The sequence below is a fragment of the Phyllobacterium pellucidum genome, from assembly GCF_013327855.1.
In the GTDB taxonomy this organism is placed as follows: Bacteria; Pseudomonadota; Alphaproteobacteria; order Rhizobiales; family Rhizobiaceae; genus Phyllobacterium; species Phyllobacterium pellucidum.
Genome location: NZ_JABUMX010000006.1, coordinates 1 through 57,671 on the forward strand (window position 1 = coordinate 1; position 57,671 = coordinate 57,671).

Below are 57,671 nucleotides of genomic sequence, written 5' to 3' on the forward strand. Positions count from 1 at the left end.
AACCTGAAGGTCACAGGTTCAAATCCTGTCCCCGCAACCAACATCACAACAAAACAACCCACACAAAAGCCCGGCATCCCCCGGGCTTGCGTGCGTTCAAGCGGCAAGTTCAATCGAAGCCAACAGCTGCCGTGTTGGAGCCACAAACGAGGACGGCTACGCGCTCAGCTTTTTGAGGGACATAGCGGCCCGAGAGCAGGGCGGCCATCGCCGCAGCCCCGCCGGGTTCGGCAACGATCCGGACAGTGTCCCACAGCGCCTGCTGCGCCTTGCGAATGTCGTCATCCGCTACCAGCACTGATGTGCCGACAAAGGCTTGCGCGATTGGAAACATGAGATTGCCGACGCGACGCGGCGCCAGCGAATCGGCGGCGATCCCGCCGGCGGGTGCATCGACGGGCTTACCGGCCGCGAGCGCATGATTGAGGGTTGGAGCGCTTTCAGGCTCGACCGCAACAATCTTGATGCGGCCGCGCAGCCATGAGGCGATACCGCCAATGAGACCACCGCCTCCGACTGCAACCAGCAGCGTGGTTGTTTCCGGGAGGTCCATTTCGATTTCACGCCCGAGCGTCGCCTGGCCGAGCAGCGTCTCGACCTGATCATAGGCGTGCACGGCCAGCGCGTCTGTCTCGGCAACGAATCGTTCGCTCGCCTCGAGGGCATTGGCGTAGCGCTCGCCGCCGATCACGAGCCTTGCACCATAGCTGCGAATCTTGTCGGCCTTCGCCGGCGAGGTGACGCTTGGCACGAAGATGGTGGCAGGCACGCCGAGCCGCATGGCGGCATAGGCGACCGCCGCGCCATGATTGCCGCCCGAGGCGGCAACGACACCGGCTGCGGGAACCGGCCGTGTCAAAAGATTGGTAAAGGCCCCGCGGGCTTTGAAGGACCCCGAGTGCTGCAAACATTCGAGTTTGAGCGCTATGGGGAGAGCGGCCATGCCGAAATCGTCAAGATCCACATGGAGCACGGGCGTGTGCCGGATATGCGGCCGGATGATTTCTTCGACAGCAGTGATACGTTCAGGCGTGATATCTATGGGCATGATCGCACCATATTTCGCGGCTAGGCACAAAAGCAAGATCGATCGAGCGACGACAACGGCCTATCGATGATGATCTTGGCCATGGAAAGAGCAATGAACAGAAATTCGATCGTTTTTTGGATCTTCAGTCTTCTGGCCGCAGCAGCCAGCGGCGTGTTCTACGGCTACTTCTACAACGGAAAAATATCGGCGATTGGCGCGATCTTCGCCCTGTTCCTTTGCATTCCGCCGCTGCTCTTCGAACGGGGAAACCTGTTCCCCCGACTTTTCGACCGGATAAACGCGCTGCCGACCCCGAGCTATATCTTTTGCTCGCTCCTTGCCAATTACCTGCTCATCGGTATGGGCTACTTCGTTTGCGGCACCCTGCTCTGGGCCCTCGGCTTTATACCCGGTGCCTGGTGGCAGGAGGCAATCCTGCCGACAAGCATATGGATCTACACGCTTGTCATTCTGGCGGTCCTGAGCTTTGTTTCGCGTGTACGCGAGCTTCTCGGGCGCGACATCTTTGCCAACCTCCTGATCGGGCGCTATCGCAAACCGATCGAGGAGGAGCGCATCTTTCTCTTCGTCGATCTGGTCGGTTCGACGACCTTTGCCGAAGAGTTCGGCGATCTGCGGGCGCAGCAGTTCCTCGGCGCGCTCTTTGCCGCGTTTGCCGGACCCGTCCGGCGGCACAACGGGACCATCGACGACTACGTCGGCGATGCTGCGATCATTACCTGGCCTATGCAGCGGGGCCTGCGCAATGCCGATTGCGTCGCATGTCTCTTCGACATCATCGATGTGATCGAGTCAAACTCGGAAAAGTGGCTGAGTGAATTCGGCCGCGTGCCGCGTCTGCGCGCCGCCTTGCATGGTGGGCCGGTGGTTACTGCCGAGATCGGGGTGGACCATCACAAGATCACCTATTTCGGCGATACGGTAAACACGACGGCACGGCTCGAACAGCTTTGCCGCAGTTTGAACACGCCGGTGCTGATCTCAAGCGATCTTGCCGCGCGGCTGACGCTGCCCGACGGTATTCGCAGCAACAATCTCGGTACTCATGCGGTTCGGGGAAAGGGCCAAAGCCTCGGCGTCATGGCCCTTGTGCGCCCGCGCGGTAAGCAGTCAGAACTCGTGGCGCAGCGAGCCTAGAACCTCGATATTTTCCGCACGGGCCGCAACTGCAAGGCGCCTACCCAGCGTTGCAAGGGCATGTTTTGATTGATCGCCAGTGCGCCCTCAGCTGGCGCAGCACTCTGTTGGCCTCGGCATTCTGCTCGTACGCTCGTACCCAGGAAGGGGCCACGTATGCATCGACAATCAAAGCCACTTTCAGCGGCAGCCTTCTTCGAATCCTGGCCTTTATTTCCTGAGCGGTAAAAAAGTCGGGGAGTCCAGCTTGGTCAAGCGGGGGCCAAGCTGAATGTTCTCATACAGACAAATTCTGTCCGTAAAGCGTCAAATCTGCTTTTAGGGCGATGACAGGCCATGTGCGGTGCGATATGTTCGGAACGTCGAGGGCCTTGTGATTTGCAAGAAGGCAAGGCCCTGTCAGCTTGCGGGAGAGTGGCCAGTGTGCGAGTGCGCCGGTCCACCGAAGGGGAAATCGCCCGAAATCTCTCAGGTACCAGGAACCGCAAGCCGATAAGGCAACTCTGGAAAGTCGGGGGAAACCCCGCGCCGAAGGTGTAAGTTCAGCCGGTGCCAAGGCGCCGCGAGCGAGTCTCTCAGGCTTCCGACAGAGGGGTAAAGCATCATTCCGTCGCTGTGGCGGAGGTCTTTGCATGTCTCTGGAGTAAAAATGGGCGCTGAAGTCAATCCTGAAACCGACGAACTGAAATCGCTGCCACTTGGCGACCTGCACGAAGCGGCAAATGCGCGCTTCGGCGGCTTTGCCGGCTGGTCGATGCCGATCACCTATCCGCTCGGCGTAATGAAGGAACATCTGCATACGCGCGAAAAGGCGGGCTTGTTCGATATCTCGCATATGCAGCTTTTCGAGATCGCCGGGAAGGGTGCCGCGGCGCTCCTGTCCCGTGCCTGTCCGCTCTACGCGGGCTCGCTCGCGACGGGCCAGTCAAAATATACGTTGTTTCTCAATGAACAGGCTGGGATCATCGACGACCTGATCGTCACGCGGCTCGGCGACGAACGCTTCATGGTTGTCGCCAATGCCGGCAATGCCGCGGTGGATGAGGCGCATCTGCGCGAACTCGGCAAGGATTTCAATGCCGGCATCGATGCCCTTGACCGCGTGTTTCTGGCAATCCAGGGCCCGCAAGCGGCAGATGTTTTGCAGACGGCAGGCATTGCTGGCACCGATCTTGAGTTCATGCACGGGTACGAGCCTCAGCCTGGCTGGTTCATGAGCCGCTCGGGTTATACGGGCGAGGATGGTTTTGAGATCGGCCTTCCGGAAGCGGACGCCCGCGCACTTGTCGCCAAGCTTCTCGCAGACGACCGCGTGACATGGATTGGGCTCGCCGCGCGCGACAGCCTGCGGCTCGAGGCCGGCCTTTGCCTGCATGGCCAGGACATTACGCCGGAAATCGATCCGGTCGATGCGGGGCTTACCTGGGCCATATCGAAGCAAGTCCGGGGTCAGGGCGGCTTTATCGGATCTGAAGCGCTACAGGCCAAGCTCGCCGCCGGGTCAGGGCGCAAGCGCGTCGGCCTGAAGCCCGAGGGGCGCCAACCTGTCAGATCCGGCGCGACGCTTGTCGATGCCGGCGGCAACCCTGTCGGCATCGTTACCTCGGGTGGATATGGTCCGTCGGCGGGCCACCCGGTTGCCATCGGCTATGTCGAGAAGGCACTCGCAACGACTGACTCACAGGTATTTGCCGAGATACGCGGCAGCCGCATCGCGCTGCATGTCCACCCGCTTCCCTTCGTTACCCATCGTTACCACAAAGGATAATTGAAATGGCTGTCACTTATTTCACTGAAGATCATGAATGGCTGCGCGTTGAAGACGGGATTGCGACAGTCGGCATTACCGACCATGCGCAGGACCAGTTGGGCGATCTCGTTTTCGTGCAATTGCCGGAAGTCGGGCAAACGCTTGCAAAGGGCGATGCTGCCGTCGTCGTCGAGTCGGTCAAGGCCGCTTCGGACGTCTACGCGCCGGTCGATGGCGAAGTGACAGAGGTCAATGAGGCGGCAGCCAGCGACCCAGCACTGGTCAATTCTTCGGCGGTTGCCGATGGCTGGCTGTGGAAAATGAAGCTTGCGGATACCAACCAATTGACCGGCCTTCTCGACGAAGCCGGCTACAAAGCAATTATCGGCTGATTATCATGCAGAACAAGGGCATCTTTCCGTTCACCGAGCGCCACATCGGGCCAAGCCTTCAGGGCTCGCGTGCCATGCTGGCGGCAGTTGGCATTCCCTCCCTCGAAACGCTCATCTCCCAGGCGGTACCGAAATCCATCCGGCTCGAGCGTCCCCTCGACATTCCCGAAGCAGTGAATGAGGCCGAAGCGCTCGCCGAACTCTCGGCAAAGATGGCGCAGAACAAGACCCACAAGAGCTTCATCGGGCAAGGCTATCACGGGACGCATGTGCCCGCCGTTATCCAGCGCAATCTTTTCGAGAATCCTGCCTGGTACACGGCCTATACGCCGTACCAATCAGAAATAAGTCAGGGCAGGCTGGAGCTTCTATTCCATTTCCAGACCCTCGTGACCGAATTGACCGGCTTGCCGGTCGCGTCGGCGTCCTTGCTTGACGAGGCGACGGCCGTGGCAGAGGCGGTCGGCATCGCCTACCGGCATCATCGTGAGAAGCGTACCCGCGTTGTTCTGGCCGGTGATGTGCATCCCCAGATTCTCGACGTGGTTCGCACCCGCGCCGAGCCACTCGGGATGAGCGTCAACGGCGGCGCGATCAACGCTGAAGTCGCAGCAATCATCGTTCCATGGCCGGATACATATGGCGTCTACAGGGATCATTCCACCGCCATTCAGGACGCAAAGGCATCCGGCGCTCTGGTGATAGCGGTCGCTGATCCTTTGGCGTTGACGATCACCGCCCCTCCGGCATCGCTCGGCGCCGATATTGCCGCGGGATCGATGCAACGCTTCGGCGTGCCCGTCGGTTATGGTGGTCCGCACGCCGCCTATCTCGCCGTAGCGGACGCACTTACGCGTCTTATTCCGGGCAGGCTGGTCGGCCAGTCCGTGGACAGCAAGGGCCGCCCTGGTTACCGGCTTGCCCTGCAAACCCGCGAACAGCACATCCGCCGCGACAAGGCGACTTCGAACATCTGCACGGCGCAGGCATTGCTGGCGAACATGGCAGTTTCCTTCGCCATCTGGCATGGACCACAGGGGCTGCAGGCGATTGCTTCGCGCGTACACAGCCAGGCGGTCCGCCTTGCCGCTGCTTTGGAGGCCGCAGGCATCGGGCTTGCCGGCAAGCGCTTCTTCGACACGCTTACCGTCGATGTGCCGGGCAGGGCGGGGGAGATTGCCGCCACTGCGGAAAAGGATGGACGCCTGCTTCGGATCATCGATGAAAATCGGCTTGGCCTCACGCTTGACGAAACCACGACCGAGGCGGATTTGCAGGCTCTCGCCGCCCTGTTCGGCGCGATCTTGCCTGATGATACGGACACACGCCTGCCGGGCGAACGCCGCGCAGACGGGTTCATGACCCAGGAGGTCTTCCATCAGCAGCGCTCCGAGACGGAGATGATGCGGTTCCTGCGTCGCCTCGCCGACAAGGATCTTGCGCTCGACCGGGCCATGATCCCGCTCGGCTCCTGCACGATGAAGCTGAATGCGGCGGCCGAGATGCTACCTGTGAGCTGGCAAAGCGTCGCCAATGTTCACCCGTTTGCCCCGGCCGATCACGCGCTCGGCTATAAGGCGCTCACGGCTGACCTCGAAACATGGCTCGCGGAAATCACGGGCTTCGATGCGGTGTCCCTGCAGCCGAATGCTGGCAGTCAGGGCGAATATGCCGGTCTCCTTGCCATTCGCCGTTATCATCTCGATCGTGGCGATGCGCATCGCGACATATGCCTCATTCCGGAATCGGCGCACGGCACCAATCCCGCCAGCGCCCATATGGCCGGAATGCGCGTCGTTGTCGTCGCCTGCGAGGAAGCGGGCGACATCGACCTCGACGACCTGAAGGCCAAGGCGGAACTGCATGGTGCCAATCTGGCGGCGCTGATGATCACCTATCCCTCGACGCATGGCGTCTTCGAGGAGGGTGTCAAGGATATCTGCGCCATCATTCATGCGCATGGCGGGCAGGTCTATTTCGACGGCGCCAATCTCAATGCCCTCGTCGGGCTGGCGCGTCCGGGTGATATCGGCGCGGACGTATGCCATATGAACCTGCACAAGACCTTCTGCATTCCCCATGGCGGCGGCGGACCGGGCGTTGGCCCGATCGGTGTCAAGAGCCACCTTGCTCCCTTCCTGCCGGGGCATGTCGAGCTCAATACAGGCCACGCTGTTTCAGCGGCCCCCTTCGGCAGCGCATCGATCTTGCCGATCACCTGGATGTACATCCGGATGATGGGCGCAAACGGGCTGAAGCGCGCGACGGAAATGGCAATCCTAAATGCCAACTATATTGCAGGCCGGCTCGAGAACCACTATCCGGTGCTGTTCAAGGGCCGCAATGGCCGCGTCGCGCATGAATGCATCCTTGATACAAGGGTGCTGAAGGAGAGCGCCGGGGTGACCGTCGAAGACATCGCAAAACGGCTTATCGACTACGGCTTCCATGCGCCGACCATGTCCTGGCCAATTCCGGGGACACTGATGGTTGAGCCGACGGAATCGGAATCGAAACGCGAGATCGACAGGTTCTGCGATGCCATGATCGCGATCGCCGGTGAAGCGGCAAAGGTTGCGAGCGGCGCTTGGCCGAAGGACGACAATCCACTGGTCAACGCACCGCATCCGGCAGACGATGTTCTGGCCGACGATTGGTCGTATCCCTATAGCCGGAGCGAGGCGAGCCTGCCGGCCGGACCGAGCGACGAGAACCCGAAATATTGGCCGCCGGTCTCGCGCATCGACAACGTGGCCGGAGATCGCAACCTCGTCTGCTCATGTCCGCCGATGCAGGCCTATAGCTAAGCCAAGCGCCTCCTTATCCTTGGGGAGGGGGCGCTTCGTGTTGCGCCGTTGCTCTTACCAATTGGGCGTGAGACGGCCTTCGTCGGCACTATCTGAAACGTTGAATTCTTCGGCAAGCCGGCGGAGCGCCGCCGGCATGGCCCGAAGGTCCTCGGAACCGAAATGAAGGTGTGGCAACCGCGTGCGGATGAGTTCGGCAACAACCCGGGCTTGCATGCCGTCACGCGAGCGTTTGGCAGCATCGCGGTCCGCACGACGCGACAGCCACAATTTATGAAGGGCGAAGGCCCGGGGATCCGGACAGGAAAAGTTGAGCGGATAGCCGCGTTGGTCGATCACGACGGCCGAAACCTTGGGACTGTTGACGAGCCAGGCAAGCCCTTCGATTTCAACGGCGCGCAGGTCTTCGTCGTCCGAGCTGAATCCTGACCTGCCGCCTCCCGACATGATGTTCTTCGGCGTCGGCTTGATCAGATCGACGAGAAAGCCGTCGCGGTTGGCTGCCCTGTAGCTGTTCTTCGCCAGTGGTGCGAAGGAATGGTCAACTTTTTGCAGGATTCCGATCAGGCCTTTCTGCGAAAAGGTCCTGCCGATCAAGCGCAGGCTGAATCTCGAGTCCATGAGGAGATCAACGTCTTGCGTCGAGAGAAGGCCGCTCGTGACATGTACCCCCGCAAGGCGCTCGTAGACGAAGAGGGCGTTGGTTCCGACGATGTCAATGGCGGTGCCGATCAGCCCGAGCTTGTCCAGTGCGCGGATGATGCGGGCCGTCAATTGCGGTACGCGTCCGAGCGACATGGCGCGGTTGACCGGAGCAAGTTCATCGAGACGCTGCGCGAGGCTGCCGACGCGCTCCTTCGAGTTCTCGCGCCCGGCGTGAAACTGGCCGAATGTTGTTTCGGTTTCCGTGGAACGCGGACCAAGTGATTTCCAGATGCCGCCGGATTTCTTGTAGAGGTATTCCTTGCCGTTTGTGCTCGTCTTCCACGACATGGAACCGGAAAAGCGCTGCTCGTATTCCTTCGAACTCGCCTTATAGGATTCATAAACCTGTTCGGTATTCACAAGTTGGCGAATCTGATCTGGCGATAATTCGTTGAAATTATTCATCTTATCCCATGAGAACGAGAAATGCGTCGTATTGGGGATAATATCGCGATTTGGCGATGTTATAAAGCGATATTAGATAGATTATCCCTTTGCCATATAAAATGCAGTTGAAAAGGGATAATCCAACGAAAACTGACTCGCAGGCCCCCCAACAGGCATTCCTTCGCGCAAAGTATAACTCCCAGCGGCGGTGAACGGAGACCGCCCCACAGCCACGACATTGAAGAGTTCGCCATCAACAGATATTCCGGTTTCCAAAACTTTGAAGTATCGATCTGGCGAACAATCGGAGTTCCATAAGATATCTTACGCCGCATTCTTGTGTAGTCGGGTGGGTTTAAGTTTGAAGTGCGACTTTGCACCAATTGTGCAATTCATCTGCATCCGCCCATTAGGAGCGATTCTCTGAGCTTATTCATAGTACTCAACGGAACAATCATAATTATCAATATCGACACTAACGCCGAATCTTTCATAAATTTTTTGATTTTGGTCTCTATTTGTCCTGTACACCATGTACAACATTGGATCATTTTCGGGATAATCAAAAATCATTTGGAAAACTCTAGGTCATCTCGCATGAATTCTATGCGATTAATGAGGGCTTCTCCTCCCTTTTCGAATAATGAAATCGCTCTTGGCATTATGTTCCTTGGAGATGGAGGCGCTGAGGCGCAGACTCAGCTTGTGCCGCCCAGACTGAGGGTCAGCTTGACCTCCGTGGCATCTCTGGCGACCCTCCGAAGCGCTTGGTACCAGGGAGAATCAGGGCCACCCAATTCATCGACGAATTGCTGCAGATTGATGAAATGAAGATGATCAAAATCCACCGGGCAGCCGGGGCCGCCGCCCTCGATCGCGTCCCATAAGGCATCAAGGTTGCGTCCGAAATTTGCCGGGAATCTGGGGTTTGTCGAATCAAGGTAACGTTGGAAGAATTCCTCAATCGTGTAAATTCCGGTGCAATCAATAAGGGCGGTACGTTGATAATCGTTCATGTCAAAATACTTTCCAACTGTCTAAATAAATGATGTTTAAAACTTACACCGACGCCATGGCCTTCTGGATGATCGCGGGGTCGATCGTGAAGAGTTCCTGGGCGCGCCCTACCCCGCGCAATGCGAAGCGGCCGACGCAGACCAGCTTCAAGCGGAATGCATCCGGGAGCGTCGCAGCATAGCGCTCCGAAATCAGGATCTCCTGGTCGACGGACCGGCACATAGAAGCGATACGGCTGACCTCGTTTACAGCGGGCCCGACCACCGTGAAGTCAAGTCGCGTGTCACTGCCGATATTGCCGAAGAACACTTCGCCAATATGCAGGCCGAGGTAGACATTGGTCGCGGGTTGTCCGGCTTCGACCCGTTGCCGGTTGAGAACGGTCAGTTTCTTGCGCAGGAGCGCCTGGGCCTTCAAGGCCGCTGTGGCTGCGTCGGCGGAATCGCCGTCGGTAAAGATCGCGAGCGTACCGTCACCGATCAGTTTCAGCACGTCGCCGCCCATCTCCTGGATCGACGATATTACGGCCTCTGCATAATCGTTGAGCATGGGAATGATGGCGTCGGGCGCGGCAGCGTCGGAAATGCGCGTGTAATCACGAAGATCCGAATACCAGAGCACGGCCTCGATTCGATCGGCGGCGCCACGATTGATGCGGCCGGCAAGCACCCGTTTGGCGGCGTCGTGGCCAAGGTAAACCTCTGCCAGCGTCCTGACGATTCGCGTCAGCGAAGCGCATTTCATCGCGAGTGCAAGACTGCTTACCAGCCTTCGCAGGGCGATGATGTCCGCATCGCTGAAACCCTCGGCGTGATCGGAGGCCCAGGACGAATAGAATCCATCCATTTCGCCGATGCTGCCCTGCTTCGAAAACGGCACGATCATTGCAAAATAGTCTGTGCAGCCCTCGTCTCGCATCGAGGCAAGTTGGCGAAACGATGGTGTTTCGTCGGCTGTCAGCCTGTGCCGCATTTCGACCTCGCCGATCTCCAGCAAATGATAGAAAGTCGATGCCTGCCAATTCTCGGCGCTCTCGCCGCTTTGCGACGAGCCATACTCGATGATGGTGCGCTCCAGTTCGCCCTCGCGCCGCCAGAGAAACACTCTCCCCTCATAGATCGGATGAAGCGTATCGACGAATGTATTGCCGCGTTCGAGCTTGATGCCCAATGCAACGCATCGATCGCAGAACCCGTTCATGAGATCGGTTTCGGTTGCACCGCAGATGCCTTGGGCATTGAGCCAGGTTTCGATTTCAACGATTTCGGCTTCGGTCACGGTTTCTTCACCCATGCTGCAACTGATAAAAGAGGTAGCACGACCTGCACATTTGACCAAGAATTCTCAGCGGCAAGTGCCCGTCGGCGCTTGGGATCGAGAAATCCACTGACTGTTGCGAAATGCTCCAAGTCATTCATAATACATGGAAAAAATCATTTATATCAGCATGTCATGGATGTGGAATAGTACTAAAGTCTCATTGACACAGGACCCGCAACTAAATACACGCATAACGTGGCATAATTTAGAGAATACAACGAATCCGAGTGTTGATAAATCTTGCTTGAATCAAAAAAGCAAGGCGATGGACGACTTTTGCTTTTCTTTTTAGCGAACCGAATTTACGGTTGGCAATATATTGCAATTTATTTCAGGCGGGTTGATTTTGAGTTCGGCATTTTCTCTTTGCGTTCATTCTTTCGCGTTGCTGTGTTCCAATGGTTGAGCGTGGCGGCGACACGGCGACCCTGACGCCGGACAAAGGTCTCGACTCACGTTATTTCAGCGAAGCGGTGCGCTGGGAAAACGACGTTGTTCGCACGGTTAAGCGGTCAAGGCGTGTTGCCTGGATCGTCGCTGGGTTCAGCGCCCTGCTCGCCGGCCTCGCTATGGCCTGCCTTGCCCTGCTCCTGCCGCTGAAAACCTTCGAGCCCTATGTTATCGAGGTCGACAAGACGACGGGCTTCATGGAGATCAAGCGGCCGCTCGCCGAGGGCGACCTGACGCAGTCGGAAGCAATCACCCGGATGAACGTGGTTCGCTACGTCAAGGCGCGCGAGACCTATGATCCTGCTTCCGTTCAGGACAATTTCGATCTGGCGCAACTCCTTTCGACCGGGGATGCGCAGCGGGATCTTCTCAACCTCTACGGCCCTTCCAGCCCAACCAACCCTGTCAATCGGTTTGGCCGCCAGACCCGTGTGCTTCCGACCATCAAGTCGATCCAGATACCCAACAACAAGACCGCCATCGTGCGTTTTTCCACCCAGCGCGTAGGTCAGGATACCGGGCCCGAAGAGCATTGGGTGGCGCTCATGCATTTCCGCTATTCGCGCGAACCGATGACCAATGAGTGGCGGTTCGACAATCCGCTCGGCTTTCAGATCCAGGACTACCGGCGCGATCAGGAAAGCGTGCCGGCATCGGAACAGGGGCATTGATCATGACGCTGTTTTCCGTTCGCCGATTGCAGTTGATTGCGCCGCTCGTTTGCGCCGGGGTTCTCGCCGCAAGCCCGGTCCTCGCCGAAATTGCGCCGAAGCGCGGTCAGGCCGATGCGCGCGTACGCACCGTCAACTACAATCCCGCCAATGTTGTCTCGGTCGACGCAACCCACGGCGTCTCGACGATGATCGTCCTCGGCGATACCGAGAAGATCGAAACTGTAGCGGTCGGTGACAGCCTGTCCTGGAAGATCGAGCCCAACAAGCGTGGCAACATCATCTTCCTGAAGCCGGTCGAGGCCAAGACGACGACGAACATGAACGTCGTCAGCGACAAGCATGTCTACACGTTCATCCTGCGGGCCCATGCTGAATCTGAAGGCGACCAGACATATCTGGTCAAGTTCCGCTATCCGGACGAGGAGGCGGATTCGCGACTGCTGGCGGAAGCGCAGCGCCTTGTCTCCGAACCCAACCGCGCCAATTTCCAGTTCGAGAATTCCAATACGAACTACCAGTTCCGCGGCGACGGCGAGTTGAAGCCGACCTACGCCTTCGACGATGGGGTGAAGACCTGGTTCAAGTTTGACGGCGACATTCCCTCGATCTTCATTGTCGAAGGCGGCAAACGGGAAATTTTGGCCAACTTCCGCCGCGAAGGCGAATATTTGGTCGTCGACAAGATCGCCAGGCAGTGGATGCTGCGGCGCGGCGATCTCGCGCTGTGCCTGTTCAACATGCAGAAGATCGGCGGCTCCGCCGTTGCGGCCAGGACCACCTCTTCCAATGAGCGGATGAGGTAGCGCCATGCCTGATCCCAATTATCATCAAAGCGTCGAACTAGAGGAAAGCGCGCAATCGCAACTGTCGGAGCCGAAGCGCGGCTTGAGCAAGGCTGCAATCGTCGTACTTTTTGGCATGGTTTCGATTCCCCTTCTGGCGATGCCCATCTGGTTGGCGCAGCCGAAGGCGCCGGACAATGTGGAATCGAATGAGAACGAGGAATTCCTGGCACCGCCAGCAAAAGTGCAGCTGAACGTGCCGCCGCCGGAGCCGGAAGCGCCGGCGGCAGCGCCGATACAGCCAACCGGAAACTCGGCGACGGACGCTGAACTCGAGCGGGCGAAGCAGGCCGCCGAGGAAGAGGCGCGCCGCCTCGCCGAAGAGCGCAAGGCACTCGAGGCCGAACGGCTGGCACGCGAATCCGAAAACGACCAGAAGAGATGGGAGCGCTACCGTTCGCCCATGGTGGTGACCGAGACCGGAGGCCAGGTCGACCCGCTGGCCCAGGCAGGCAAGACTCCGGAACAGGCGGAAAAGGAAAAGAGCGCCGCAACCTTCCAGGACGCCAACCCGAACAACCAGTTCCTCTCCGCCTTGGCCGCCAAGCCTGTGGAAGTCGCGACGGCTGAGCAGACCAAGCGCATCGACGCGCTGGTGCCGCAAGGCACGATGATCCGGGGTGTCCTCGAAACGGCGGTGCAGACCGACCTGCCCGGCATGGTGCGCGCAGTAACGACGGAGGACGTGTGGTCCTTCGATGGGCGCCGCGTGCTCATCCCCTCGGGTTCGCGCATGATCGGCGAATATAATGCGGGTGTTGCACAGGGCCAGACCCCGTGCCTTCATCGTATGGAACCGGTTGCTTCGTGCAGATGGCGTGTCACTCAATCTGGGCTCGATCGGGACCGACGAACTCGGCGTCTCGGGCTCGGCCGGTGCCGTTAACAACCATTATCTCAAACGCTTCGGCGCGGCGGGTGTGCTGAGTCTGATTAGCGCGGGTTCCCAAATTATGGCGGCAACCAGCATGCCGACTAACGATGTCGGATACACTATCAAATCGATCCCAGATCCGAGCGACCCGACTAAAAGTATTACGATACAAACGCCCACTACTAACAAGGTCGCGCTCAACGATATGGCCATGCAGGGCGCGGCGCTTGCGGTGCAGAATTTTACTCAACTGGCTCAGGAGGCCATTAAGAGCCAGATCAATATTCCGCCGACGATCAGTATCAATCAGGGCACACCGGTTGCGATCTTCGTGCGGCGCGATCTCGATTTTTCCGAACTTTATCCCGATCCCGTTCAGGAGAAGCTCAAGGAACTCAAACGTGGGCGAGGCTGGGATGGCAAATACTGACCGTATTCAAGTCAGGCTCGGAGGTGGTCTGCGATGAGTTACGCTGCCTCACTCTCCGATCTCATCGAACTCGCCTTCGCACCGCTGCGCGTGTTTCTGCAGTCTCCCGATGTCGTCGAAATCTGCATCAATGAACCGGGAATCGCCTTCGTCGAACGGGTAGGTCAGCCGGGCATGATGCGCTACGTCATGCCCGAGCTGACAGCGGAGCGGATGCGGTTCATGGCTGAGCGGGTTGCAGCTGCAAGCCACCAGTTCATCAACGAGGAAGAGCCGATTCTTTCGGCGTCCCTGCCCGATGGTGCGCGAGTCCAGGTGGTGCTGCCGCCGGCTGCACCAAAGGGCGGCGCTATCGTCATTCGCCGTCAGGTGACACGCCAGCTCGTCCTCGACGATTATGCGGCCTCAGGGGCACTTCGCTCGACCCTTGTCACCGACAGTGCCTATCAATTGACCGATGATGAAACGCTGCTTTGCGACCTGATCGCGCGCGGCAACATCGAGTCTTTCTTGCGCGAAGCCGTGTGCCGGCGCGTATCGATGCTGATTTCGGGTGGTACCGGTTCGGGCAAGACTACCTTTCTTAACGCGCTGATGCAGGAGATTCCGGATTACGAACGCCTGATCACGATTGAAGACACGCCGGAACTGACGCCGCCGCAGGAAAATCACGTCAGCCTTATTGCGACGCGCGGCAACCAGAACGTCGCCCGCGTCGATCCGCGCCATCTGGTTGAAGCATCGCTGCGCATGCGGCCGGACCGGCTGCTGCTTGGCGAAATCCGCGGCGGCGAGGCGATCGACTTCCTGCAGGCCATCAACACGGGCCACCCTGGTTCGCTATCGACGGTGCATGCGAATTCGCCGAGCGCCGCCTATACGCGTCTCGCATTGCTCGTCATGCAGGGCAGCGGCGGCGGGCTTGGCCTTACGAAGGTCGAGATCGTCGAGATGTTGCGGGCGACGGTTCCGCTCGTGGTCCAGCTTGGCCGGCGCGATGGGCGGCCGGGTGTCGTTACCGAAATCTTTTACGATCCGTTCGTGCGCTCCGGACGGCAAAGACCAGCTGCCTATAACGACTTTTCGAAAATGCAGGAGCCCGGCGTCGTTCCGCTGGGGCGCAAGCAATGAACCGGATTTGTCTCCTGCTGACGTCCTTCGCCGTGATGGCCGCCGGGTCGGTGGGCCTGGCGCCTGCTGAAGATGAGCCGGTCAAGGTGACTGTCATCGAGGATGCGGCGCCGGTCAATCCGCCCAGTGCGACGATTGCCGCGAAACCTGCCGGTTGCGATTTCAGCAAGGTGCCGGATGCAAAACAGGGCGAAATCATCATCCGCAAAATAGCGGACGAAGAAGCGTTCGACCTCGACTTCCTCCTCGCCATTGCAAGGCAGGAAAGCGGCTTTCGCATGAATGCCGTTTCGAGCGCGGGCGCCGTGGGCCTGATGCAACTGATGCCTGCCACGGCGAAGCGCTTCAGCGTCGATATCTGCGACCCGGAAGACAATGTCCGCGGAGCGGTACGGTACCTGCGCTTCCTGCAGAAGCGTTACCAGAATCCGCTTTACGTGCTCGCCGCCTATAATGCCGGTGAGGGCGCCGTAGACCAAAATCGCGGCATACCGCTCTATCCCGAAACCGTTCGCTATGTGTCGGCCATTCTTACCGATCTCTACGGGTGGAAATCGCTTGGAGTGCCAGCATCCGACGGCGAAAAGCGGACGGCGGGCAAGAAGAACGAGGGCCAACCTGCCAAGCCGGAGGAATGGACTCAAGGATTTGTATTACATGTGGAGTAGTCAGAATGTTTAATAGATTGCGCATTTCCGGGGCTGCATTGGCTCTGTCACTTACATTTTTTGCCGGCGAAGCCTTCGCACAGTCCAGCCTGCAGCCGGTATCGTCTGTTCTGCAGACGATGATCAACATTCTGACGGGGCCGATCGCGTCGATGCTGGCCATTCTTGCCGTCATAAGCTGCGGCTTCCTTGCCTGGACCGGCCGGTTTACCTGGGGCATTGCCGGCTCCGTCATCATGGGCATCGTCCTGGTTTTCGGATCGACACAGATCGTATCGTTCTTTCAGGGCGCATTAGGCCACTAGGACTGGGGCAGGATCGGCCCGTCCGATCGGAGACTTAAAGTGACGAGAGCAAGGTTGGATGTGCAGGTCCGCATCTTCGGTGTGGACAGGCGGCAGCGTGCTAGATCTGCATTTGCGATTGCGGCCGGCTTCGCCGGAAAGGGTATGAGATGACTGAGGAAGCGCCGGACATGATCCCGTTGGTCAAGGCATTGACGCGCGCACCTACCCTGTTCGGCGTGCCGTATATGTATGCCATGTTCAATATGGTAGTGACGGCGGTCATCTTTCTGGCGACGAAGAGCCTGTTTACGCTCTTCCTCGTGCTCCCTATCCACAGTTTCGGCTATTTCCTGACACTGCGCGACGAGCAGATATTCAACATTTTGCGGGTCAAGGCCGCCAAGACACCGCCGCAGTCCACCACCCTCTGGGGTGTCAAAAGCTACGCGCCGGGAGATCCGACATGATGTCGCGCGCTGTCCGCAAGGAAATGCGCTACGGCGCCCAGGCGACGCGCGAACGCTCCGTCGCCGCCCACGTGCCCTATACGCGCCATGTGGACGATACCACCTTGCGCACCAAGGACGGACTGCTCCTGAGCGTGCTCAAGGTCGAGGGCTTCTGCTTCGAAACCGCCGATATGGCGCAGATCAACGGCAAGCTCGAAGGGCGCAACACCATCCTGCGCACGCTCGGCAACAGCCGGTATGCCGTCTATGGCCACATGATCCGGCGGCGACTCGAACCGAAGCTCGATGGCGAGTTTACCAACCCCTTCGCCGACGAATTGAACCGCCGCTATATGGCGCAGCTCGAGCAGCGGCGCATGTTCGTCAACGAGATGTACATCACCATCGTCCGGCGGCCGCTACGCGGCCAGGTGGGCATGATTGAAACCATCGCCAAGGGCATTTTCGCGCGCGGCGGCAAGGGCCAACCCAAGGGCGCGCGGCAGGGCGAAGCCGAGGAATTGCGCGAACTGCGCGATGCCGTCCTCGGTGTGCGCGAGGTCCTGCAAGATTATCAGGTCAAACTCCTCGGCATCCGCGAGACGGAACCTGGCGTTTTCTATTCCGAGCCTCTCGAATTCCTCGTCCAGATTTTGAACGGGATCGAGCCGGTCAAGATGCGTCTGCCACGCATGTCGCTCGACGGCGCCCTGGCGATGAAGCGCCTGCATTTCGGCCGCAATGCCGTTGAGTTCGTCGGCGCGACGCCGCCTGCAGATTCCCGCCTCGGTGCTATGCTGTCGGTGCGCGAGTATCCTTCCTATACGGGTCCCCTCCTCCTTGATGGCCTGTTGAAGGTGCCGCACGAATTCATCGTCAGCCAAAGTTTTTCCATCATCGACAAGCCGGTTGCACAAAACCAGATCGAGCGCGTTTCGCGCCAGATCGCCATGGCTGACGAAGCCGGCTCCATCATCGGCAACCAGCTTGTCGGCGCGCGAGACGAACTTTTGAGCTCGCGTTCCATCTATGGCGAGCACCATCTGTCGATTATGTGCCTCGGCAACGACAAGGCCGAACTCGACCGCTGCATTCGTTCGGTCGGCGCGACGCTCACGGACCAGTCCATCATCTGGTTGCGGGAAGATCTGAACTGCGAGGCGGCATTCTGGGCGCAGCTTCCGGGGAACTTCTCCTATCAGGCGCGCTCGGCGATGATCTCGTCGAAGAATTTTGCCGGGTTCCTTTCCTTGCATAATTTCCCCGGCGGCAAGCGCGACGGCAACCATTGGGGCAGCGCTATCTCGCTTCTGGAGACAACCAGCCAGAGCGCCTATTTCTTCAATTTCCACGTGCGTGACCTCGGCAATTTCACCATGGTCGGTCCGTCGGGATCGGGCAAGACCGTTGCCCTCTCTTTCCTGATGGCCCAGTCGCAGCGCATCAAGCCGGAACCCCGCTGCATCTTCTTCGACAAGGACCGCGGCGGCGAAATCTTCATCCGCGCGCTTGGCGGCACTTACGAGATACTGCAGCCGGGCGAGCCGACGGGGTTCAATCCCCTGCAGCTCAGCGATACCGGTCCCAATCGTGAATTCCTGTTCCAGCTGTTTTCGCTGATGCTGCGACGGCCCGACGGACAGCCCTTGCCGGCGAGCGAAGAAAGCGTCATCCGCTCGGCAATCGCCCAGATTCTTACGACGACCCCTGAGGGAAGATCATTGCCGGCCTTTGCCACCCTGCTGCGAGGACGTATTCGCGCCGGCGAGAACGATCTGCTGGCGCGCTTCGAAAAATGGCTGCGGCCGGACCAGGTCGGCTGGCTGTTCAACAATCCCGTCGATCGCTTCACCTGGTCTGATGTCGCGGGCTTCGACATGACCAAGATCCTCGACGATCCGCTGACCCGCAGCGCGGCGTTGATGTACATCTTCCACCGGCTCGACGAACTCCTCGACGGGACGCCGATCCAGATCTTCCTCGATGAAGGCTGGCGGCTTTTGGAGGACCCGGTGTTTGCGGCCTTCATCAGGGACAAGATGAAGACGATTCGAAAGTTCAACGGAATCATCGGCTTCGGCACGCAGAGCACATCGGATATCGTCAATTCGAACATCGCCCATACGCTGATCGAGCAGAGTGCGACGCATATTTTCTTCCCCAATCCACGCGCCGACCTCGAAAGTCATGCCGGTGGGCTCGGCCTCTCGGCGCGCGAAATGCAGTGGATCAAGTCGACGGATCCGGCAAGCCGCTGCTTTCTGATCAAGCACGGACAGGAATCGGTCATCGCCCGCCTGCGGCTGACTGAAATGGACGACCTCCTCAAGGTTCTTTCGGGACGGGCGGAGACAATACTGGAACTGAATGCCCTCAGGGAGAAGCTCGGCGACGATCCCAAGCAATGGTTGCCCGCCTTTTGCGGGCAAGGAGTAAAGGTGTGAGAGTAACTTGTGTATGCGTAATTCTGCTTGCCACATTGCTTGCTTCAGGCTGTGCGAGCCGGCAGAAATTGAAGACTCCGTGTGATTTGCCCGCATCCGCGCTGTCGTTCGGACCGGTCGATGACTGCGGGCCGCTGCTGCCGGTCAACCAAGCGCTGACGAATATCATCGTCCAGCAGCCACTATAGGACGGGCCGCATGGAGCCAAATTTCATTGCTGCCCTGTCATCCAACATTGATGCGCTCGGCAAGAGTTTCACGGCAACCACCTACGGCGTTCTCGCCGCCTATATGACGCCGGTGCTCAGCGGGCTGATGGTACTCTACCTCGTGTTCTGGGGCTTTCAGTTCTGGCAGGGGCGCGGCGACACGAATGTCGTTACGGCTGCCTTCCGCATGCTTCGGCTCGCGGTGATCTTTTTTCTTGCCACCAGCTGGGGGCCGTTCCAGGTTGCGGTCTATCAGGTTGTGACCATGGCGCCGCTTTTTGTCAGCAACAATGTGATGCTCAACAACATCGTCAATCCGGATACCGGCAAGGCGATGACAGTCGGCACGGTCGCAACCGATATTTCGACGATCTATTCGATTGCTGTCCGGGCATCGGTGAAGATCGAACGGGAAGCGACGGCGTCGCAAGCCGCCGCTCCGGAAGTTTTAGGGCCAGACGGCAAGCCCGTCCCGGGAGCCCAACCTGCCACGCCGGCGCGCAAGCCGCCGACGAACCCGCTCGAGACAGTGCTGACGACCTCATTGCAGTCGGCAATTGTCTGGATTTCCGCCGCGCTCTTCGTCGGCTATGCGATGTTCCTGATGCTGTTCGCCAAAATGGCGCTATGGGTCATGCTGGCGCTGGCACCGATCTTCATCATCCTGCTGATGTTCAAGATACCGTCGCGTTTCTTCTCGGGCTGGCTGACGGGGACGCTCCAGGCCATGCTGGTCCCGATCTTCCTCAGCACTTTCCTGAGCTTCTATATACTCGGCGTCCGCGCCAACATCATGGTGCTGTTCAAGGCAGTGAGCAATCCCGATACGCCGCTGATGATCAAGGACGTGGCGCCTTTTGTCCTGATCTGTTTTGCTGGCGTGTTTCTCATGGCGCAGATCGTGCCCTTTGCGGGGCGCATTGCGACAAGCACGCAGGAATGGATCAGCGATGCCTTCGGCAGCGATCGCGTCGTTCGCATTGTTACCAATATGGTGGGCGGTGGCCGGCGCGGCGGCGGTGGAATGGCCGGACCGGCTGGCGGCGGCTCGTATGGCTCGGGCGGTGGCCAGATGGCCGGTGGCTCGGCGGATACAAGCCTGCGTGACGTTCAGGACCGCAATGCCGCAATCAACCGGCAGACCAGGAATAGATAGCAGCCTCAATTGCCCTGCAAGACCGTATTGATCAGGGCCTTTTGCCGCCCGATGCAGTCGATCAGCCTAAAACTGCGCTCGATGGTGCGCCGCGCTGCAACGCGCAATGGCATGAATTTCTCCGGCGCCTTGAGAACGTCGAGGATCGTGCCGGCGAGTGCGTCGGTGTCGTAAAAGGGAACGAGCAGACCGTTCTGTCCCGAGCGGATCACCTCCTGGACGGGTGCTGTGTCGGAACCGATGATCAACGCGCCGCATGACATGGCTTCTATAACCGACCAGGAAAGGACGAAGGGGTAGGTCAGATAGATATGCGCCGCCGAGACCTGGTAGAGCTTGCGCAAAAGATCGTGCGAGATGGCGCCGGTAAAGACGATGCGGTCCGCCGGGATATCGTGCTCGGCCATGAGCTGATCTTTCCACGAACCGCCTCCCGGCGGAGGGGCGCCATAGCTGACGCCATCACCACCGACAAAGACGAAAATGGCATCAGGATTGCTGCGGATGACTTTTGCCGCCGCGGCGAGCGCCTGAGGAAATCCCCTGTAGGGCTCGAGATCACGCGAAACGAATGTGACGATGGGCGGATCGCCGGGTTTTAGCACGCGCCCATCTGGAAACTTCAGCGTCGCATTGCGGTCGGGACGAAATCGCTGCGTGTCGACGCCTTCATGGCACACGGCTATCCGCCGTTGGGCCGGCGCCGGATAAAGGCTCTTTTGCCAGCGGGTCGGACTCACCCCGCCATCGATCGCCTCAAGCGTGAGAAGCTGCGCCACATTGCGCAGCCGCAAGCGCTTTCGTGTATCGAGATCGGGAACGTCGTCAGGCGCAAACCCGACGTCAGCGCCTTCAGAGCGATAGAAGAATTCGCAATAGCCGATGGCTGGAACCTGCGGCAGAACATCCTTGACAAACATCATGCTACCCCAGCCGATGTGACCGATGACGATATCCGGCCGCTCGCCGTGGCGAACCATCGCGTCGAGGGTCTCCGCGACGCGATGGCCGATGCGGACATGGTGATCCGGGATGCCGAGGTGCCGCGCCATCTGGCTGTCAGCCCGGGGACCGGGCTCGACGCGATGCCGAATGACGCGGACCGATGGAATACGCCGGTCGACAGATTCACTGATCAGGCTGACATCGTGCCCAGTTTCGGCAAGGTGGGAGGCCAATGCCGCAAACTGCCCGAATCCACGACGATGAACGAATGCCACATGCATGACGTCAGAAACGGTCCCAAGAGGAACAGCGATGGTTGCCTGACGTTTGGTTGGGATCGCTCAAAGGCAAATCATAGTCCGTAACGCGTGGCATTGCCCCAAACCAGTTCGAGTCGATGCAAGGTTTGGAAGGCGATTTCCAGGTTGCGGAGGTCTTCTGCGTCCCGTGCGAGCAATCGGTTGTAGGTTCCGCCTGCGTTGCGCAGATCGGCACATAATTGCTCACCCTTTTCAGTCAGTCTGATACGCGCCGAGCGTTTGTCCCGCTGCGAAGCAACCCTGTCGATATAGCCCCCGTCAGCCAGCTGCTTCAAATAGTATGAGATATTGGAACCGACATAGTGGCCGCGGTCCAGGAGTTCTCCAACCGAAAGTTCGACATCCCCTATCGCCAAAAGAACCATCGCCTGGGCCGGCCCCACGTCTTCGATTCCGAGTTTCGTCATCTCATTGCGCAGCACGCCAGCAAAGCGACGATTGACGCGTTCTATCATGCGCGCCAGTTCGAAGTGTGTGACGACAACCGCATGGTTTGCGGGCTTCGCCTTCTTGTTGTCGGCTGATATTTCAGGGAAATCGGCGGCCGCGAAGCCGTCGATAGATGTTTCGACTTCCACTCCTTCGTGTAGAAGTTTTTGTATCATCCTTCTCTCCTAGTCAATTTTACTTCAAATTTTGAAGTAAGTTACAAGTATGTTTTCGGGTCTCCCTCGTTGATTTCCCCACCAAAAGAACTTTTTTCTGTCACATTCTCTGCAGTAATACTCTATAAGTCTATTGCATTAGACTGACGCCCCAGGGCTAACCAAAGGCTGTGTCATTTCCAAGGCAGATCACATATGACAGATACTCGTCAAATCAATCCAAATGGCAAGAGCCATGCTGGTAAAAAAGCGCTTTCGGCGGCGAACGCCGAGCCAAAAGCGCTGGTTTTGCGGGCCCGTAGGATATTCATGGCGGGCCTGCTTTATGCCGCTCTGCTCAGTGCCTGCATCAGCCTTTTGCAACTTACAGTACCCTTGTACATGCTACAGGTGCATGACAGGGTCCTGAACAGCCAGAGCAAGGACACGCTCGTCATGCTCACCATCCTGGCGGTGAGCGCTCTTATCGTTTTCGGTGTTCTTGAGTTCATTCGCGCCATGTCCTTCCAGGCGATGGGCAGCGCGCTTGTGCGCCGGCTGAACCTTCCGGTTCTATCGGCTGCGGTCGAGGCTTCGATCGACCAGGGCCTGCCGAAGGCGACGCAATCACTCCGTGATCTGACAGAATTGCGCAGCTTTTTGACCTCTTCGGCGGTCAGTGCGCCGCTTGATGCGGCCTGGTCGCCGATTTTCCTCGCTGCCCTTTTCCTTATGCACCCGGTCTACGGCATCATCGGCGTCATCGCTGTGATTGTCCTCGTCTGCTGCGGCGTCATCACCGATCTTATGACGCGCAGCCTCGTCAAGGATGCAAACCAGGCCAATATCGAAGCCATTTCGAAGATCGGCTCCACGCTCCGCCATGCCGAGGTGATTGAGGCCATGGGCATGTTGCCCGCCCTCGCCCGCCGCTGGCGTTCGCTGCAAATGAATGCGATTGGCCTGCTCGATCTCGGCGGCAGCCGCAGCCGTGCCATGGCGACAATCGCCCGCACCATGCGCTTCATGGTCCAGATCGCCGTGCTCGCCGCAGGTACGCTCCTCGCAATGGATCGCCAGATTACGCCGGGTGCGATGATTGCCGCCAGTATCCTCGTCGGAAGGTTGCTGCTCCCCTTCGACCATGTCGTCGATAACTGGCGCCTTTGGGTGCAGGCCGTCGGCAACTGGCAACGCATTCAGTCGCTGCTGTCGCAGAATCTTGCGGTGCGGCAGACGATGCCGACCCCGCGCCCCCACGGTGATCTTGTCATCGACAAGCTCGTCTATGCCGCGCCGGGTGTCGACGTGCCGATCATCAAGGGTATTTCATTCTCGCTTTCGCCGGGCGAAGTGCTCGGCATTGTCGGACCTTCGGCGGCCGGCAAGTCCACTCTGGCGCGCTTGCTCATCGGCATCGTGCGGCCGACCGCCGGCGGCGTCTTCCTTGACGGCAACAATGTTTATCTCTGGGAGCGCGGCTCCTTTGGCGAGATCGCCGGGTATCTGCCGCAATCGGTCGCGCTCCTTGAAGGAACGATTCGCGACAACATCGCCCGCATGACCGATAGCGAGCCGCAGCGCGTGCTTGAAGCGGCCCGCCTTGCCGACGTGCATGAGATGATCGGGCGTCTGCCGCTCGGCTATGACACGCCGGTCGGCGATGGCCGCCTGACGCTTTCGGGCGGACAGCGTCAACGCATCGGCCTTGCCCGTTGCCTTTATAACAATCCGCGGCTGATCGTTCTCGATGAACCAAACGCCAATCTCGATTCGGTCGGCGAGCGAGCGCTAATGCGGGCGATCGAACAAGCGCGTGACGATGGCGCCATCGTCATCATGATCGCGCATCGACCGACAATCATGCAGGTGGCCGACAAACTCCTGGTTCTTGAAAACGGCCGGATCACCCAGTTCGGGCCGCGTACGGATGTGGTCGCATCGATTACGCCGGTCAATTCGAAGATGGGGGCTGCCGGAGCATGATTGACAAGATCAAGAAGAATTTGCCGGTTCGCGCCGACGCTTCGCTTCCGATGAAAACCGTCGGCAGTCAACTCGCGGCGCACCGGCCGATCACCAGACCTGTCTGGTATACGGAACTCGAACATGATTCCGACCACCCGCCGCTGCGACGGCTGATTATCGCAGGGGTCCTGACCATTACCATAGCCTTCGGCGGCTTCTTCGGCTGGGCCTATTCGGCCGAACTCGGCAGTGCCGCGGTGGCCATTGGCAGCGTCATCGTCGATTCGAAGCGCAAGACGGTGAGCCATCTCGAGGGTGGCATTCTGGACCGCGTTCACGTCCAGGAAGGCGATGAGGTAAAAGTAGGCCAGCCGTTGATCAGGCTCGATGATACGCGCGCACGCTCGGATCTGCAGTCGCTGCAGAGCCGCCGCGTCGGTCTTATCGCCAAGCTTGCACGCCTGCGCGCCGAACAAGCCGGCAACACCGAAATTACGTTCCCCGCCAATTTCGGCGAGGTGGGCGATATATCCGCCGACAGCGCCAAGAAGGCCGAGCAGGTCTTCTTTACCAAGCGCCAGACGCAAAAAGAGAGCAAGATCGATATTCAGAAGAAGACGATCGAGCAATATACGGAACAGGCAAAGGCGCTCGACGTCCAGACCAGGGCGACCGATCGGCAGATCGAACTGATCGACGAACAGCGCAAGGCCATTGCAAGTCTGGTCGCCAAGGGATTTGCCCAGCGCTCGAAACTCATCGAGATCGACACGCGTCTCAGCGAGCTTGCGGGGGATCGCGGCGAGTATGCGGGTGACAAGGCCAAGGCGGAACAGGCCAAGGCCGGCGCAGAATTTGCGCTCACCGGCATAGAAAGCGACATGCAGGCGGAGATCGCCGGCGAAATAACCACGAGCCAGGTCGAACTCGCTGATGTCGAAGAACGCATCGTTGCGGCGAAGGATGTAATGCGCCGCGTAGAGATCAAGTCGCCTCAGGCAGGTATCGTTGCCAATATCCGATTGCGCACGCCTGGCGGCGTCGTCGCTGCCGGCGAGCCGCTCCTTGATATCGTGCCGGAAAACGAGCCGCTCGTCGTCGAGATGAAGATCGGCCCGCGCGATATCGATAGCGTGACGGTCGGCTCTCCGGCTCAAGTTCGGCTCACGGCCTACAACCAGCGTGCCCAGGCTCCACTGGACGGAAAAATCACCTATCTTGCCGCCGACCAGCTCGTCGACGAAAAGACGGACGCTGCCTACTTTGTCGCGCGCGCCGAAATCACGCCGCAATCGCTTGCGGCCAATCCGCAGGTGAAGCTCTATCCCGGCATGCCCGCCGAGGTCGTCATCGTCCACAAGTCGCGTAAGGCCATCGAGTACATAACCTCTCCGATTGCCGACAGCTTTAATAGGGCGTTCCGCGAGGACTAAGGGGCGATTTGCCCCTTATTTCCCTATGTTTCTAGATTACTTCAAATTTAGAAATAAAGTAGTTCCAATTAATATCCAGATCCAAAGTAGTATCTCGGAAAATATAAATTACTTTCACGAATTATTACATATCATAATACATCCGTGTAATAAATTGTTACTATGTGTTGCCACATTTATATTCCATGACTAGGTTGCATTTCGATTTGGTGCAGTGCACAATCGTTAAAGCATAAACGTCGGAACAGCTCCGACATTTTGTAAACTCAAAGCAGGACAGAAGGAGAAGCAGATGGCCACTTTAGAAGGCGGCGCCTACGACGACGTTTTGTTTGGCTCGCGTTTCGACGACTTCATCCGCGCCCATGGCGGTGATGATGTTGTCTTTGGCGGAAATGGTCATGACACGATTTTTGGTGATGAGGGGGACGATCTCCTGTTCGGCGACAAGGGCGATGATGCTCTGTTCGGCGGCGAGGGAACGGACGTTCTGTTCGGTGGAAATGGTGATGACGTCCTGAGCGGCGGCAACGGCGATGACGTTCTCTTCGGCGACAAGGGCGACGATGTCCTCCAGGGTGGAGCAGGCAACGATACGCTGTTTGGTGGTGCGGGGAGCGACGTTCTTCTCGGCGGCGCCGGAAATGACTTCATTGCAGGTGGCGCTGGCGATGACGTCCTTATCGGTGGTGCCGGTAACGACGTGTTCCAGTTCACCGGTGGTGGCGGCAACGATGTCGTGCTCGATTTTACCCCTGGGGAAGACATCCTCCAGATCTCCAGCGGTATCAACGGCCAGGACATCCATTCCGCAGACGACCTCGCGTCGCGCGTTACCCAGGTCGGCAACAATGTTGTCGTGGACCTCGGTCATGGCGATTCCGTCACGCTGGTCAACACCAGCTCGGAAGACGTGCAGGCTCATCCGGACAACTATTTCACCGTTCATTGATCGTGAAATCAAATTGCGCGCTCCGCTCCATGCGGGGCGCGTTCCTTCCGCTATGAATGAAAGGGCCGTGTATTGAACCTCGACCATTCGACGGACATTGAAGGCGATACTGAGAGTATTTATGTCTCCCGGCTCTGCACGGACATTGCTGTCCTGATCTGGGATCTGCCCGGCGCAATGCGGGCGTCAACCAAATGCGTGCTTGAATCGAAGGAACAGCCTGTTCCTCTGGTCAGCCTCAATATTCCTCTTGAAACCGGCGGGCACCGCGTCCTTTGGGCCATGCGCACCAAGGACGAACCGATTGGCCTGACGCTTTCCGCGGGTTCGCTTGGGCCGACAGAACAGACGCTGCTTTATCCGGCGGCCGAGCTGCCGCATCTCGACGTCGATCGGGCGGTTAACAACCTTTCGGCAGCGGGCCATATCAAGCTGCTCACAAATCTCCTTAGCACCTGGCGCAGCATGTTCCGGCTCTCGCAGAATCAGGTCTTTGCCAGCGTGGTGCGTGAAGTCGCGCTAGCGCTCGCCCCCGAGCCGCGCAAGGTTCGCGTTTGTGCGCAACCGCTCGAGGGCCAGCATCTGCTTGAGACGGCAATCGATCCCGAACTTGGCGACGTTACCTCGATCTATGCGATCGGCTCCAATTCAGTTTCAGCTTTGCCTTCGAAGTTTGTCATCGGCTCCCGCGTCCGCAAGGGCTGGCAACCATGCCACTTGCTCGTTGAGTCGGCGAAAACACTTCCGCAATCCTTCCATATCATTCTCACCGGCAAGAACGGCGTCGCCATTCGCGAGTTGACGGATCGGGAGGCTGCCCCCGGCGATTTCCAGAAGTGGTGGAGCAAGAACCAGGCACATCCCGAGCTCCGCGAGTTCCTCGTGCGCCAGCTTGCCCAAATTCCCGCTGCAGGCATTGCAACGGCGATCGACATGCAGATGCGCATGCCGCTGACAGCCAAGCAGATCGCCAAGTCGCAGACTCATCCCGCCGCTGAGATCGACCTTGCCCTTGCGCTCAATGGCGGCTTGCTCGTTGGCGGCTGGACGCATGATCCTTCCTCCATGCTTGCAGGTATCGAATATCTGACCGAAGAAGGCCGCATCCTTCCGCTCAAGCCTAATTTCTACAAGTTCGCAGGCAAGACCGAGGCGCGCGAAGACGGGTTGGGCGCGGATGTCACCGGGTTTGTCGCCTGGGTGCCGCAAACCTCCTCTGCGGGTCCGGTGCTGCAGCCGCGATTCCAGATGCGGCTGACTTCCGGGGCGACTGCACCGCTTATTCCGCCGCTGCAGCCATTCGAGCCCGCAGCGCAGCGCAACCGGATCCTGCGCGCCGTTCCGCCGCAGCATGCGCGCAGTGAAGTCTTCGAGAATATCCTGGCACCTGCCCTCACCGAGGTCGAGCGCAAGCTCGGCAAGACGGTTCGCATCGCCGATACGAAGGAGTTCGGCGTGATGCCGGCTGCCCCCCTCGTTTCGATCGTTGTACCGCTCTACCGTAACCTCGACTTCCTGCGTTTCCAGCTTTCCGCGATGGCGACCGATCCGTGGCTCGTTGCCAATGCGGAACTCATCTACGTTCTCGATTCGCCCGAAATCCAGGAGGATACGGAGCACCTTCTCGGCGGCCTGCATCTGCTCCACGGCCTGCCGATGAAGCTTGCGATCATGAACCGGAATGGCGGATATGCCCGCGCCTGCAATGCCGGCGCTAGCCTTGCAAGCGGCACCGTGCTCGTCATGCTGAATTCCGACGTCGTGCCAACCGAAGCAGGCTGGCTCGGGCCGCTGGTCGAGCCCTTGCTCGAAGAAAAGAAGCTCGGCGCCATCGGTCCGAAGCTGCTCTTCGAGGATGGTTCGCTGCAGCACGCCGGGCTCTATTTCGCCCCCGACCGGCGCAATGTCTGGCTCAACCACCATTTCCACAAGGGCATGCCCGGCCATTATGCGCCGGCACAGATCGCGCGCACTGTCCCGGCGGTGACGGGCGCCTGTCTTGTCACCCGCAAGGATATTTACGATCTCGTCGGCGGATTTACCGAGGACTATATCATCGGTGACTACGAAGACAGCGATCTGTGCATGAAGATCCGCCAGATCGGCTTCCAGATTGCCTATCAGCCGGCGGTTTCGCTTTACCATTTCGAGCGGCGCTCGATACGCCGCAGCCCGGACTACATGCGCGGGCTGGCCAGCCAGTACAATTCCTGGCTGCACACCAAGCGCTGGAACAAAGATATCACCGAATTGATGACGACTTACGTGGACGAGGCTGCGGACGAAACCGTGACCGACTTCGTCGCCGAGAAGTCGAAAAGGAGTGCAGCTTGAACGAGGTAATCGCACTGAAGCAGGCTCTGGCCGAGCGTCACCTCCCCTTCCACGAAGATCATGTCCGCTGGTTGACGGATGCCGTGTTGCGCAACCGCTTCCTGCCGCGCCCTGACCCTGACAGCATCTTTGTCGGCGATGGCGATTTCCAGGCTGTGGGCGCCGAGTTTCTTGGCCATTTCATTCGCATGGGCGGCCTACAGCCGCAAAGCCGCGTTCTCGACATCGGCTGCGGCATCGGCCGCATGGCGGTCCCGCTCACGCAATATCTTGACGGCGATAATGGAAGCTATTGCGGCATGGACCCCGTTGCCGGGGGCATCAACTGGTGCCAGCGGATGGTCAGCCCCGCCTACCCGAACTTCGAGTTCCGTCAGGTCGATATCGCCCACTCGCTCTATAATCCCAAGGGCGAGATCAACGGTCTTGAACTGAAGCTGCCTTACGACAGCCGCAAGTTCGATTTCATCATCATGACTTCGGTCGTCACCCATCTGCCCGACGAAGAAGTCACCGCCTATCTCCGCGAAGTCGAACGCGTGCTGGCTCCTGGCGGGCGCGTTTTCATGACTGCATTCGTGGTCGATCAGTCGGCGCAAGAAAACAGATCAAAGAAGCGTGACGCGCGTCTGGGGTTCCAGCGCTATGACGAAGGTCCATGCTGGTTCGTGCCGGAAATGCCGCCGCTTGCGGCGGTTGGCTTCGATGATGGCTTCCTTGATCGCGCATTGACCCGCGCCGGGCTTTCGATCGTTACGAAATCGCTTGGTCATTGGCGCGGCGTGCCCGCCGATCACTACCAGGACGTCTTCATCGCAGAATACAGGGAGGACGGCCGATGACGCGCGTTCTCGTTGCTGCCCACAACCATCCGGCCCTTCATCCGGGAGGGACCGAAATCTTTGCACACGATCTTTTTCGCGCCTACCAGAGGGCGGGCTGCGAGGCCCTGTTTCTCGGCGCCACCAACCAGATCCATCGTCAGGAGCGCCCGGGCACGAGCTTCCAGAGCATCGGCTCGAGTGGCGACGAGGTCCTGTTGTGGTCCGGCCATTTCGACCGGTTCTTCATGAGTCAGATCGACCTTTACGGCGTCGTTCCGGATATTGTTGAACTCTTGCAGGATTTCCGCCCCGATATCGTGCACCTGCATCACCTGTTGCTGCTCGGCGCAGAATTTCCGCACATCGTCCGCCGTACGCTGCCGGACTGCCGGATCGTCATGACCCTGCATGACTACTATCCGATCTGCCACCACGACGGTCTGATGGTCCGAACGAAGGAAAAGGAACTCTGCTACGGCGCAAGCCCCGACCGTTGCCATGCCTGTTTCAAGGATATTCCGCTTGATAAGTTCGTCCTGCGCGAGCGCCATCTGAAATCGCTCCTGAGCGTTGTCGATGGCTACGTCGCTCCGAGCGCCTTCCTCAGGCAGCGCTATGTCGAGTGGGGCCTGCCGGAAGAGAGGATCAGCCTTATTCCGAACGGCCAGCCCGAACGCCCGGCTCCGGCGCAGACTGACGCGCCTGCACGTCGCAAGCCGGTATTTGGATATTTCGGCAATCTGAACCCATGGAAGGGCGGCACGGTCCTGCTCGAAGCGGCCAAGCGGCTCATTGCCGAAGGTCTCGATTTCGAGGTGCGGGTTCACGGCGCCGCTCCCTTCCAGAGCGAACATTTCGTCGAGTCGATCGACAAGCTGTTCGCCGAAACCGCGCCGGTGGTGCAACGGCGGGGAGCCTACCGCCGCGACGACATTGCTGGCCTGATCCGTTCCGTGGATTGCATGGTCATGCCGTCGATCTGGTGGGAAAATGCGCCCCTGGTCATCCAGGAAGCCCAAGGCCAGAACTGCCCTGTCATTACCAGTAATATTGGCGGCATGGCCGAGATGATCGAGAACGGCGTCAACGGCCTGACTGTTCCGCCGAATGACCCGACGGCGCTGGCCGCCGCCATGCGGCGCATCGTGGAGGACCCGGATCTGCGCGAGATCCTGAGCCATGGGGCGCGTCACCCCGAAACCATAGACACGACAGCACTTCGCTATCTCGCACTCATCGAGAGCCTGCGTCCTGCGCGTGTCGCAGCCTAGAGGAGTACACCATGTCCATCGTGACAAAAGTGGCGCCGCAGGCTCCAGCGCAAGCTCAAGCCGCGCCAAGCGCCACGCCTGAACAGGATAATAGCCAGCAGGGCATCAAGGGCCGTGTCGACGCAATCGACAACAGCAGGCTCTTTGGCTGGGCCTTCGATCCGGCAACGCCCGCCAATCGCCTGACCATCCGCGTGCTTTTGGACGGCAAACCGATCGCCGAGGCCGTCGCCGACCGCGACCGGCCGGACTTGAAGCGCAACGGCATCGGCGATGGCCTTCACGCCTTCGACGTGATGTTGCCGGAATTCGCGGTACGGCGCGCCGGCGAACTTAGCGTTGTCGCCCTTACGACTGCCGGCAAGCAGCATCCGCTGCGCGTGCCGCGCCCCGATGAACAGGCCGCGGAAGCGTTGATTGCGGCGCCGATGGCACGGATCCTCGACAAGCTCGACGTGCTGATGGCATCGCAGCGCCAGCTTCAGGTCAACCAGCGCTCGATCCAGCGCCACGCGACGACGGTCATCGACGGTGCCGGTAACAGCCCGACGGTCGATCTCGTTGATATCAGCGGTTCAATTGAGACGCTGCGCGGCGATATCAACCAGCGCCTGACCGAACTCGACGTTCACCTCATGCGTATGGACGGTGTGGTTGCTGGCCTCGAGACTCGCATCGAGTCGCTGCAGAAGCGTTCGGGCGGCGAGGCCAAACCGTTGCTTCTGCTGCTGTTCACTCTGGTTGGCATCGCGGCCGGCGCCGCCGTCGCGATGTTCGCCTTTTCTTGAGATCATGGAGTAGCAAGTGCTTCCCGACGAAAAAGAACATACGCCGGCGTCCCGATCCGGCAAAGCGCCCGAACGTCACCCGATGGTGATGGAAGGCGAGATGGTGGTCGGATGCCCTATTGATGACACGCTCATTCTCGTTCTCGGCATTGGTGGTCTGACCTCCGAACAGGTCACGGTATTCCTGAACGGTGATCCGGCGATGAGCCTGAAAGTGCCGCTTGTCAGCTGGCACCTGAAGGAGCCCTCGCCTGCCGGTACCCATGGCTTCGTCGCCATCGTGCCGACGAATATCCTACGCCGCCGATCGCTGAAGACCGTGCTCTTCCAGCACAAGGCGCAGGCGACACGCTATGCCTTCGCAGGGCGCGCCGCCGCCATCGGCGACCTCGTCGCCATGGTGACCGACCTTGCGGGCGCTGATCTGCCCGTCGTTATCGACGGCCTTGTGGAAGGCCTCATATCCGGCCCGATTGGCCGCAAGAAACTTTCGGCGATCACCGCGCTGCTGCAGGCAGGCGCGCGCTCGGATGGCTGTGTCGAACTTATCGGCGGCAGCGATGAAGGTGAAATCTTCGTCCAGGGATGGGCGCAGGACCTTACGCCTTCGGTGACCCGTCTCCTGATCAGCGGCAAAACCCCTTCGATCGCCGAATGCTCGATCAGTGTTTTCGCCCGCCCGGATCTTCAGGACCAGGCATCGGGATTTGCGGGTCTGCTCCTTGCCAGCGAAGCGGTCGAGCCGAATGATATCGAGCGGTTGCTGTTCCGCGGACGTCGCGGATGGCGCTTCACCGAAGTTTATGACCGCCGTGTCATCGCCGGCAACCGCGAGACGCCCGGCCACGTCCGGGCAATCCTGCCGCGTGTTCGCAGTTCGACGGAGATCCTCCTGCGTATGCGCTCCGCCGCCAACCGCTTTGACGGCGCCGAGACGGTTTCGAGCCTGCCATTTCCCGTGCGCATGGGCATCGACAATGCCTACCGCGTTGAGGGAAGCGGCCTTTTGATCGCGGGCTGGCTGCTTGATCCTGACAGTCACGTCGAAGCCGTCAAGTTGCGGCGGCATCGCGGCGAAGCGCAGCTCGACGGCAACTGGACGCGCATCGACCGACCTGACGTTACGCGCGGCTTCGACAACCAGCCGCCGTTCAATGCAGGCCTCAACCCGAACCGGCATGCGCACGGCTTTGTTGCATTTGCACCGGAGCTCGAGGGCGACAGCACGGCGCCGTTCTATCTCGAACTCACCTTGAGCGATACGCGCCGTGCCTTCATGCCGCTGACGCCGACCCGCATCACCTCGCGCGATGCCGTTGTCCGGCAGATCCGTGCTATCGATCCAAATGCCTGGGCGCTGCGTCATATCGTCGATCAGCAGCTCGTACCTCTGCTGCGCGTCGTCAGCCGCCCGGCACCCGAAATCTTCGGTGTTGTCGATGTCGGCGCCTTCGAGGAAGCCGAAGGACCGGCCATTGTCATCGGCGTCGACGAACGCGTTGAGGAAATCGCACCGCTCCTGACGCTTCTTGCGCTCGACCCTGAAACGCGCCGCGCGCCCATCGTTATTGCCGCTGCAGCGGAACTGATCGACCGTATCGGCGTCCATGTGCGCCGGCTGGCCAATTTCTACGGCTTGCGCCTGCGGCTCGTATCGGCGAGCGGTTCGGAAGACCTTTACGATGCGCTCGAAGTCGGCGCACGCGCCGTTTCCACCGAGACCGTGGTGTTCCTCGCCGCGTCGCTGTTGCCGCGCAACAATGGCTGGTTCCACAAGCTGCTTGCGGCCTATCATGACCGCGAGGCCTGCGTGCTGTCACCGACCCTTGCCTATGAGGATGATTCCATCCGCTGGGCAGGCACATGGGTTGCCGGCTCACAGTCCGACCGGGCGCTCATCAGCCGCTATGCCGGCTACCCGATCGATGCCGTCACCGGCATGGGTACGACGGAAGTAGCCACGGCCACCTTCGAATGCTGCGTTCTGCCGAGGGACGCTCTTTTTTCCGTGGGTGGCTTCACCCGCGGCTATCTCGGCACGCATGAGAAGGGCCTCGATCTCGGCCTCAAACTCAAGCAGTCCGGCCTCAGGTCCTATTGGCTGCCTTCGGCGCAGATGCTCGGAACGGACGACATATCCGTCTCCGACAAGGCTTCGACGATTGCCTTGATCGAGCGCATCGACCGCCAGGTATTCGATTCCCGTTGGGCTAAGATTCTAACGAAAGATGGCATGCCATCGGAGGTCAAATAGATGACTGAACAACTTCGGGTACTCGTGGTCTCGCACGCACACCCGAGCATTTCCCTGGGTGGCGCAGAAATCGCCTCCTATAATCTTCACAAGGGTCTGAATACGCTCCCGGGCGTCCAGTCCGTCTATCTCGCGCGCGCCGGCCATCCGATCCCGCGCCATGGAACGACGGCCTTGATGAGCTTGCGGCGCAGCAGCGACGAGATCCTGTTTCACGCGGACGAGTACGATCACTTCTATCTTTCCAACAACAATACGGACGAGATTCGCCGCGATCTCCTGCGCTTCGTTGGCGACCTCAATCCCCATGTGGTGCACTTCCACCATGTCCTTGGTCTTGGACTTGAGGCGCTTTACGCAATTCGCGAGGCGCTGCCCGATACGGCGATCCTCGTCACGTTCCATGAGTTCCTGTCGATCTGCCACAATCACGGGCAGATGGTGAAGGCGGGATCGGCCAAGCTTTGCAACGAGGCCTCCCCCATTGATTGCCACGGCTGCTTCCCCGACATTCCGCCGGCGCGCTTCCTCAAGCGTGAGCGCTTCGTCCGCGGCATGCTCGAACTCGCCGACGGGTTCGTTTCCCCAAGCATGTTCCTTGCGCGCAAATATGCCGAATGGGGCCTTGATCCCGAAAAACTCAGCGTGATCGAAAACGGCATCTTCATTGATGGTGTTACGCCGCCACGCGAACTGACCGGACCAAAGCCCCGGCGCGGCCGCTTCGCCTATTTCGGCCAGATGACGCCGTTCAAGGGCGTCGATGTGCTGATCGACGCGGTCTCGCGTGTTCCTGAAGATGTCTGGGGCGAGGATTCGCGCCTGATGATTTTCGGCGGCAATCTCGAAAAGCAGCCGCGCGACTTCCAGGATCGCATGGAAAAGCTCATCGAGGACGCAGGATCGCGCGTGCGTTTCTACGGTGCCTACCAGAATTCAGAAATGCCGCGCCTAATGCAGTCGGTCGACTGGGTGGTCATGCCTTCCGTGTGGTGGGAAAACTCCCCCATCGTCATTCAGGAGGCGCTCCATCATCGCCGGCCGATCATCTGCTCCAATATCGGCGGCATGGCCGAAAAGGTCCGCGACGGCGAGGATGGTCTGCATTTCCGCGTCCGCAGCGCCGAAGACCTTGCCGACCGCTTCACCGAGGTTCTCAGCGACCAGACGATCTGGGAGCGCCTGCACCAAACTATCCGCCAACCGACCAACCACATTGAGTGTGCCGAGGCGCACCTGGAACTCTATGAACGACTACTGAAATCGACACGCAACCAACCGATAAATGTCACGACAAATGCGGACATCGTTCTCTCGCAAGCGAGTTGACGCTGAAACACCGTTAAGTCCGAAAGCCAAACGGAGGTAATTTCTATGGCACGCGTACTCGTAATGATCCCCTCAGGCGAAGTGTACGATCACGACAGTGTTCGCTGGTACAACTACAAGGATGTTCAGCGCAGCATCAACCACTATCACAATATTGGCGATGCTTTCGTATTCGACTCGTCGCTTAAGCTGATGAATTACGACAAGCTCGGCGTACTGCCGATTGCTGAACCCAAGATGGAAGACATCGACCGCCTTCGGGAGGAATATGACTACGTCTTCCTGCGCGGCTCCAACTACGTCCATCAGTCGATGGGCTGGAGCCAGACCATCCCGGTTCTGAAGCGTCTCGGCCTGCCGGTCATCGCCTTCGGCATCGGCGCGCAGGCTCCGGTCAAGGGCAAGCTCGAGCTTTCCGAGGAAACCAAGACCGTCCTCCACATGATGGCCGATTCCACCGCGTCTATCGGCGTGCGCGGCGCCTATTCGGCGCAGGTGCTCTGGGACATCGGAATCCGCAATGTTCGCATCGTCGGCTGCCCCACGGCGTTCCGCCGCAACGATCCCGAAATGCGCATCAAGTTGCCGGCGCTCGATGATGTCCAGAACATCGGCATCACCATGCGCCGCGAAGTGTCGCCGACCTATGCGCAGGATATCAAGCGCTACCTGACGTTCCATCGTGACCTCGTCAAGGAACTTGCCGGACGCTTCGACGCTGTGCTGATGTCGCAGGGCGAAGTCGAGGAAAAGAAGCTCGTCTTCGGCACGGAAGAGCAGAAAGAGGAAGCCATCGCAGCGTTGAAGGCCAACAAGTGGGTCTCTGACTGGTTCCTCGACGAGACTGTCGAAAAACTCTATCGCGAGCGCATGTTCTATTCGGACGTGGTTGCCGACTATGAGGATCTCGTTCAGTCGAAGGATCTCGTGCTCGGCTACCGCCTGCACGGCAACCTGATGGCCTTGTCGAACGGCACCCCGTCGATCTACTTCACCTATGACAGCCGTACGGTTGAGTTCGCCGAGACCTACCAGATTCCAAGCTTCGACGTCTTCAGCAACAAGGAATTCAAGCTCGAGGACTATTGGGATCAGTCGCTCTTCGACAAGTACAATCGCGCCTGGTACCAGACCTATGGTGAAATGCATCGCTTCCTCACCGAAAACGGTGTCGACCACAAGATGACCGACACGAGCAAGCGCATTAAAGAACCTGTCCGCAAGGTTGCCTGATGCGCAATTGCTTCGCCATAGCCGCCGCCGCACTCGTGCTGGCGGTGGCTGGGCCTGCTCTTGGCCAGGAGACGCCGAGCGCCACGCTCGGCGTTTCCGGCCCGGAGGAAATGGTATTCGATTGGGCAAAGCAGGCCTGCGTCAAGTCGCACGTGCCCGATGCGCCGGCACGTGCCTTTCGCGACTCTGAGGGCAAGGTCCACCTGATCGCCAGCCACAATGACAATCGCCGCTTCAGCGGCCCCGATCTCAATCACTTGCAGCCCGAATGTGCGGTCATCTACCAGGCGAAGAAATCCAATGTCCTCGGCCAGTATGACGATATGGGCTGGATCAGCGGTGTGTGGACCGGCGATGGCAAGACCGTCTATGCGCTGGCCCATATGGAACTGCGCGGCAATCGCGCCCCTGGTCTTTGCAGCAACAAATCCTATAGTTCCTGCCTGTTGAATACGGTCACCGCCCTGGTGTCGCGCGATGGCGGCAAGAACTTTGCACCGGAAACTGGCTCAGGTGCCGGCCCGATGGTTGCGAACCTCCCCTACCCTTTCCCGAACGATCGCAAGGCACGCGTCGGCTATGCCAATCCGACAAATATAATCCAGCGCGACGGCTGGTATTACGCCATGGTCTTCGCGGATGGCTATCGCGACCAGAAGCGCGGCAACTGCGTGTTGCGCACGCGCGACCTTGGCGATCCGTCTTCTTGGCGCGCCTGGGACGGCAAGGAATTCTCGGTTCAATTCATCGATCCGTTCCGCCAGCAGACGGCAAACGCGAAGGATCATGTCTGTGCGCCCGTATCTACAAATAAAATCGGCCGCATGATCGGCTCGATATCCGAACATCGCGGCAGCGGTGAAGTCATTGCCGTCTTCGGCGACCGGCGCACCGAGGACGGCAAGACCGCCTCCGGAATCTATGCATCGACCTCAAGGGATCTGGTGAACTGGTCGGAGCCAAGGCTCATTTTTGAAGCGCCGCTGCTGTGGGAGAAGAGTTGCGGGGCCGATGGCAGGGTGTTCTACCCTGCCTTGCTCGACCCCAACGCCAACGCACCGTCTTTCCAGGATACCGGGGACAATGCCTTCATCTATTTCACACGCTATCGGCTGACCGGATGCAAGGTCACCTGGGACAGGGACCTCGTGCGCGTGCCGGTCACGATTTCAATGGGAGGAACAGCGAAGGGACAGGGAGGAGGAACGGCGCAGTAATCGATTGGCAGACCTGTCTATCCCCAAACCTTTCTCAATCCTTCAGGAGTACTTCCCATGACTGTTCTTGTTACCGGTGGCGCAGGCTACATCGGCAGCCACATGACGCTGGCGCTCAAGGATGCCGGCCGTTCCGTTGTGGTTCTCGACGATCTCAGCTGCGGTTTTCCATGGCTGGTGCCAAGCGACATACCGCTGGTGCGCGGCGATATCGGCGATCAGGCATTGGTTCGCGATGTCATTCGCAGCTATGGAATCACGGCGATCCTGCATTTTGCCGGGTCGATCGTCGTGCCCGATTCGGTGCGTGATCCGCTCTTCTACTATCGCAACAATACGGTTCAGTCCCGCAACCTGATCGAGACCGCCATAGGTGAAGGGATCAAGAACTTCATCTTCTCTTCCACAGCTGCGATATATGGCGAGCCCGAGACGACGCCGATCACGGAAGATATGCCGCACCAGCCGATCTCGCCCTATGGCACATCCAAGCTGATGACCGAATGGATGTTGCGCGATGCAGCCGCCGCTTATCCTGATTTCAACTATGTCGCCCTGCGCTATTTCAATGTTGCCGGGGCTGATCCGCAATTGCGGTCCGGTCAATCGTTTCCGCGGGCCACGCACCTCATCAAAATCGCGAGCCAGGCCGCAACGGGCGAACGCTCGCATATGGAAGTCTACGGAACGGATTATCCGACCCCGGATGGGACTTGTGTACGCGACTATATCCATGTCAGCGATCTCGCACAGGCTCATCTATGCGCCCTCAACTATCTCGAGGATGGCGGGCGCAGCACGGCCGCCAATTGCGGTTACGGCTATGGCTACTCAGTGCTCGAGATCATCGATGCGGTGAAGCGCGTTTCCGGCGTGGATTTTGCGGTCAAACTCGCGGCGCGCCGAGTGGGCGATCCGGCAATCCTGGTGGCGGGCAACGAGCGGATGCGCAGCCTGCTCGGCTTCGCCCCAAAACGCGACGATCTCGATCTGATCGTCGGCGACGCGCTTGCATGGGAACGGCAACTGCAGGCGCGGGAAGCCAAACAGCGTGAAAAGACCCTCGCCAACGTCTAGACGAGTGTCCATGGAGGCCTGGGCGGCTGACGATCACGCTTTTATCATTGAACCCCATGCGGCGAACCGGTTAAGCAGGAGGGTGGTCTGACGCCACCCCGCACCGATCGCCATGGGGAGCAGCCGGACCGTAAAGGGGGGCTGTGTTGCATGATTGAGCCGCGCAAGGGGACTGGACAGCCGACGATTGCCGACGTCGCCGAACTCGCAGGCGTTTCGCGTGCAATCGCATCGCGCGCGCTTTCGAGCGAGCCGAGGCCGGTCTCGGCCGACAAGCGCGAACGTGTGCTGAAGGCGGCCCAGACGCTCGGCTACAAGCCGAACCTCCTCGCACGAAGCCTGACGACGAAGACGGTCAATCTCGTTGCCGTGGTGGTCAATCATATTCACGACCTTTCGGATCTCGACCTGTTCGATCTCCTGATCAGCGAGATCCAGTCCATCGGCAAGCAGGTGATCTTCGTTCGAGTCGGGTCCTCGCAAGGGATCGAGGAGTTCCTGCGCAACGGGATTGCCTATCACGTCGACGCTGCGCTGGTTTTCTCCGACTTTGCCGACGCCGCCACCGTGCGCAAGATGTTTCGCAATGACAGCGTGCTGATGCTGAACGGCATGCGCGACGCCGCCGCGCCCGCCATTATTCCCGACGAATTGACCGGAATCACGGCCGCAGTTGCGGATGCTGCCGGCAAAGGTGTTCGCACCGCTCTTCTCGTGACAGGGCGTGCGGCATCGGCCGTCGAGCAGGCACGGGTCGCACACTACAGGTCGGAACTTCAACGCAACGAAATTGCGCTCGCCGGCGAGTTGCGCGGGGACTATTCCTACCAGAGCGGCCGACGCCTTGCGGTGTCACCCGACTGGAAGGAGGTGGACGCGGTATTCTGCACTTCGGATGCTATGGCCATGGGCGTGCTCGATGTTCACAGAGACGGGGTCCTGCAGACGCGTCCCAAAGCCTTTCGGCTCTACGGCTTCGACGACGTGACTTTGGCCGAGTATGAGGCCTATCCGATTTCATCCATAGGCTATGACAAGTCGATCTATATCAAGGAGATTCTGCGGTTCCTCACGCACCCGAAGGAGTTTCGGTCGGGCGGAACTCTGGTGCGGGTTCCGACCTATTTCGTTGCGCGCGACAGTTCCTGAACGAAAAGAATTGGGCCGGCAAGCCGGCCCATACCTGTCTTTACCAGAGCGGATTCAGCGTCGGCGGGTTGGCCTTTTCGCCCCACCATTTCTTGTAGTTGGCCTCATATGCGCCGGACTGGATGTAGTCCGAAACGAACATGTCGAGCCAGCGTACAAATTCCGGGTCGCCCTTGGCGACGGCAATGCCGATCGGGTCGTTGGAAAAGAGGCCCGGAAGGGTAACGAGGTTGTCGTTTTTGGTCGCGAGGTAATCGAGGAGCGAAGAATCCTCGATCGCTGCATCGGCACGCTTCTGCTGGAGCAGAAGGACGCCATCCGGCGAGAAATTATCAGTATAGACCAGCTCAGCATCCGGAACGGCTTTTTTCAGGAAGCTTTCGCCGGTCGTTCCGCGGCCGACGACGACCTTCTTTCCGGCGAGGTCCTTAAGCGAAGCAATGCCAGCGTCCTTCTGAACGATCACGCGCAGGCCGGCGCGATTATAGGGAATGGAGAAGTTGACCGTCTTTGCCCGCTCAAGCGTCGCGGACGTATTGGCGACAACGATGTCGAGCTGGCCGGACACGAGCATGGAAATGCGCGCATCGCCGGAGACGTCGGTGAATTCGACCGGCACGCCAAGCTTCGCAGCAAGTTGCGTCGCAACATCGACGTCATATCCGACTGGATTGTTCTTGTCGTCGCGGAAGCCGATCGGCTCGCCGCCGAGCGAAACGCCGATGCGCACCGTACCGCGGTCGCGTATCTCTTCGAGCTTGCCGGCCTGTGCGGCACCGGTAAATGCCACTGCCGCGGTCAGAGCAACGGCGGCAATCCTTGCAATCATGGTTTTCATGCATTTCCCCTTTGTGTTGTGGGCCGTGGATCGTATTGCCTCGCAATCCGCAGCTCAGGTTTCGATAATTGTGGCTCCCAGAACCAATATTTGATCTCTCCCGGGCAGCGGAAACTTGCGACGTCATGATTGCCCGCCGCATCGATTGCATGAACGACGACCCCGGCCAGGAAACCGGTGTCAAGTTCGGCAAGATCGTCGATCGCCATATCGACCGCTTCTCGCAATGAGTAGCCGAAGCGAAGGGCAAGCACGATGCTGCGCGCGGTGCCGCAGCGTATCGTCATTTCGCCGGTGTGGGTGCAGGCGGCAGCGCCATAGCGGCTATCGGCATAGAACCCTGCGCCGGCAATTGGCGAATCGCCGAGGCGGCCCGGGTATTTCCAGGCCCAACCCGAAGTCGAGGTGGCGGCATGGATGCCACTTGCCATATCCTTCGACAGGAACACCGTGGTGTCGCGCACCCGTTCCGGGTCGGTGATGGCGCGGCTGAGGGGGGCGAGCGCTATGTCGGGGAACGCCGCCAACTGTGCGGGAGAAAGCTCCTTTTCGAGCCTTTGCCACCAGACACGTTTACTGTCGTCGAAAAGAACGTCGTCGAGCGGAAATCCGATCTCGGTTGCAAAGCGTCGGGCGCCGTCGCCGGTCAGCATCACATGCGGCAGCCGCCGCATGACTTCGCGGGCGAGCGCGGCCACGGGCAATGTGTCCGGCACGGCACCGACCGCGCCGACATCGCGCGTCGTGCCGTCCATGACGCCTGCGTCGAGTTCCATCTTGCCGAGCATGTTCGGCCAGCCGCCATAGCCGACGCTGCGCACCTTGACCTCGCGCTCCACCTCGGTGATACCGGCGACCATTGCATCGATGCCGTGGGCATTCTGCTGCAAGAGCTCGACGGATTTTTCGAAACCGGGCCAGGCCTCGGAATTTGCGATGAGGATCATGTTCTATTCTTTGCGCATTTTGGAGAGGAACTGGGCGATACGGGCATTGGCCATTCCGCCATCGCCGGCAAAAAAGCGGTCCGTCGGCAGGTCGACCACCAGGCGGCCCTTGTCGAGAAAGACGATGCGCGAGGAAATCGTCCGCGCGAATTCGATCTCATGGGTAACGAACACCATCGTTGTGCCCGTACGCGCAAGCTGCGCGAGAATATTGAGCACCTCGGCGGTCATCTCGGGGTCGAGCGCACTGGTGATTTCGTCCAGCAGCAGATAGCGCGGCTTCATCGCCAGAGCGCGACAAATTCCGACACGCTGACGCTGCCCCCCTGAAAGCTGGGCCGGATAGGCGTCGGCGCGCGCCCCGAGCCCAACAGAATCAAGCAAGGCGCGGGCCTCGGACTCGGCCTGCGCGCGAGGAATCCTGAGCACCTGGATCGGGGCAAGCGTGACGTTTTCGACCGCGGTCATATGCGGGTAAAGGTTGAAGAGCTGGAACACGGTTGCCGAGCGCTTGCGCGCCTCGGCAAGGTCTTTCGGGTTCGAAACATCGAAATCGTCGATGGTGATGAGCCCGCCGTCCAGCCGTTCGAGCCCGTTCATGCAGCGGATCAGCGTGGACTTTCCCGACCCGCTGGAGCCGAGAATAGAGACGACCTCGCCAACGTTGACGTCAAGATCGATTCCGTCGAGGACCACGGCGGAGCCGAAGGATTTTTGTACGCCGCGGGCGCGGATCATCTCACAGACCTTTCCATGCAGTGTGAGCGCGCAGGCGCCGCTCCAACCGTGCGCCCCCAAGAGCGATGAGCTTGGCGGCGATGTAGTAGAGACCGCCGACAACGGTCCAGACGATGAATGGCTTCAATGTACGCAGATTAAGAATGTTGCCGATCTTGGTGAGATCGACGACGCCGATGACGGAGATCAACGATGTCACCTGGAGCTGGTTCACGAGGAGTCCCGTCAGGGGCCCAATGGCAAAGGCCATCGCCTGCGGCGCAACGACGTGGCGCAATATTTGCCAGCGCGACAGGCCGAAAACCCGCGCGGATTCGATCTGGTCGCGGCCGATAGACTCGATCGCCGCAACGGCTATCACGTAAATGAACGCAGCCGTGTTGCCCGATAGCGTAATAACAGCGGCCTCGACCGGCGTAACATTAATCTTCAACAGTGCGGGCAGGCCGAAAAATACAAGAAACAGCTGGACCAGAACCGGCGAGTTTTTAAGAAGCTCCGCGAGAAATGTAATAAGCGGCGTAAGCAGAGGAACGCGATAAAAGCGCATGACCGCCCATATCGTGCCGATCAGGAATCCGATGAGCGTCGTTACAAGAAAGAGCGCCACCGAGACGCCGAGCCCCTGCGCAAGCAATATGAGGTCATAGGAGGTGAAGCTCGTATACCGCATCAGGCGACGTCCGGCATGCGGTCGCGATTGAGGCGCCGATGCAGCGCGCCTATCGCGAGCGAGATAAGATAGGTCAAGCTTGCATAGACGATCAGGAGCACAGCATAGACCTCGAACGGGCGAAACGTATCGGAGGCCACGATCTTCGCCGAACCGGTCAATTCATTGAGGGTGATGGTCGAAAGGATCGACGAGGTCAGCACCAGATTGATGAAGACTGAACCGAGCGGCCTTATCGATGTGCGCAGGGCAATCGGCATAACGATCTTGCGAAATATCGTCGGTTTCGACAGCCCGCTTACCTCTGCAGCCTCAAGGATGCCTGTATCGATGGCGAGAATTCCCGAGCGAATGACATCGGAACTGAACGCACCTCCCGCAATCGAAAGCGCGAGAACTCCGGTCGTGAAGGCATCGATGTAGATGCCGATTTCCGGAAGCCCGTAGAAAAAGAAGAACAGCTGGACGATGAACGGGATATTGCGGAAGAGATCCACATATATGAAAGCGGCACGCGACAGGAGGGGCGAAGATGACGTGCGCAGGGCCGCGACGAGAAGTCCGATGACAAGGCTGCCGAACAAAGCCAGTGCGCAGGCCTCGGCCGTCAGAAGCGCGCCCTTCAGCAAGAATGGCACGTGCGGCGCCAGTATCATCAGGTCAAATTTCAAACGGCTATCCCCAAGCGAGTGAAACCGGTTTCACATTTGCCGAACGCAGACAGAGTGTCAAGTCGGATAGACAAGGTTCTATAAAGCGCCGTTCAGAATTGTGGCAATAATGCGGCAGCTCTCCATCTCGGCGCTTAGAGCGGATAAGCGCTATAGTGGACAAGCTTACTCAAGATACGGAAATAACTGAGGAATTCAGTCCAGATATAGATTAGAACACTTCTAATATATTGTTATTGCTTCGTTTTTAGCGAAAGTTTATGACTTGGCCCGCGTATAAGCCGTGTCATTCGCACGGCAAAGCCTGCGCTGGGGTTTGAATTCATGCTTGTTCCGTTTCTGATAATGCTGCGCGAGGGTATCGAGGCAGCACTTATCGTGGGTATCGTCGCGAGCTATCTCAAGCAGACCGGACGCGGTGAATGGATGCCTGCCGTATGGGTGGGCGTTCTCCTTGCAGTCGCCTTGTCGCTCTTTGTCGGCGCTGCCCTGCAACTGGTCAGCGCCCAGTTTCCCCAAAAGGCACAGGAGTTCTTCGAGGCGATCGTCGGCCTGATAGCGGTCATCGTGCTTTCGTCCATGGTTTTCTGGATGCGCAAGGCCGCGCGCTCGATCAAATCCGAGCTGCATACGCATATCGACGAGGCCCTCGCCCATACGTCCGGGCAAGCAACGGCACTGATCGCCATGGTGTTCTTCGCAGTGGCGCGCGAAGGGCTTGAATCGGTGTTCTTTCTGCTCGCCATCTTCCAGCAGAGCCCATCGAGCGAAGCACCACTTGGGGCCGTCCTTGGCATTCTGGTTTCGATTGCGCTCGGTTACGGCATCTATTTCGGCGGTGTGAGGATGAATCTCCGCCGGTTCTTCTTCTGGACGGGCCTGTTCATTCTCGTTGTTGCTGCCGGCATTCTTGCGGGCACACTGCGCCATTTCCACGAGGCAGGTGTCTGGAACAGCCTGCAGACCGTGGTCATCGATTTGAGCGAAATCCTGCCTGTAAGCAGCCCGCTCGGGACGATCTTGTCGGGCATGTTCGGCTATCAGGATATGCCGACGCTGGGCGAAGTCATCGTCTACTTCTCGTTCCTTGCGATCAGCCTCTACTTTTTCTTGCGACCTTACGTTTCGGCTGCCGCAAACGCGCCAGCGACCAAGCCCTCGAACTGATCGGACGATTCTTCATGTCGCAATCCACCGGCTCCGCCTCCCCTCGCCCCGCATCACAGAAATTGATGCAATTGGCCGTCGTCGGGGCGGCGGCCCTCGTCGTCGCCGGCGGCGCCGCGTTCTATTATGCATCGAAGAATGTAAAGCCAGCGGCAGCGGGCGATGCCATCACGGTAACAATTAAGAACGGCGCCTGCGATCCCAATGCGATTACCGTGGCCGCCGGTCCCTCTACGTTTACGATCGTCAACCAATCGGATCGCGCGCTCGAGTGGGAAATTCTCGACGGCGTCATGGTGATCGAGGAGCGGGAGAATATCGCGCCGGGAATCAGCCAGACGCTGCAGGCGAAATTGAAGCCCGGCGACTATGAGATCACCTGTGGGCTCCTCAACAATCCGCGCGGAACTTTGCATGTGACACCGTCCGCCGTATCCGACGCCGAGGCGGCGCGGCCGGCACTTCGCGCCTATCTTGGGCCGCTCGCCGAATTCCAGGTGTTTCTCGTTACCCAGGGAAACAGCCTCGTCAAGGCGAGCCAGTCCCTCGATGCCGCCATCAAGGCGGGCGATCTCGAAAAGGCCAAGGCAGCCTACCAAAGCGCGCGCGTTCCCTACAAGCAGATCGAGCCGATGGCAGATCAATTCGCGGACCTTCACAATGCCATCGATCCTGTCGCCGATTATCTCGAGAAGCGTGAGCAGGATCCGGCGTTCACCGGCTTCCATCGCATCGAATACGGCCTCTACACACAGAAAAGCACGGCGGGGCTCGAAAACTATTCGACCAAACTGCTGGCCGACGTGACAGCACTGAAAGACCGCATTCGCGGTTTGCGAATTTCCCCAGAGCAGATCGCCAAGGGTGCGCAGCGCCTCATGGCGTCCACGGCAGAGACGAAGGTGGCTGCGGGTGTCGACCACTACGCGCAGACCGATCTTTCCGACTTCGAGGCAAACGTCGCGGGCGTATCGCGGATGATGGCGCTGCTGAAGCCCGTCGCGGTGACCGCAGCCCCGCAGGTTGTCGGGGATATTGAGTTGCGTTTGACTGATGTGAGCACCGAGCTGAAAGCCCTTCGCGGGCCGGATGGCTATCCTTCCTATGACGGCGTCAATGCCGATACCCGGAAGGTCCTTTCGCAGAAGATGCAGGCGCTGGCGGACGCGATCGGCAAGCTCAACGCCGCTGTGGGATTGGAGTAACGACGATGGCGGCGAACGACAAGGGCCTCGTCACCACGCGCCGAAATGTACTGTTTGGCGTGGGTGCGGCCAGCGGTGTCCTCGCCACCGGGCTTGGCAGCGCAAGCGCGGCCGCGAAGCAGGAGGAACAGGTTACCGACGCTCCCGTCAGTGGAAAGACGCAGGAGCGCCAGCCCTTCTACGGCGTGCATCAGGCCGGTATAATCACGCCCCGCCCGGCTGCCGGAATGATCGCAGCCTTTGACGTTCTCGCCTCGACCCCTGAAGACGTCGAGCGGCTGTTCCGCACCTTGTCGGAACGCATCGCTTTTCTGATGCAGGGGGGCAAGCCCCCCGTCTTCGACGACAGATTGCCGCCGTCGGATTCGGGCATTCTCGGGCCCGTCATCCCACCAGATAATTTGACCATGACGGTCTCGCTCGGCTCGTCGTTCTTTGCCAAGCGCGATTGGCTCGGGGCACACAAGCCGAAGCGGTTGTCGCGAATGAAGGCGTTTCGCAATGACGCGCTTGATGGCGACCTTTGCCACGGCGATCTGACGTTGCAGATATCGTCCAATACGCCCGATACCAACATTCACGCGCTGCGCGATATCATCAAGACCATGCCGGACCTTCTGGTTTTGCGCTGGAAGCAGGAGGGCTCTGTCCCTGTCTTGCCGCCAAAGCCAGACGGTAGTCATGAGAGCGCGCGCAACTTCCTCGGCTTCCGCGATGGCTCGGCCAATCCGGACGCCAATAATACCGAACTGATGGACCGCATCGTCTGGCTGACGGAGAACAGCGATGAGCCCGAATGGGCGCGTCGGGGCTCCTACCAGGTGGTGCGCATCATCCGCAACTTCGTTGAACGCTGGGACCGGACGCCGCTTGGCGAACAGGAGCGCATCATCGGGCGCAAGAAAGCAACCGGCGCTCCGTTTTCTGGCGAAACCGAACATGACGTGCCGGACTATGTGAAGGATCCTGAGGGCAAGGTGACGCCGCTCGATGCCCATATCAGGCTCGCCAATCTGCGCACGCCGGAATCCGGGGCCAACCTCATCCTGCGCCGTCCGTTCAACTATTCGAATGGTGTCAGCAAGTCCGGTCAGCTCGAACAGGGACTGCTGTTCATCTGTTACCAGGCCGATCTTGAAAAAGGGTTCATCACTGTGCAGCGCCAGCTGGATGGTGAACCGCTGGAAGAATACATCAAGCCGATCGGCGGCGGCTTCTTCTTCACACTACCCGGCCCACTTGATGAAACCGACTTCCTGGGCCGGACACTACTCGAAGCAGCGGGTCACGCCGTGACCCGCGTCAGATCTTAAGGGGATAATCGATGAAGCTTAAACTTACACTATCTGCCAGCCTGTTCGCCCTTTCCGCGGCCATCCTCCCTGGTGTCGCGGTGGCCGAGGTATCGCCGCTCGATCTCGTGCAGCCCATCGCCGACTACAAGATTTATGTGTCGGAAAACTCCGAGAAGCTCGTGGCTGATACCAAGGCATTCACTGACGCCGTCAAGGCCGGTGATGTCGAAAAGGCGAAGTCGCTCTTTGGCGCGACCCGCATGAGCTATGAGGCGATCGAACCGATCGCAGAACTCTTCAGCGATCTTGACGGCTCGATCGACTCGCGTGCCGACGATCATGAGCTTGCTGAAAAGGACCCTGGGTTCACGGGCTTCCATCGGATTGAGTATGGCCTTTTCGCTCAGAACAGCACCGAGGGTCTTGGTCCGGTTGCCGACCAGCTCATGGCTGACGTAACCGAGCTCAACAAGCGCATTACCGACCTCACCCTGCCGCCGGAGAAGGTCGTCGGCGGCGCTGCCGTTCTGATGGAAGAAGTAGCTGCCACAAAGATCTCCGGCGAGGAAGATCGCTACAGCCACACCGACCTTTGGGACTTCAAGGCCAACTTCGATGGTTCGCGCAAGATCTTCGATCTTGTTCGTCCCCTGATCGAAAAGGATGAGGCCGCCTTCGTGACCAAGGTTTCGGCCAATTTCGACGCGGTCGATACGACCCTGGCGAAGTACAAGACCGCCGATGGCTACGAGCTATACGACAAGCTGAGCGAAGACGACCGCAAGGTCCTTGCCGCTGCCGTCAACACGCTCGCCGAAGACCTTTCGACCTTGCGCGGAAAGCTCGGCCTGAACTGACAAGCCTCAGAATCGAGAGGTGCAAGAGGCCCGGTCATCGCGACCGGGCCTTTTTTGTTTGCCCGCTCGGCGTGCGGCATTTTCGCCCCGCCCCGTACCCATTCTTGACCCGCTCGCTTTCTTTGCTACTGTCATTTCAGTAATTTCTGAAATAACAGATAAAGCGAAAGAGCGCCATGAATCTCCCGCCGCTCGTACAGTCCTTCGTTTTGCATTTTGGCGAAATGGGAAGCCGCTGGGGCATCAACCGGACGGTTGGCCAGATCTATGCGCTGCTCTATGTCTCGCCGGATCCGCTTAACGCGGATCAGATCGTTGATGCTCTCGGCATCTCGCGCTCGAACGTTTCCATGAGCTTACGCGAATTGCAGGCCTGGAATCTGGTTCTTTTGAAACACCTGCCCGATGATCGTCGCGATTTCTTCACGACGCCCGACGACGTCTGGCAGATCCTGCGGACGCTCGCAGAAGAGCGCAAGAAGCGCGAGGTCGATCCTACACTGTCGGTCCTGCGAGAGATTCTGATGCAGCAGCCTGCGAGCGAGGCGGAACGGCATGCGCAGGAGCGGATGAGTGAAATGCACGGGCTGATCGAGCGGCTGACAACCTGGTATGAGGATGTCAAGCAGCTTGAGACCGACCGGCTGGCAACCCTGTTGACGCTGGGCGCCAAAGTCACGAAACTGCTGGAGGCGAAGGATAAGATCGTCTCGCTCGGCAGATCGAAGCGCACTACTGAAAAGGGTTGATGGCATGGGACCCGCAGCAGATGCATCATTGGCGCTTCGCTCAGAGGTGAGCCCGGCAGATGCATGCACTGTGGGGGAATCGACTCGTAAGCCGTCTTCCAGTCTGCCGATTGACAAGCAAAAGCCGCCCGCTCGCGTCAAGGCGGCTGCGTCGTTGCAACTAGCGCCGGCCCTCCTCTGGCTTCCGCAGGCATGGTTGCTGGCAATGGCGGTTGGCCAGATTATCGCGGGCACCGATTGGCGCAATATTGTCTGGCTCGCCGTTGGGGTTGTCGCCCTCGGCGTCCTGCGGTCTGCTCTTGACGCGGCGGGTACGCGGGTTGCGTTCCTTTCCGCCCGCAAGTCTCTTTCCGAACTGCGCCAAACCGCTATCGCCTCCCTGGCGCGGCGCTCGCCTCTCGACATGACGCGTCCCGCCTCCGGGCTTGCAGCCAGTGCGATAACCGAGCAGACCGAGGCTATCCTGCCCTATCTGGCCCGCTTCCAACCGGCGCGGCTCAAGGCGACATATGTTCCCCTTGCCATCCTTGCCTCCATTGTCCCGTTCTCCTGGGTGCCGGCTCTGGTGCTGCTCATGGCCGCGCCGTTGATACCGCTATTCATGGCGCTGATCGGCTGGCGCGCCAAGGCTGCCAGTGAGAAGCAACTGGTCGAGATGGGTAGCATGAATGGCTTTCTTCTTGATCGCCTGCGTGGAATGACGACCATACGCGTTTTCGATGCAGTTGACCTGACGGCCGACCGGTTGCGCGCCAACGCCGAATCCCTGCGCTCGCGTACGATGGCTGTACTGCGGGTTGCTTTTCTCTCTTCAGCTGTACTTGAACTCTTTGCCGCCCTCGGCGTAGCCATGGTCGCCGTCTATATCGGTTTCCACTATCTTGGACAGTTGCCATTCGGTGCCTGGGGTGGGCGGCTCGATCTGAGCGAAGGCTTGTTCATCCTCCTGCTTGCGCCGGCCTTCTTCGAGCCGCTGCGGGAACTTTCATCCGTATGGCACGACCGTGCTGCCGGTGAAGCGGCGCTGGCCGCACTTGCTGAGCTCAGCGATCAGGGCATCGCCATTGTGGGCGGGTCTGACGGCAATGATCAGAACGACGATGACAATGCCGCGTCAGTCTCGATCGAAGCGCTTGGCTATTCTCACGCGGCGCGTGATCGCGATGTACTGGAAGACTTCGACCTCGAGGTAAAGCCCGGCGAGCGTGTCGCGATACTGGGCCCGAGTGGGTCGGGCAAGTCTACCCTGCTTGCGCTGATCGCAGGACTGGCTCCCCTTGAAAATGGCAGGATCGTCATCGGCGGCACGCATCTTACGAGCGCGACTGCAGATCAATTGCGCAATCGAATGATTTGGATCGGCCAAAGGCCGCATATATTTGCCGGCTCACTATATCAGAATATCGCGCTCGGGCGTCCCGATGTCGACGAGGCGCGGACGAACGGTGCACTGGCTCTTGCCGCCCTCGAACATGTCGCCGAAGCCCACGGCAATCTTCAGTTGGGCGACGGCGGTTCCGGCCTTTCGGGCGGCGAGATATTGAGGTTGGCGCTCGCGCGTGCTGCTGCTGGCTCAGGAAAGAATCTTATCCTCGCCGATGAGCCGACGGCACATCTGGACACGGTCACCGCTCGCGAAATCACCGAAGGCCTCCTCGAAATCGCCAGGGGCAAGACACTGATCGTTGCAACACACGATCCGATACTCGCCGCCCGCATGGATCGCATCGTCAGGCTATTCCCTCAGATCGCGCAGGAGGCTGCGTGATGGGGATCCTCCACACTTTCCGGCCGATCATTGCATTATTCTACCGAGAGCGCCGCAGCATGCTCCTTGCTGGTGCATTGCTCGCAGCGGTCACAGTTCTTGCCGGTATCATGCTGCTTGGCCTCTCCGGCTGGTTCATCACTGCGACGGCCATTGCCGGACTCTCATCTGCAACAGCATTTGCATTCGACGTATTCGCACCGGCTGCTGCCATCCGATTTCTGGCTCTCGCGCGAACGGCAGCGCGTTATGGCGAGCGCCTGACAACGCATGATGCAACGCTCGGCGTGCTCGCTGGTTTGCGCGAACAATTGTTTCGCTACTGGTCACGCCCGCAATCCGCAAGGTTGCTCGTTCAGCGGCCGTCGCGCCTGCTGTTCCGTCTTACCGCCGATATCGACGCGCTCGATTCGCTATATCTGCGCGTGCTCGTACCGGCAGCAGTTGCGATCGTGACAGCGCTCGCCGTTGCCGTAACTCTTGGGATGATGCATCCGCTTGTCGGTCTTGGCGCAGGGACATTCCTGCTTCTCACAGGGCTTGGCGTGCCGCTCATCGCCGCAAGGTTCGCGGGTGCCTCGTCGATACGCCGCGCTCACGCGCTTGAGGCGCTCCGCTCCCGCAGCATCGATCTCGTTGCCGGACAGACAGATCTATTGATGACCGGTCGGCTTGCGGCGCAAGTGGAAGGGGTGGCGGCCGCCGACCGCCGGGCGGCTGCCGCCGATAGCCGTCTGAACTGGATCGAGGTTTTCGCCGGCGCAGGGCTTGGGGTCGCCTCGGCGCTCCTGCTTGGCGGGACGCTCATGGCCATGGCGGCCCTGGCCAGCGCGGGCGCGATCAATGGTCCCGTTGCGGCGCTTGGCGTTCTGGTGGCCCTCGCAGCGCTCGAACCCTTTGCAGCATTGCGCCGGGGCGCCGTGGAGCTTGGCCGCACCTTACTCGCCTCACGGCGAATTGGACCAAGCCTAGCACCCCCCTCCCCTCCCCTGTCACGAACAGCGGCGCGGAACGGAGACACGGTTTGTATTGCGAATGCCAGCGTCACCCATGACGGGGCCCCCCTACCAGCCCTCCACGCATTAAACTTCACTGTTGCCGACGGCGAGCGTGTTGCACTGATCGGACCGAGCGGTGCCGGCAAGTCGACCCTGCTGGCGCTCATTGCCGGCGAACTTGGCGCCGATCGCGGCGAAGTCGCGACCGCAAAATCTGCTCTGCTGACGCAGAGGACAGAACTCTTTCAGGATACGCTGCGTGACAATTTGCGGCTGGCAGCGCCGGAGGCGGATGACGCGCAACTGCATCGCGCGCTTGATCAGGCGGGGCTCAACGAGCTTGTTGCATCGCTTCCGATGGGTCTCGGCACCAATCTTGGCGAAGGCGGGCTCGGCCTCTCCGGCGGACAATCGCGGCGCCTTGCTCTTGCGCGACTGCTTTTGCGCGATGCGCCGCTCTGGCTGCTTGACGAGCCGACCGAAGGCCTCGACGGCGCCACCGCCCGCGACGTGCTGCAACGGCTCCGCAGTGCCATGCCGGGCCATGCGGTCGTGATCGCGACGCATATTCGCCGCGAGGCCGAACTCGCTGACAGGATCATCATTCTCGAACACGGGCGGATCGTCGCTGCGCCGCGCCGTGGGGAGAAGGTTTTCGATACCGCCCTCGCCGCGCTACGGCCGGACTGAGGGCCAGCAACTTCATTCGGCGGCACGCAAATGTGCTGCCGGTCAACAGGGGGGTCGGGGTAGGCCCGAACTAGATGCAATGGAACTCGATATCGTGGCGCTTTCGCGCCTGCAATTTGCGATAACGGCGTTATATCACTTTCTCTTCGTCCCGCTGACGCTTGGACTTTCAATACTCCTGGCGATCATGGAAACGGTCTACGTCATGACCGGCCGCGTCATATGGCGCCAGATGACCAAATTCTGGGGTACCCTGTTCGGTATCAATTTCGCCATCGGCGTCGCGACCGGCATCGTGATGGAATTCCAGTTCGGTATGAACTGGAGTTATTACAGCCACTATGTCGGCGATATTTTCGGCGCGCCGCTCGCGATCGAGGGGCTGATGGCATTCTTCCTCGAAGCGACATTCGTCGGCCTGTTCTTCTTCGGATGGGACAAGCTGTCGAAGGTCGGCCACCTCGTCGCGACCTGGTGTGTTGCCGCCGGTTCCAACTTTTCGGCGCTCTGGATTCTCATCGCCAATGGATGGATGCAGAATCCCGTAGGCGCGACCTTCAATCCGCAGACAATGCGCATGGAAGTATCTGATTTCTATGCAGTTTTGTTCAATCCTGTCGCGCAGGCGAAGTTCGTTCACACCGTTTCGGCTGGCTATGTCACTGCATCGCTTTTCGTTCTCGGCGTGTCGGCGTGGTATGCGTTGAAGGGGCGTCACATTGCGCTCGCCAAGCGTTCGATGACCGTCGCCGCCTCGTTCGGCCTCGCATCCGCCTTATCGGTCGTCGTTCTCGGTGACGAGAGCGGATATCTGTCGACTGAGCACCAGAAGATGAAACTCGCCTCGATCGAAGCGATGTGGGAGACGGAACCTGCCCCCGCCGCTTTCACCGTTTTCGGCTTCCCCGATCAGGAATCGCGGGAAACGCATTTTGCAGTGCGCGTTCCGTGGGTTATGGGATTGATCGGTACGAGGTCGCTGACGACGCCAATCCCCGGCATTGAGGAACTTGTCGAACACGCTCGTTTGCGTATTAAGGAAGGCATCATCGCCTATGACGCCTTGCAGAAAATAAGAGAGGTCGGCAGCACGACGGCCGTTTCCGCCGAGGTGCGCGATGCTTTCGAGGCGAATGGTGCCGATCTCGGCTACGCCCTACTGCTGAAGCGCTATGTCGACGATCCGCGTCTTGCCACACCCGAGCAGATCGACAAGGCGGCCTGGGATACGGTTCCGAACGTCCCGAGACTGTTCTGGTCGTTCCGCATCATGGTTGGGCTCGGTATCTTCTTCATTATCCTGACGACGACCTTCTTTATTCTGTCCGTTCGCCGCAAGATCGATGCCTATCCCTGGCTGTTGCGGGTCGCAGTGTTTGCGATCCCCCTCCCCTGGATCGCCGCCGAACTCGGCTGGGTGGTCGCCGAATCCGGTCGTCAGCCCTGGATCATCGAGGGCGTTCTTCCGACAGCCGCGGCGGTCTCCAGCCTCGGTGCATCGACGGTGCTCCTTACCATTTGCGGCTTCGTGCTGATCTATACGGTTCTGATCTTCATCGAGATGGGCCTGATGCTACGCGCGATCCAAAAGGGCCCCGACCCCGACACCGAGCCGGAAGCCGAACTCATTTCCCCGCACATCGTGCCAGCGGAGTAAGCAAACATGATACTGCACCAATTCATCGACTATGAGCTCCTGCGCCTTATCTGGTGGGTCCTGCTGGGCGTTCTTCTCATCGGCTTTGCTATTACCGACGGCTTCGACCTCGGGATTGGCACGCTCCTGCCCTTCGTCACCAAGACCGAGACGGAGCGGCGCATTGCGATAAACGTCATCGGCCCAACCTGGGAAGGCAACCAGGTCTGGCTCATTCTTGGCGGCGGCGCGATCTTCGCCGCATGGCCCCCGCTTTACGCGGTTTCCTTCTCCGGCTTCTATCTCGCGATGTTCGCAATCCTCGCGGCATTGATCCTGCGGCCGGTCGCCTTCAAATACCGTTCGAAGCGCGATAGCGACCGCTGGCGCAGTGGATGGGACATTGCTCTTTTCATCGGCGGGTTCGTGCCGTCGCTTATCTTCGGCGTCGCGGTGGGCAATGTCCTCCAGGGCGTTCCGTTCCGCTTCAACAACGACCTTCGCGTCTTTTACGAGGGTACGTTCTTCGGCCTGCTCAATCCGTTCGCCTTGCTGTGCGGCGTACTTTCGGTCGTGATGCTCATCATGCATGGGAGCGCCTATCTGATGCTGAAGACCGACGGCCCGATCGCCGAACGCGCCCGCAGCTATGGCGCGCTCGCGGCACTCGTGACGCTCGTACTTTACGCTCTTGCCGGTATCATTCTTTGGCTGGGCATTGATGGCTACGTCATCACGAGCGCGATCGATCCTCACGGCCCGTCAAACCCACTCATGAAAACGGTGGCGGAGGCGCCGGCTGGCTGGTTTAGCAACTATGGCGCCTATCCCGTGCTGCTCATCGCCCCGATACTGGGACTTGCCGGCGCTGCCCTGGCCTTTTACGGCTTTCGCGCGAGGGCGGAAATAGCGACGCTTCTCGTGAGCGCTCTGTCGATCTTCGGAATGATCGCAAGCGTCGGCGTGTCGATGTTCCCGTTCATCCTCCCCTCCTCGCTGGATCCACGGTCGAGCCTGACGGTTTGGGATGCATCTTCGAGCCATCTCACACTGTTCATCATGCTGGTCGTGACCGCGATCTTCATCCCGCTGATCGTCGCCTACACAAGCTGGGTCTATCACGTGCTCTGGGGCAAGGTAGATGCCAATTCAGTCGATGACAAAAGCGGCCACGCCTACTGATTGAGAGGATCGAATCATGTGGTATTTCTCCTGGCTTCTCGGATTACCATTCGCCGCGGCCTTCGCCGTCCTTAATGCGATGTGGTACGAACTCGTAGAGGACGATGGGACACGCAAGGATGGCACCGATCAGCGCAGATGATCACAGCTTTGTTCTGCGCAGCAGCAGTTTACTGCGGTAAACTGGATTGATTTCTTGCGTTGAATCAATCACCAAGAGCCGGCGTCCATGTGATGGCAAATGTCGTTTGGAGCGGTTGACGCCTTCCCGGATTCGCCGGCTCTTCCACAGGCCGAAACCCTGTTAACCTTTTGTTAACCCAAAAATTCTTGCCGGATCAGACGAATCGGAGCTTAATGGCGCTTCGTAAAGCGTTTGCTTTGAAAAAGCGCTATTAGAGGTTTCGATTCAGATGAATATCGCAATGCCTCTGCCCAAGTTCGAGTTCGACGACAAAATCCTCGATCAAGGGGCGGAGATCTCCCGCCGGCTGGACCAACTTCGGATGGAAAAGTTTCCTCCGAATGCGAAGAAGACATTGCGTTCCTTTTCGATGGCCGAGGTCGCCCATTATCTCGGCGTCACCCAGAACAATCTGAAGCGACTGCACCTCGAGGGCAAAGGCCCTGTACCTGCACAGGCTGCGTCAGGTCGCCGTTCCTATACGGCCGAGCAGATGATGGAATTGCGGCACTATCTCGATCGCAACGGCCGCACCGAAGTGAAGAAATACGTGCCGCACCGCAAACCGGGCGACAAGCTGCAAGTCATCGCCGTGGTCAATTTCAAGGGCGGATCCGGCAAGACGACGACCGCTGCGCATCTTGCCCAATACCTCGCCCTGACCGGACACCGCGTTCTTGCGATCGATCTTGACCCGCAAGCCTCATTGTCGGCTCTGCATGGCTTTCAACCCGAACTCGATCGCAATTTGTCGCTCTACGAATCCATTCGTTATGACGGTGAGCGCAAGCCGATTTCCGAGGTGATCCTGCCGACCAACTTTCCCGGGCTCGACATCATCCCGGCAAATCTCGAACTACAGGAATATGAATACGACACCCCGCTGGCTATGCAGGATCGCTCCTCGCTTGAAGGTCGTCAGTTCTTCACTCGGATCGGCAAGGCCCTCGAAGAAGTGGATAGCCGCTACGACGTTGTCGTTGTCGATTGCCCACCGCAGCTTGGCTATCTGACGCTGACAGCCATGTCGGCGGCGACGTCCGTTCTTATTACCGTTCATCCGCAGATGCTCGACCTCATGTCGATGTCGCAGTTCCTGTTGATGCTCGGCGGAATCCTGAAGACAGTCAAGCAGGCTGGGGCAAAGGTCCAGCTCGACTGGTTTCGCTACCTGATCACGCGCTACGAGCCGACGGACATTCCGCAGGCCCAGATGGTCGGCTTCATGCAATCGATGCTGGCCGAGGAGATCCTTTCCAATCCCATGCTGAAATCCACGGCAATCTCCGATGCCGGGCTAACAAAGCAGACCCTCTATGAGGTCGAGAAGAACAGCTTCACGCGATCAACCTATGAACGCGCAATTGAGTCGCTGGACGCGGTCAGCGCCGAGATCGCAACGCTCATTCACCGTGCGTGGGGACGCTGACCATGGGTGAGGGGTTTACCGCAGTAAAAAACGCGAAATTGGAACGCAGGATCAATTGCTTACAGCTTGGCGAGAGCAGATAGATGGCCCGTAAGGACATTTTCAGCAGTGTCATGAACCCGGCGCCGGGCAAGACCGAGCGCAACAATGCCCTGAACTATGTGGTAAGTGGTGCGTCGCGCTCGATAAAGAGCTCCTTCGAGGAACTCGCCAAGGGAAGCGTCGTCGAACTTGATCCCGATCTCGTCGATGGATCGTTCGTTGCCGACCGTATCGACGAGGACGACGAGGCGTTTCAGGAGCTGCTGACCGCGGTGCGGGAGAGGGGGCAGGATTCGCCCATTCTTGTGCGGCCGCACCCAGCGGCGGCCGGGCGCTACCAGGTTGTCTTCGGCCACCGCCGTGTCAAGGTAGCAAAGCATCTCGGCCGGCAGGTCCGCGCCGTCGTGAAGGCGCTCGAGGACCAGGACCATGTGATCGCACAGGGCCAGGAGAATGCGGCCCGTTCGAATCTTTCCTTCATTGAGCGCGCATTGTTTGCAAAGCGGCTGGGCGATCTCGGCTACGATCAGTCCATCATCAGGTCCGCATTGGCGATCGATGCGACGACGTTCTCGAAAATGCAGTCCGTCGGCGCCCACATCCCGGAAGATATCATCCTCGCTATCGGCGCTGCGAAGGCGACGGGACGGGATCGGTGGTGGCAGCTTTCGAAGCTATTGGAAATGCCAGGCAATGCGGCGAAGGCGAAGGCACTGGTCGCGTCGGGTGAACTAGAAGCGGAGA

Annotated in this window: 50 protein-coding genes and 1 riboswitch (1 of these 51 running past the window's edge); of the genes, 39 read left to right on the forward strand and 11 right to left on the reverse strand. The window is 59.4% G+C overall.

Going from position 1 to position 57,671, the window contains the following annotated elements; translation table 11 throughout:
* Nucleotides 1-109: 109 nt before the first annotated feature.
* The gene (locus tag HQ945_RS19495) at nucleotides 110-1,048 is read right to left on the reverse strand and encodes a threonine/serine dehydratase (RefSeq protein ID WP_174208423.1); all 939 of its coding nucleotides are present in this window, start codon (nucleotides 1,046-1,048) and stop codon (nucleotides 110-112) included.
* Nucleotides 1,049-1,141: 93 nt separating this feature from the next.
* On the opposite strand from HQ945_RS19495, the gene HQ945_RS19500 reads away from it, so the two are divergent.
* The 4 genes from HQ945_RS19500 to gcvP all read left to right on the forward strand — a co-directional run bounded on the left by HQ945_RS19500 (nucleotide 1,142) and on the right by gcvP (nucleotide 7,137).
* Nucleotides 1,142-2,188, forward strand: a complete 1,047-nt coding sequence (locus HQ945_RS19500; protein WP_174208424.1) for an adenylate/guanylate cyclase domain-containing protein — start codon at nucleotides 1,142-1,144, stop codon at nucleotides 2,186-2,188.
* Between the two features lie 397 nt (nucleotides 2,189-2,585).
* A riboswitch (glycine riboswitch) is annotated at nucleotides 2,586-2,683 on the forward strand.
* A 154-nt stretch (nucleotides 2,684-2,837) separates the two neighbouring features.
* A complete protein-coding gene (gcvT, locus tag HQ945_RS19505; RefSeq protein WP_113280353.1) occupies nucleotides 2,838-3,956 on the forward strand; it encodes a glycine cleavage system aminomethyltransferase GcvT in 1,119 nt (372 codons plus the stop codon).
* A 5-nt stretch (nucleotides 3,957-3,961) separates the two neighbouring features.
* A complete protein-coding gene (gene gcvH, locus HQ945_RS19510) occupies nucleotides 3,962-4,330 on the forward strand; it encodes a glycine cleavage system protein GcvH (protein WP_113280354.1) in 369 nt (122 codons plus the stop codon).
* Nucleotides 4,331-4,335: 5 nt separating this feature from the next.
* On the forward strand, nucleotides 4,336-7,137 hold the full coding sequence (gcvP, locus tag HQ945_RS19515; RefSeq protein WP_113280355.1) for an aminomethyl-transferring glycine dehydrogenase: 2,802 nt from the start codon (nucleotides 4,336-4,338) through the stop codon (nucleotides 7,135-7,137).
* 54 nt (nucleotides 7,138-7,191) lie between these two features.
* Here gcvP and HQ945_RS19520 read toward each other — a convergent pair whose 3' ends face one another.
* From HQ945_RS19520 to HQ945_RS19530, 3 genes are all read right to left on the reverse strand, one after another.
* Complete coding sequence (locus HQ945_RS19520; protein WP_113280356.1) at nucleotides 7,192-8,247, reverse strand: GSU2403 family nucleotidyltransferase fold protein; 1,056 nt, start codon at nucleotides 8,245-8,247, stop codon at nucleotides 7,192-7,194.
* 680 nt (nucleotides 8,248-8,927) lie between these two features.
* Nucleotides 8,928-9,245, reverse strand: a complete 318-nt coding sequence (locus tag HQ945_RS19525) for a barstar family protein (RefSeq protein WP_051615287.1) — start codon at nucleotides 9,243-9,245, stop codon at nucleotides 8,928-8,930.
* 43 nt (nucleotides 9,246-9,288) lie between these two features.
* Nucleotides 9,289-10,539, reverse strand: a complete 1,251-nt coding sequence (locus tag HQ945_RS19530; RefSeq protein WP_175585069.1) for an adenylate/guanylate cyclase domain-containing protein — start codon at nucleotides 10,537-10,539, stop codon at nucleotides 9,289-9,291.
* A 425-nt stretch (nucleotides 10,540-10,964) separates the two neighbouring features.
* On the opposite strand from HQ945_RS19530, the gene HQ945_RS19535 reads away from it, so the two are divergent.
* The 10 genes from HQ945_RS19535 to HQ945_RS19575 all read left to right on the forward strand — a co-directional run bounded on the left by HQ945_RS19535 (nucleotide 10,965) and on the right by HQ945_RS19575 (nucleotide 20,180).
* Nucleotides 10,965-11,687 carry a VirB8 family type IV secretion system protein gene (locus tag HQ945_RS19535; protein WP_174208425.1) on the forward strand — a complete coding sequence of 241 codons (723 nt, stop codon included), beginning with the start codon at nucleotides 10,965-10,967 and terminating at the stop codon, nucleotides 11,685-11,687.
* A 2-nt stretch (nucleotides 11,688-11,689) separates the two neighbouring features.
* On the forward strand, nucleotides 11,690-12,493 hold the full coding sequence (gene virB9, locus HQ945_RS19540; RefSeq protein ID WP_051615299.1) for a P-type conjugative transfer protein VirB9: 804 nt from the start codon (nucleotides 11,690-11,692) through the stop codon (nucleotides 12,491-12,493).
* A 4-nt stretch (nucleotides 12,494-12,497) separates the two neighbouring features.
* Complete coding sequence (locus HQ945_RS23055; protein ID WP_281358772.1) at nucleotides 12,498-13,418, forward strand: TraB/TrbI/VirB10 family type IV secretion system protein; 921 nt, start codon at nucleotides 12,498-12,500, stop codon at nucleotides 13,416-13,418.
* Nucleotides 13,351-13,836, forward strand: coding sequence for a TrbI/VirB10 family protein (locus HQ945_RS22975; protein ID WP_343051276.1), 486 nt, complete (start codon nucleotides 13,351-13,353; stop codon nucleotides 13,834-13,836). The genes HQ945_RS23055 and HQ945_RS22975 overlap by 68 nt, the downstream gene beginning before the upstream one ends.
* Before the next feature lie 33 nt (nucleotides 13,837-13,869).
* The gene (virB11, locus tag HQ945_RS19550) at nucleotides 13,870-14,967 is read left to right on the forward strand and encodes a P-type DNA transfer ATPase VirB11 (protein ID WP_081815966.1); all 1,098 of its coding nucleotides are present in this window, start codon (nucleotides 13,870-13,872) and stop codon (nucleotides 14,965-14,967) included.
* Entirely contained in the window at nucleotides 14,964-15,635 is a 672-nt protein-coding gene (locus HQ945_RS19555) for a lytic transglycosylase domain-containing protein (protein WP_027232982.1), read from the forward strand. Before virB11 ends, HQ945_RS19555 begins: the two co-directional genes overlap by 4 nt.
* 5 nt (nucleotides 15,636-15,640) lie before the next feature.
* Entirely contained in the window at nucleotides 15,641-15,940 is a 300-nt protein-coding gene (locus HQ945_RS19560) for a TrbC/VirB2 family type IV secretion system protein (protein ID WP_027232981.1), read from the forward strand.
* Nucleotides 15,941-16,089: 149 nt separating this feature from the next.
* On the forward strand, nucleotides 16,090-16,389 hold the full coding sequence (locus tag HQ945_RS19565; RefSeq protein ID WP_027232980.1) for a VirB3 family type IV secretion system protein: 300 nt from the start codon (nucleotides 16,090-16,092) through the stop codon (nucleotides 16,387-16,389).
* Entirely contained in the window at nucleotides 16,386-18,815 is a 2,430-nt protein-coding gene (locus tag HQ945_RS19570) for a VirB4 family type IV secretion/conjugal transfer ATPase (protein ID WP_174208426.1), read from the forward strand. The genes HQ945_RS19565 and HQ945_RS19570 overlap by 4 nt, the downstream gene beginning before the upstream one ends.
* A 198-nt stretch (nucleotides 18,816-19,013) precedes the next feature.
* Nucleotides 19,014-20,180: a TrbL/VirB6 family protein gene (locus tag HQ945_RS19575; protein ID WP_113280362.1), complete on the forward strand. Its 1,167-nt coding sequence runs from the start codon at nucleotides 19,014-19,016 to the stop codon at nucleotides 20,178-20,180.
* A 5-nt stretch (nucleotides 20,181-20,185) separates the two neighbouring features.
* Here the strand turns inward: HQ945_RS19575 and HQ945_RS19580 are convergent, their stop codons facing one another.
* Complete coding sequence (locus tag HQ945_RS19580; protein WP_113280363.1) at nucleotides 20,186-21,406, reverse strand: glycosyltransferase family 4 protein; 1,221 nt, start codon at nucleotides 21,404-21,406, stop codon at nucleotides 20,186-20,188.
* Between the two features lie 71 nt (nucleotides 21,407-21,477).
* Nucleotides 21,478-22,047: a MarR family transcriptional regulator gene (locus HQ945_RS19585; RefSeq protein WP_162737162.1), complete on the reverse strand. Its 570-nt coding sequence runs from the start codon at nucleotides 22,045-22,047 to the stop codon at nucleotides 21,478-21,480.
* Between the two features lie 198 nt (nucleotides 22,048-22,245).
* On the opposite strand from HQ945_RS19585, the gene HQ945_RS19590 reads away from it, so the two are divergent.
* The 13 genes from HQ945_RS19590 (at nucleotide 22,246) to HQ945_RS19650 (ending at nucleotide 39,858) form a co-directional block, all read left to right on the forward strand.
* A complete protein-coding gene (locus tag HQ945_RS19590; protein WP_091951919.1) occupies nucleotides 22,246-24,015 on the forward strand; it encodes a type I secretion system permease/ATPase in 1,770 nt (589 codons plus the stop codon).
* Nucleotides 24,012-25,430, forward strand: a complete 1,419-nt coding sequence (locus HQ945_RS19595) for an HlyD family type I secretion periplasmic adaptor subunit (RefSeq protein ID WP_113280364.1) — start codon at nucleotides 24,012-24,014, stop codon at nucleotides 25,428-25,430. Before HQ945_RS19590 ends, HQ945_RS19595 begins: the two co-directional genes overlap by 4 nt.
* A gap of 292 nt (nucleotides 25,431-25,722) precedes the next feature.
* Nucleotides 25,723-26,382: a calcium-binding protein gene (locus tag HQ945_RS19600; RefSeq protein ID WP_027232973.1), complete on the forward strand. Its 660-nt coding sequence runs from the start codon at nucleotides 25,723-25,725 to the stop codon at nucleotides 26,380-26,382.
* A gap of 72 nt (nucleotides 26,383-26,454) precedes the next feature.
* A complete protein-coding gene (locus HQ945_RS19605; protein ID WP_113280365.1) occupies nucleotides 26,455-28,716 on the forward strand; it encodes a glycosyltransferase family 2 protein in 2,262 nt (753 codons plus the stop codon).
* A 26-nt stretch (nucleotides 28,717-28,742) separates the two neighbouring features.
* Nucleotides 28,743-29,558, forward strand: coding sequence for a class I SAM-dependent methyltransferase (locus HQ945_RS19610; RefSeq protein WP_246272742.1), 816 nt, complete (start codon nucleotides 28,743-28,745; stop codon nucleotides 29,556-29,558).
* Nucleotides 29,555-30,811, forward strand: a complete 1,257-nt coding sequence (locus HQ945_RS19615; protein ID WP_113280367.1) for a glycosyltransferase family 4 protein — start codon at nucleotides 29,555-29,557, stop codon at nucleotides 30,809-30,811. Before HQ945_RS19610 ends, HQ945_RS19615 begins: the two co-directional genes overlap by 4 nt.
* 11 nt (nucleotides 30,812-30,822) lie before the next feature.
* Nucleotides 30,823-31,599 carry a hypothetical protein gene (locus tag HQ945_RS19620; protein ID WP_113280368.1) on the forward strand — a complete coding sequence of 259 codons (777 nt, stop codon included), beginning with the start codon at nucleotides 30,823-30,825 and terminating at the stop codon, nucleotides 31,597-31,599.
* Between the two features lie 16 nt (nucleotides 31,600-31,615).
* Nucleotides 31,616-33,853 carry a glycosyltransferase family 2 protein gene (locus HQ945_RS19625; protein WP_091924543.1) on the forward strand — a complete coding sequence of 746 codons (2,238 nt, stop codon included), beginning with the start codon at nucleotides 31,616-31,618 and terminating at the stop codon, nucleotides 33,851-33,853.
* Nucleotides 33,854-35,182 (forward strand): glycosyltransferase family 4 protein, encoded by a 1,329-nt coding sequence (locus tag HQ945_RS19630; RefSeq protein ID WP_091924546.1) that lies wholly within the window; start codon nucleotides 33,854-33,856, stop codon nucleotides 35,180-35,182.
* Nucleotides 35,183-35,227: 45 nt separating this feature from the next.
* Nucleotides 35,228-36,415 carry a polysaccharide pyruvyl transferase family protein gene (locus HQ945_RS19635; RefSeq protein ID WP_091924550.1) on the forward strand — a complete coding sequence of 396 codons (1,188 nt, stop codon included), beginning with the start codon at nucleotides 35,228-35,230 and terminating at the stop codon, nucleotides 36,413-36,415.
* Entirely contained in the window at nucleotides 36,415-37,632 is a 1,218-nt protein-coding gene (locus HQ945_RS19640; RefSeq protein WP_113280369.1) for a hypothetical protein, read from the forward strand. The genes HQ945_RS19635 and HQ945_RS19640 overlap by 1 nt, the downstream gene beginning before the upstream one ends.
* 57 nt (nucleotides 37,633-37,689) lie before the next feature.
* Complete coding sequence (gene galE / locus HQ945_RS19645) at nucleotides 37,690-38,709, forward strand: UDP-glucose 4-epimerase GalE (RefSeq protein ID WP_113280370.1); 1,020 nt, start codon at nucleotides 37,690-37,692, stop codon at nucleotides 38,707-38,709.
* Between the two features lie 150 nt (nucleotides 38,710-38,859).
* Nucleotides 38,860-39,858 carry a LacI family DNA-binding transcriptional regulator gene (locus tag HQ945_RS19650; protein ID WP_113280371.1) on the forward strand — a complete coding sequence of 333 codons (999 nt, stop codon included), beginning with the start codon at nucleotides 38,860-38,862 and terminating at the stop codon, nucleotides 39,856-39,858.
* A gap of 40 nt (nucleotides 39,859-39,898) precedes the next feature.
* Here HQ945_RS19650 and HQ945_RS19655 read toward each other — a convergent pair whose 3' ends face one another.
* From HQ945_RS19655 to HQ945_RS19675, 5 genes are read right to left on the reverse strand one after another with little or no spacing between them, the layout of a single operon-like run.
* Nucleotides 39,899-40,696, reverse strand: a complete 798-nt coding sequence (locus HQ945_RS19655) for a transporter substrate-binding domain-containing protein (RefSeq protein ID WP_113280372.1) — start codon at nucleotides 40,694-40,696, stop codon at nucleotides 39,899-39,901.
* Complete coding sequence (locus tag HQ945_RS19660; RefSeq protein ID WP_113280373.1) at nucleotides 40,693-41,643, reverse strand: isoaspartyl peptidase/L-asparaginase; 951 nt, start codon at nucleotides 41,641-41,643, stop codon at nucleotides 40,693-40,695. The genes HQ945_RS19655 and HQ945_RS19660 overlap by 4 nt, the downstream gene beginning before the upstream one ends.
* Before the next feature lie 3 nt (nucleotides 41,644-41,646).
* Nucleotides 41,647-42,381, reverse strand: a complete 735-nt coding sequence (locus HQ945_RS19665; protein ID WP_113280374.1) for an amino acid ABC transporter ATP-binding protein — start codon at nucleotides 42,379-42,381, stop codon at nucleotides 41,647-41,649.
* 1 nt (nucleotide 42,382) lies between these two features.
* On the reverse strand, nucleotides 42,383-43,054 hold the full coding sequence (locus HQ945_RS19670; RefSeq protein WP_113280375.1) for an amino acid ABC transporter permease: 672 nt from the start codon (nucleotides 43,052-43,054) through the stop codon (nucleotides 42,383-42,385).
* Entirely contained in the window at nucleotides 43,054-43,725 is a 672-nt protein-coding gene (locus HQ945_RS19675; RefSeq protein WP_091924570.1) for an amino acid ABC transporter permease, read from the reverse strand. The genes HQ945_RS19670 and HQ945_RS19675 overlap by 1 nt, the downstream gene beginning before the upstream one ends.
* 324 nt (nucleotides 43,726-44,049) lie before the next feature.
* Here HQ945_RS19675 and efeU point away from each other — a divergent pair, with 324 nt between their 5' ends.
* From efeU to repB, 12 genes are all read left to right on the forward strand, one after another.
* Nucleotides 44,050-44,892, forward strand: a complete 843-nt coding sequence (gene efeU, locus HQ945_RS19680; RefSeq protein WP_113280376.1) for an iron uptake transporter permease EfeU — start codon at nucleotides 44,050-44,052, stop codon at nucleotides 44,890-44,892.
* Nucleotides 44,893-44,906: 14 nt separating this feature from the next.
* Nucleotides 44,907-46,097 (forward strand): iron uptake system protein EfeO, encoded by a 1,191-nt coding sequence (efeO, locus tag HQ945_RS19685; RefSeq protein WP_091924575.1) that lies wholly within the window; start codon nucleotides 44,907-44,909, stop codon nucleotides 46,095-46,097.
* Nucleotides 46,098-46,102: 5 nt separating this feature from the next.
* Nucleotides 46,103-47,410 carry an iron uptake transporter deferrochelatase/peroxidase subunit gene (gene efeB, locus HQ945_RS19690; protein ID WP_113280377.1) on the forward strand — a complete coding sequence of 436 codons (1,308 nt, stop codon included), beginning with the start codon at nucleotides 46,103-46,105 and terminating at the stop codon, nucleotides 47,408-47,410.
* Between the two features lie 11 nt (nucleotides 47,411-47,421).
* Entirely contained in the window at nucleotides 47,422-48,249 is an 828-nt protein-coding gene (efeO, locus tag HQ945_RS19695) for an iron uptake system protein EfeO (RefSeq protein WP_091951890.1), read from the forward strand.
* Nucleotides 48,250-48,425: 176 nt separating this feature from the next.
* A complete protein-coding gene (locus tag HQ945_RS19700) occupies nucleotides 48,426-48,998 on the forward strand; it encodes a GbsR/MarR family transcriptional regulator (protein WP_027232955.1) in 573 nt (190 codons plus the stop codon).
* A 4-nt stretch (nucleotides 48,999-49,002) separates the two neighbouring features.
* Entirely contained in the window at nucleotides 49,003-50,766 is a 1,764-nt protein-coding gene (cydD, locus tag HQ945_RS19705; RefSeq protein ID WP_113280378.1) for a thiol reductant ABC exporter subunit CydD, read from the forward strand.
* Complete coding sequence (gene cydC, locus HQ945_RS19710; protein ID WP_425500675.1) at nucleotides 50,763-52,454, forward strand: thiol reductant ABC exporter subunit CydC; 1,692 nt, start codon at nucleotides 50,763-50,765, stop codon at nucleotides 52,452-52,454. Before cydD ends, cydC begins: the two co-directional genes overlap by 4 nt.
* Before the next feature lie 79 nt (nucleotides 52,455-52,533).
* The gene (locus tag HQ945_RS19715) at nucleotides 52,534-54,111 is read left to right on the forward strand and encodes a cytochrome ubiquinol oxidase subunit I (RefSeq protein WP_091924589.1); all 1,578 of its coding nucleotides are present in this window, start codon (nucleotides 52,534-52,536) and stop codon (nucleotides 54,109-54,111) included.
* 6 nt (nucleotides 54,112-54,117) lie between these two features.
* Entirely contained in the window at nucleotides 54,118-55,272 is a 1,155-nt protein-coding gene (gene cydB / locus HQ945_RS19720) for a cytochrome d ubiquinol oxidase subunit II (RefSeq protein WP_113280380.1), read from the forward strand.
* A 16-nt stretch (nucleotides 55,273-55,288) separates the two neighbouring features.
* Nucleotides 55,289-55,414, forward strand: coding sequence for a cytochrome bd-I oxidase subunit CydX (gene cydX, locus HQ945_RS19725; protein ID WP_113280381.1), 126 nt, complete (start codon nucleotides 55,289-55,291; stop codon nucleotides 55,412-55,414).
* A 271-nt stretch (nucleotides 55,415-55,685) separates the two neighbouring features.
* On the forward strand, nucleotides 55,686-56,885 hold the full coding sequence (gene repA / locus HQ945_RS19730) for a plasmid partitioning protein RepA (protein WP_174208427.1): 1,200 nt from the start codon (nucleotides 55,686-55,688) through the stop codon (nucleotides 56,883-56,885).
* A gap of 83 nt (nucleotides 56,886-56,968) precedes the next feature.
* On the forward strand, nucleotides 56,969-57,671 hold the 5' portion of the coding sequence (repB, locus tag HQ945_RS19735) for a plasmid partitioning protein RepB (protein ID WP_113280383.1). The gene runs 263 nt beyond the window's last position; 703 of the gene's 966 nt are visible here — the first part of the coding sequence; the start codon lies at nucleotides 56,969-56,971; its stop codon lies off the right edge, out of view.

Coding starts and splice junctions, on each gene's coding strand:
- HQ945_RS19495 (WP_174208423.1), bottom strand. CDS start 1,048: ATGCCCATAGATATCACGCCTGAACGTATCACTGCTGTCGAAGAAATC.
- HQ945_RS19500 (WP_174208424.1), top strand. CDS start 1,142: ATGAACAGAAATTCGATCGTTTTTTGGATCTTCAGTCTTCTGGCCGCA.
- gcvT (WP_113280353.1), top strand. CDS start 2,838: ATGGGCGCTGAAGTCAATCCTGAAACCGACGAACTGAAATCGCTGCCA.
- gcvH (WP_113280354.1), top strand. CDS start 3,962: ATGGCTGTCACTTATTTCACTGAAGATCATGAATGGCTGCGCGTTGAA.
- gcvP (WP_113280355.1), top strand. CDS start 4,336: ATGCAGAACAAGGGCATCTTTCCGTTCACCGAGCGCCACATCGGGCCA.
- HQ945_RS19520 (WP_113280356.1), bottom strand. CDS start 8,247: ATGAATAATTTCAACGAATTATCGCCAGATCAGATTCGCCAACTTGTG.
- HQ945_RS19525 (WP_051615287.1), bottom strand. CDS start 9,245: ATGAACGATTATCAACGTACCGCCCTTATTGATTGCACCGGAATTTAC.
- HQ945_RS19530 (WP_175585069.1), bottom strand. CDS start 10,539: ATGGGTGAAGAAACCGTGACCGAAGCCGAAATCGTTGAAATCGAAACC.
- HQ945_RS19535 (WP_174208425.1), top strand. CDS start 10,965: ATGGTTGAGCGTGGCGGCGACACGGCGACCCTGACGCCGGACAAAGGT.
- virB9 (WP_051615299.1), top strand. CDS start 11,690: ATGACGCTGTTTTCCGTTCGCCGATTGCAGTTGATTGCGCCGCTCGTT.
- HQ945_RS23055 (WP_281358772.1), top strand. CDS start 12,498: ATGCCTGATCCCAATTATCATCAAAGCGTCGAACTAGAGGAAAGCGCG.
- virB11 (WP_081815966.1), top strand. CDS start 13,870: ATGAGTTACGCTGCCTCACTCTCCGATCTCATCGAACTCGCCTTCGCA.
- HQ945_RS19555 (WP_027232982.1), top strand. CDS start 14,964: ATGAACCGGATTTGTCTCCTGCTGACGTCCTTCGCCGTGATGGCCGCC.
- HQ945_RS19560 (WP_027232981.1), top strand. CDS start 15,641: ATGTTTAATAGATTGCGCATTTCCGGGGCTGCATTGGCTCTGTCACTT.
- HQ945_RS19565 (WP_027232980.1), top strand. CDS start 16,090: ATGACTGAGGAAGCGCCGGACATGATCCCGTTGGTCAAGGCATTGACG.
- HQ945_RS19570 (WP_174208426.1), top strand. CDS start 16,386: ATGATGTCGCGCGCTGTCCGCAAGGAAATGCGCTACGGCGCCCAGGCG.
- HQ945_RS19575 (WP_113280362.1), top strand. CDS start 19,014: ATGGAGCCAAATTTCATTGCTGCCCTGTCATCCAACATTGATGCGCTC.
- HQ945_RS19580 (WP_113280363.1), bottom strand. CDS start 21,406: ATGCATGTGGCATTCGTTCATCGTCGTGGATTCGGGCAGTTTGCGGCA.
- HQ945_RS19590 (WP_091951919.1), top strand. CDS start 22,246: ATGACAGATACTCGTCAAATCAATCCAAATGGCAAGAGCCATGCTGGT.
- HQ945_RS19595 (WP_113280364.1), top strand. CDS start 24,012: ATGATTGACAAGATCAAGAAGAATTTGCCGGTTCGCGCCGACGCTTCG.
- HQ945_RS19600 (WP_027232973.1), top strand. CDS start 25,723: ATGGCCACTTTAGAAGGCGGCGCCTACGACGACGTTTTGTTTGGCTCG.
- HQ945_RS19615 (WP_113280367.1), top strand. CDS start 29,555: ATGACGCGCGTTCTCGTTGCTGCCCACAACCATCCGGCCCTTCATCCG.
- HQ945_RS19620 (WP_113280368.1), top strand. CDS start 30,823: ATGTCCATCGTGACAAAAGTGGCGCCGCAGGCTCCAGCGCAAGCTCAA.
- HQ945_RS19630 (WP_091924546.1), top strand. CDS start 33,854: ATGACTGAACAACTTCGGGTACTCGTGGTCTCGCACGCACACCCGAGC.
- HQ945_RS19635 (WP_091924550.1), top strand. CDS start 35,228: ATGGCACGCGTACTCGTAATGATCCCCTCAGGCGAAGTGTACGATCAC.
- HQ945_RS19640 (WP_113280369.1), top strand. CDS start 36,415: ATGCGCAATTGCTTCGCCATAGCCGCCGCCGCACTCGTGCTGGCGGTG.
- galE (WP_113280370.1), top strand. CDS start 37,690: ATGACTGTTCTTGTTACCGGTGGCGCAGGCTACATCGGCAGCCACATG.
- HQ945_RS19650 (WP_113280371.1), top strand. CDS start 38,860: ATGATTGAGCCGCGCAAGGGGACTGGACAGCCGACGATTGCCGACGTC.
- HQ945_RS19655 (WP_113280372.1), bottom strand. CDS start 40,696: ATGAAAACCATGATTGCAAGGATTGCCGCCGTTGCTCTGACCGCGGCA.
- HQ945_RS19660 (WP_113280373.1), bottom strand. CDS start 41,643: ATGATCCTCATCGCAAATTCCGAGGCCTGGCCCGGTTTCGAAAAATCC.
- HQ945_RS19665 (WP_113280374.1), bottom strand. CDS start 42,381: ATGATCCGCGCCCGCGGCGTACAAAAATCCTTCGGCTCCGCCGTGGTC.
- HQ945_RS19670 (WP_113280375.1), bottom strand. CDS start 43,054: ATGCGGTATACGAGCTTCACCTCCTATGACCTCATATTGCTTGCGCAG.
- efeU (WP_113280376.1), top strand. CDS start 44,050: ATGCTTGTTCCGTTTCTGATAATGCTGCGCGAGGGTATCGAGGCAGCA.
- efeO (WP_091924575.1), top strand. CDS start 44,907: ATGTCGCAATCCACCGGCTCCGCCTCCCCTCGCCCCGCATCACAGAAA.
- efeB (WP_113280377.1), top strand. CDS start 46,103: ATGGCGGCGAACGACAAGGGCCTCGTCACCACGCGCCGAAATGTACTG.
- efeO (WP_091951890.1), top strand. CDS start 47,422: ATGAAGCTTAAACTTACACTATCTGCCAGCCTGTTCGCCCTTTCCGCG.
- HQ945_RS19700 (WP_027232955.1), top strand. CDS start 48,426: ATGAATCTCCCGCCGCTCGTACAGTCCTTCGTTTTGCATTTTGGCGAA.
- cydD (WP_113280378.1), top strand. CDS start 49,003: ATGGGACCCGCAGCAGATGCATCATTGGCGCTTCGCTCAGAGGTGAGC.
- HQ945_RS19715 (WP_091924589.1), top strand. CDS start 52,534: ATGGAACTCGATATCGTGGCGCTTTCGCGCCTGCAATTTGCGATAACG.
- cydB (WP_113280380.1), top strand. CDS start 54,118: ATGATACTGCACCAATTCATCGACTATGAGCTCCTGCGCCTTATCTGG.
- cydX (WP_113280381.1), top strand. CDS start 55,289: ATGTGGTATTTCTCCTGGCTTCTCGGATTACCATTCGCCGCGGCCTTC.
- repA (WP_174208427.1), top strand. CDS start 55,686: ATGAATATCGCAATGCCTCTGCCCAAGTTCGAGTTCGACGACAAAATC.